This window comes from Oceanicella sp. (assembly GCF_056449545.1).
The window spans coordinates 1-47,486 of sequence record NZ_JBWOMN010000022.1 but is presented as its reverse complement, the minus strand read 5'-3'; the positions used below and the strand labels follow the sequence as shown (position 1 = coordinate 47,486).

At 69.0% G+C, this 47,486-nt stretch carries 45 protein-coding genes and 2 pseudogenes; 29 read left to right on the top strand and 18 right to left on the bottom strand.

The window, feature by feature from the left end:
* Positions 1-115, bottom strand: a pseudogene (locus AC1HC7_RS03930) (beta-ketoacyl-ACP reductase); the annotation flags it as partial.
* 683 nt (positions 116-798) lie between these two features.
* On the opposite strand from AC1HC7_RS03930, the gene AC1HC7_RS03925 reads away from it, so the two are divergent.
* The 9 genes from AC1HC7_RS03925 to AC1HC7_RS03885 all read left to right on the top strand — a co-directional run bounded on the left by AC1HC7_RS03925 (position 799) and on the right by AC1HC7_RS03885 (position 10,345).
* Positions 799-1,563: an HAD-IA family hydrolase gene (locus tag AC1HC7_RS03925; protein ID WP_479495698.1), complete on the top strand. Its 765-nt coding sequence runs from the start codon at positions 799-801 to the stop codon at positions 1,561-1,563.
* 149 nt (positions 1,564-1,712) lie between these two features.
* Positions 1,713-3,557 (top strand): sensor histidine kinase, encoded by a 1,845-nt coding sequence (locus AC1HC7_RS03920; RefSeq protein WP_479495697.1) that lies wholly within the window; start codon positions 1,713-1,715, stop codon positions 3,555-3,557.
* A 67-nt stretch (positions 3,558-3,624) separates the two neighbouring features.
* On the top strand, positions 3,625-4,998 hold the full coding sequence (locus AC1HC7_RS03915; protein ID WP_479495696.1) for a sigma-54-dependent transcriptional regulator: 1,374 nt from the start codon (positions 3,625-3,627) through the stop codon (positions 4,996-4,998).
* A gap of 275 nt (positions 4,999-5,273) precedes the next feature.
* Positions 5,274-6,275 (top strand): TRAP transporter substrate-binding protein, encoded by a 1,002-nt coding sequence (locus tag AC1HC7_RS03910; protein ID WP_479495695.1) that lies wholly within the window; start codon positions 5,274-5,276, stop codon positions 6,273-6,275.
* Positions 6,276-6,362: 87 nt separating this feature from the next.
* A complete protein-coding gene (locus AC1HC7_RS03905) occupies positions 6,363-7,106 on the top strand; it encodes a TRAP transporter small permease (protein ID WP_479498704.1) in 744 nt (247 codons plus the stop codon).
* Positions 7,107-7,110: 4 nt separating this feature from the next.
* The gene (locus AC1HC7_RS03900; protein WP_479495693.1) at positions 7,111-8,484 is read left to right on the top strand and encodes a TRAP transporter large permease; all 1,374 of its coding nucleotides are present in this window, start codon (positions 7,111-7,113) and stop codon (positions 8,482-8,484) included.
* A 141-nt stretch (positions 8,485-8,625) separates the two neighbouring features.
* Positions 8,626-9,177 (top strand): thioredoxin family protein, encoded by a 552-nt coding sequence (locus AC1HC7_RS03895; protein WP_479495692.1) that lies wholly within the window; start codon positions 8,626-8,628, stop codon positions 9,175-9,177.
* Entirely contained in the window at positions 9,174-9,893 is a 720-nt protein-coding gene (locus AC1HC7_RS03890) for an HAD-IA family hydrolase (protein ID WP_479495691.1), read from the top strand. The genes AC1HC7_RS03895 and AC1HC7_RS03890 overlap by 4 nt, the downstream gene beginning before the upstream one ends.
* A complete protein-coding gene (locus AC1HC7_RS03885) occupies positions 9,890-10,345 on the top strand; it encodes a YaiI/YqxD family protein (RefSeq protein WP_479495690.1) in 456 nt (151 codons plus the stop codon). Before AC1HC7_RS03890 ends, AC1HC7_RS03885 begins: the two co-directional genes overlap by 4 nt.
* A gap of 22 nt (positions 10,346-10,367) precedes the next feature.
* Here the strand turns inward: AC1HC7_RS03885 and AC1HC7_RS03880 are convergent, their stop codons facing one another.
* On the bottom strand, positions 10,368-10,745 hold the full coding sequence (locus tag AC1HC7_RS03880; RefSeq protein WP_479495689.1) for a cupin domain-containing protein: 378 nt from the start codon (positions 10,743-10,745) through the stop codon (positions 10,368-10,370).
* Between the two features lie 30 nt (positions 10,746-10,775).
* Here AC1HC7_RS03880 and AC1HC7_RS03875 point away from each other — a divergent pair, with 30 nt between their 5' ends.
* A complete protein-coding gene (locus AC1HC7_RS03875; protein ID WP_479495688.1) occupies positions 10,776-11,072 on the top strand; it encodes a DUF4437 domain-containing protein in 297 nt (98 codons plus the stop codon).
* A 139-nt stretch (positions 11,073-11,211) separates the two neighbouring features.
* A complete protein-coding gene (gene fghA, locus AC1HC7_RS03870; protein WP_479495687.1) occupies positions 11,212-12,036 on the top strand; it encodes an S-formylglutathione hydrolase in 825 nt (274 codons plus the stop codon).
* Between the two features lie 60 nt (positions 12,037-12,096).
* On the opposite strand, the gene AC1HC7_RS03865 is transcribed toward fghA, so the two are convergent.
* From AC1HC7_RS03865 to fsa, 3 genes are read right to left on the bottom strand one after another with little or no spacing between them, the layout of a single operon-like run.
* Positions 12,097-13,041 (bottom strand): tyrosine recombinase XerC, encoded by a 945-nt coding sequence (locus AC1HC7_RS03865; protein WP_479495699.1) that lies wholly within the window; start codon positions 13,039-13,041, stop codon positions 12,097-12,099.
* Between the two features lie 37 nt (positions 13,042-13,078).
* On the bottom strand, positions 13,079-13,837 hold the full coding sequence (locus AC1HC7_RS03860; protein ID WP_479495686.1) for a DUF484 family protein: 759 nt from the start codon (positions 13,835-13,837) through the stop codon (positions 13,079-13,081).
* Complete coding sequence (fsa, locus tag AC1HC7_RS03855; RefSeq protein ID WP_479495685.1) at positions 13,830-14,483, bottom strand: fructose-6-phosphate aldolase; 654 nt, start codon at positions 14,481-14,483, stop codon at positions 13,830-13,832. The genes AC1HC7_RS03860 and fsa overlap by 8 nt, the downstream gene beginning before the upstream one ends.
* Positions 14,484-14,630: 147 nt before the next feature.
* Between fsa and AC1HC7_RS03850 the strand changes: the two genes are divergently transcribed.
* Positions 14,631-16,838, top strand: a complete 2,208-nt coding sequence (locus tag AC1HC7_RS03850) for a primosomal protein N' (protein ID WP_479495684.1) — start codon at positions 14,631-14,633, stop codon at positions 16,836-16,838.
* A 136-nt stretch (positions 16,839-16,974) separates the two neighbouring features.
* On the opposite strand, the gene AC1HC7_RS03845 is transcribed toward AC1HC7_RS03850, so the two are convergent.
* From AC1HC7_RS03845 to AC1HC7_RS03835, 3 genes are read right to left on the bottom strand one after another with little or no spacing between them, the layout of a single operon-like run.
* Positions 16,975-18,318, bottom strand: coding sequence for an MATE family efflux transporter (locus tag AC1HC7_RS03845; RefSeq protein WP_479495683.1), 1,344 nt, complete (start codon positions 18,316-18,318; stop codon positions 16,975-16,977).
* A complete protein-coding gene (locus AC1HC7_RS03840; protein ID WP_479495682.1) occupies positions 18,311-18,832 on the bottom strand; it encodes a PaaI family thioesterase in 522 nt (173 codons plus the stop codon). The genes AC1HC7_RS03845 and AC1HC7_RS03840 overlap by 8 nt, the downstream gene beginning before the upstream one ends.
* Complete coding sequence (locus AC1HC7_RS03835) at positions 18,829-19,287, bottom strand: PaaI family thioesterase (RefSeq protein ID WP_479495681.1); 459 nt, start codon at positions 19,285-19,287, stop codon at positions 18,829-18,831. Before AC1HC7_RS03835 ends, AC1HC7_RS03840 begins: the two co-directional genes overlap by 4 nt.
* Positions 19,288-19,468: 181 nt before the next feature.
* On the opposite strand from AC1HC7_RS03835, the gene AC1HC7_RS03830 reads away from it, so the two are divergent.
* From AC1HC7_RS03830 to AC1HC7_RS03805, 6 genes are all read left to right on the top strand, one after another.
* The gene (locus AC1HC7_RS03830; protein WP_479495680.1) at positions 19,469-19,867 is read left to right on the top strand and encodes a MerR family transcriptional regulator; all 399 of its coding nucleotides are present in this window, start codon (positions 19,469-19,471) and stop codon (positions 19,865-19,867) included.
* Positions 19,868-19,936: 69 nt separating this feature from the next.
* Positions 19,937-21,712: an acyl-CoA dehydrogenase C-terminal domain-containing protein gene (locus AC1HC7_RS03825; RefSeq protein ID WP_479495679.1), complete on the top strand. Its 1,776-nt coding sequence runs from the start codon at positions 19,937-19,939 to the stop codon at positions 21,710-21,712.
* A 147-nt stretch (positions 21,713-21,859) separates the two neighbouring features.
* Positions 21,860-22,483 carry a glutathione S-transferase family protein gene (locus AC1HC7_RS03820; protein ID WP_479495678.1) on the top strand — a complete coding sequence of 208 codons (624 nt, stop codon included), beginning with the start codon at positions 21,860-21,862 and terminating at the stop codon, positions 22,481-22,483.
* 19 nt (positions 22,484-22,502) lie between these two features.
* A complete protein-coding gene (locus tag AC1HC7_RS03815; RefSeq protein WP_479495677.1) occupies positions 22,503-23,714 on the top strand; it encodes an acetyl-CoA C-acetyltransferase in 1,212 nt (403 codons plus the stop codon).
* On the top strand, positions 23,714-24,175 hold the full coding sequence (locus tag AC1HC7_RS03810; protein ID WP_479498703.1) for a cupin domain-containing protein: 462 nt from the start codon (positions 23,714-23,716) through the stop codon (positions 24,173-24,175). The genes AC1HC7_RS03815 and AC1HC7_RS03810 overlap by 1 nt, the downstream gene beginning before the upstream one ends.
* A gap of 25 nt (positions 24,176-24,200) precedes the next feature.
* Complete coding sequence (locus AC1HC7_RS03805; RefSeq protein WP_479495675.1) at positions 24,201-26,408, top strand: 3-hydroxyacyl-CoA dehydrogenase NAD-binding domain-containing protein; 2,208 nt, start codon at positions 24,201-24,203, stop codon at positions 26,406-26,408.
* A 105-nt stretch (positions 26,409-26,513) separates the two neighbouring features.
* Here AC1HC7_RS03805 and AC1HC7_RS03800 read toward each other — a convergent pair whose 3' ends face one another.
* Positions 26,514-27,263: a hypothetical protein gene (locus tag AC1HC7_RS03800; RefSeq protein WP_479498702.1), complete on the bottom strand. Its 750-nt coding sequence runs from the start codon at positions 27,261-27,263 to the stop codon at positions 26,514-26,516.
* A gap of 577 nt (positions 27,264-27,840) precedes the next feature.
* Between AC1HC7_RS03800 and AC1HC7_RS03795 the strand changes: the two genes are divergently transcribed.
* The 4 genes from AC1HC7_RS03795 (at position 27,841) to AC1HC7_RS03780 (ending at position 33,973) form a co-directional block, all read left to right on the top strand.
* Positions 27,841-29,469, top strand: coding sequence for a long-chain-fatty-acid--CoA ligase (locus AC1HC7_RS03795; protein WP_479498701.1), 1,629 nt, complete (start codon positions 27,841-27,843; stop codon positions 29,467-29,469).
* A gap of 109 nt (positions 29,470-29,578) precedes the next feature.
* Positions 29,579-31,258 carry a DUF898 family protein gene (locus AC1HC7_RS03790; protein ID WP_479498700.1) on the top strand — a complete coding sequence of 560 codons (1,680 nt, stop codon included), beginning with the start codon at positions 29,579-29,581 and terminating at the stop codon, positions 31,256-31,258.
* Between the two features lie 216 nt (positions 31,259-31,474).
* The gene (locus AC1HC7_RS03785; protein ID WP_479498699.1) at positions 31,475-32,788 is read left to right on the top strand and encodes a DUF898 family protein; all 1,314 of its coding nucleotides are present in this window, start codon (positions 31,475-31,477) and stop codon (positions 32,786-32,788) included.
* Between the two features lie 57 nt (positions 32,789-32,845).
* A complete protein-coding gene (locus tag AC1HC7_RS03780; protein WP_479495841.1) occupies positions 32,846-33,973 on the top strand; it encodes a M48 family metallopeptidase in 1,128 nt (375 codons plus the stop codon).
* Positions 33,974-34,199: 226 nt separating this feature from the next.
* Here the strand turns inward: AC1HC7_RS03780 and AC1HC7_RS03775 are convergent, their stop codons facing one another.
* Positions 34,200-35,135, bottom strand: coding sequence for an MBL fold metallo-hydrolase (locus tag AC1HC7_RS03775; RefSeq protein WP_479495840.1), 936 nt, complete (start codon positions 35,133-35,135; stop codon positions 34,200-34,202).
* A 55-nt stretch (positions 35,136-35,190) separates the two neighbouring features.
* Here AC1HC7_RS03775 and AC1HC7_RS03770 point away from each other — a divergent pair, with 55 nt between their 5' ends.
* On the top strand, positions 35,191-36,543 hold the full coding sequence (locus AC1HC7_RS03770; RefSeq protein ID WP_479495839.1) for an ATP-binding protein: 1,353 nt from the start codon (positions 35,191-35,193) through the stop codon (positions 36,541-36,543).
* A 16-nt stretch (positions 36,544-36,559) separates the two neighbouring features.
* On the opposite strand, the gene AC1HC7_RS03765 is transcribed toward AC1HC7_RS03770, so the two are convergent.
* Positions 36,560-38,251, bottom strand: a complete 1,692-nt coding sequence (locus AC1HC7_RS03765; protein WP_479495838.1) for a hypothetical protein — start codon at positions 38,249-38,251, stop codon at positions 36,560-36,562.
* On the opposite strand from AC1HC7_RS03765, the gene AC1HC7_RS03760 reads away from it, so the two are divergent.
* Positions 38,250-38,504 (top strand): hypothetical protein, encoded by a 255-nt coding sequence (locus AC1HC7_RS03760; RefSeq protein ID WP_479498698.1) that lies wholly within the window; start codon positions 38,250-38,252, stop codon positions 38,502-38,504. The genes AC1HC7_RS03765 and AC1HC7_RS03760 overlap by 2 nt on opposite strands.
* A gap of 109 nt (positions 38,505-38,613) precedes the next feature.
* Here AC1HC7_RS03760 and AC1HC7_RS03755 read toward each other — a convergent pair whose 3' ends face one another.
* From AC1HC7_RS03755 to AC1HC7_RS03725, 7 genes are all read right to left on the bottom strand, one after another.
* On the bottom strand, positions 38,614-38,955 hold the full coding sequence (locus tag AC1HC7_RS03755) for a tRNA-binding protein (RefSeq protein ID WP_479495837.1): 342 nt from the start codon (positions 38,953-38,955) through the stop codon (positions 38,614-38,616).
* 215 nt (positions 38,956-39,170) lie between these two features.
* A complete protein-coding gene (locus AC1HC7_RS03750; RefSeq protein ID WP_479495836.1) occupies positions 39,171-39,632 on the bottom strand; it encodes a phasin family protein in 462 nt (153 codons plus the stop codon).
* A gap of 165 nt (positions 39,633-39,797) precedes the next feature.
* Entirely contained in the window at positions 39,798-40,622 is an 825-nt protein-coding gene (proC, locus tag AC1HC7_RS03745; protein ID WP_479498705.1) for a pyrroline-5-carboxylate reductase, read from the bottom strand.
* Between the two features lie 56 nt (positions 40,623-40,678).
* Positions 40,679-41,182 carry a type III secretion system chaperone family protein gene (locus AC1HC7_RS03740; protein ID WP_479495835.1) on the bottom strand — a complete coding sequence of 168 codons (504 nt, stop codon included), beginning with the start codon at positions 41,180-41,182 and terminating at the stop codon, positions 40,679-40,681.
* A gap of 247 nt (positions 41,183-41,429) precedes the next feature.
* Positions 41,430-41,774: a hypothetical protein gene (locus tag AC1HC7_RS03735; RefSeq protein WP_479495834.1), complete on the bottom strand. Its 345-nt coding sequence runs from the start codon at positions 41,772-41,774 to the stop codon at positions 41,430-41,432.
* 72 nt (positions 41,775-41,846) lie between these two features.
* Positions 41,847-42,560 (bottom strand): response regulator, encoded by a 714-nt coding sequence (locus AC1HC7_RS03730; RefSeq protein ID WP_479495833.1) that lies wholly within the window; start codon positions 42,558-42,560, stop codon positions 41,847-41,849.
* Positions 42,557-43,093, bottom strand: coding sequence for a MarR family winged helix-turn-helix transcriptional regulator (locus AC1HC7_RS03725; RefSeq protein WP_479495832.1), 537 nt, complete (start codon positions 43,091-43,093; stop codon positions 42,557-42,559). The genes AC1HC7_RS03730 and AC1HC7_RS03725 overlap by 4 nt, the downstream gene beginning before the upstream one ends.
* A 189-nt stretch (positions 43,094-43,282) precedes the next feature.
* On the opposite strand from AC1HC7_RS03725, the gene AC1HC7_RS03720 reads away from it, so the two are divergent.
* The 5 genes and pseudogenes from AC1HC7_RS03720 to AC1HC7_RS03700 form a co-directional block, all read left to right on the top strand.
* A complete protein-coding gene (locus tag AC1HC7_RS03720) occupies positions 43,283-44,158 on the top strand; it encodes a branched-chain amino acid aminotransferase (protein ID WP_479495831.1) in 876 nt (291 codons plus the stop codon).
* 252 nt (positions 44,159-44,410) lie between these two features.
* Positions 44,411-44,752 (top strand): ribosome silencing factor, encoded by a 342-nt coding sequence (rsfS, locus tag AC1HC7_RS03715; protein WP_479495848.1) that lies wholly within the window; start codon positions 44,411-44,413, stop codon positions 44,750-44,752.
* Positions 44,753-44,774: 22 nt separating this feature from the next.
* Positions 44,775-45,245: a 23S rRNA (pseudouridine(1915)-N(3))-methyltransferase RlmH gene (rlmH, locus tag AC1HC7_RS03710; RefSeq protein ID WP_479495830.1), complete on the top strand. Its 471-nt coding sequence runs from the start codon at positions 44,775-44,777 to the stop codon at positions 45,243-45,245.
* Positions 45,246-45,374: 129 nt separating this feature from the next.
* The gene (gpmI, locus tag AC1HC7_RS03705; RefSeq protein ID WP_479498697.1) at positions 45,375-46,925 is read left to right on the top strand and encodes a 2,3-bisphosphoglycerate-independent phosphoglycerate mutase; all 1,551 of its coding nucleotides are present in this window, start codon (positions 45,375-45,377) and stop codon (positions 46,923-46,925) included.
* Positions 46,926-46,943: 18 nt separating this feature from the next.
* Positions 46,944-47,486: pseudogene (locus AC1HC7_RS03700) on the top strand (murein hydrolase activator EnvC family protein); the annotation flags it as partial.

Below are 47,486 nucleotides of genomic sequence, written 5' to 3'. Positions count from 1 at the left end.
CCTCGTCATTGCCGGCGTAATTCGCCGCGACCCGGTGGCCCGCCGCCTTCAGCGCGACGGAAATCGCCGCCCCGATGCCGCGCGTGCCGCCGGTCACCAATGCAACTCGTGCCATTCTGATGCTCCTTTTCCCTTTGGTCGGTTCGGCCGTTCGTCGCGGCCCTGTCATTCGCTTCGGCATTGCCGCGCCGCGAGGATCCCCCGCGTTCGAATCCGGCGTTCCGGCGCGCGTCGCTATCCAAGCATCGCCCCTTTGCCGCGGTTTGGCGAGGATGCATGCCCTTTCGGTGGTCCATTGGGTCGCCAGACGACACGGGATCGTCGTTGCCGGCGAGTCCCGGCCCGCAGCGTCGGGCGATCTTAGAACCCGCCCGCCGGATTTCAGCAACCGGGCCTGAGACAAGGCCGCGTCCCGCCTGGCGCATGGCTCGCATGGCGATCGGTCGAAAACGCCGTGGCTGACCCTGCGTAAGCAACATAGTTGCGCGCGCCTTGTCTCCGGGTCCGGCGCTGATGGATTCGCCCCGCTTTCGCGGCTTGACGGGATCGAAAAAAATCCCGGCGCCGGCGCCCGGACGGGGCGTTGCCGACCGCGCCGCGGCCAGGTGCGACAACCAGAAGATGACGAAATCGTCATTTTGCGTTATAGTGAGTTCAAATCCGACATTTCGATCGGCGCCCCGTCAGGCGAGGCCAGACCCTCGCCTGACGTTGCGCGATCCGTCATCGCGGATCGCGGGCCGCCAACGCCCCACCTCTGCGCGCGACCCCCCGCGCCACGCCGCAAGGAGACCTGACATGACCCTGGAAGCCATCATTTTCGACGTTGACGGCACTCTCGCGGAAACCGAGGAGCTGCACCGTCAGGCCTTCAACGCCGCCTTCGCCGAGGCGGGGCGCAAATGGGTCTGGAGCCGGGAGCTCTACAAGGATCTGCTCTCCGTCGGCGGCGGGCTGGAGCGCATCCGCGCCTATGTGGAGCGCGCCCGCCCCCGCGACCTGGCCCGGCTCGACATGGAGGACGGGTTCCGCCCGATCCACCAGCGCAAGACCGAAATCTACGTGTCGCTGATCGAGGAGGGCGGCGCGCCGCTCCGCCCCGGCGTGGCGCGGCTGCTGCGCGACGCCCATTCCGCCGGATTGAAGCTGGCGGTGTGCACCATGTCGCGGCGCGAAAGCTTCGAGGCGCTGATTCTCAACGTCTTCGGCTTCGAGGCCCTGGACTGGTTCTCCGCCGTGGTCACCGGCGACGACGCCATCGCGCGAAAACCCGACCCGGCCGCCTATCGCCTGACGCTGGAGCGCCTCGGCCTGCCCCCCGAGGCGGTGATCGCCATCGAGGACAGCGCCCAGGGCGTCGCCGCCGCCCGCGCCGCCGGGATCGACGTGATCGCGGCGCCGGGGATCTACACTCAGGACGAGGATTTCACCGGCGCGCTGCTGACGCTGAGCGATCTGGGCGAGCCCTCGGCGCCGTTCCAGCCGCTGCGCGGCGATCCCGGGCGCCACGACTGCGTGACCCCGGCGGCGCTGACCAGCTGGAAGGAAATGGCCGCCGCCTGACCGCGCGGCCTTGCGCCGGGGCGCCTTTCGCCTGACTGCCGCCTGAACGCCAGGCGCCCGGGGGCCGAGGGCCGCTGCGCGACTCGCCCGCCGCGACGCCCCGGCGCCGGGCGGTTGCGCAGCCGATCCGCCCGGCGCTAGTCTGGGACATGCGATCCTCCGCTCTCGCCTTCTCCGCGCTGATCCTGGCGTTGCCGGCGCTGGCCGGCTGGGCGGCCTGGCGCACCAGCCTGGCCAGCGAGATCGACGCGCTCGAAACCCGCGCCGCCACCCGCCTGAACATCGCCAACGCCCGCCTGGAAAGCCAGCTCGCGCGGTTTCGCCAGCTGCCCCGGGTGCTCGCCGACGCGGCGCCGCTGGCCGAGGCCATGGCCGCCCCCACCCCCGCGCGGCTGCAGGAGGCCAATCTGCTGCTGGAGCGGGTGGCCGACGTCACCGGGGCGCTCGACATCTACCTCATGGACCCGGGCGGGCTGACCAAGGCGGCTTCGAACTGGGCCGCCGAACGCCCCTTCATCGGCCGCAATTTCCGCTTCCGCCCGTATTTCCGCCGGGCGATGGATGGCGGGCTCGGGGTGTTTTACGCGCTCGGCACCACGTCGGACAAACGCGGCTTCTACTTCGCCAGCCCGCTGCGCATGCAGGGCGAGATCGTCGGCGTGGCTGCGGTCAAGGTCGATATGGAGGCGGTGGAATCGGATTGGCGCGACGCGGGCGAGACCATCTATTTCACCGATCCCTACGGCGTGATCTTCATCGCAAACCGCGCCGGGCTGGTGTTTCGCACCCTCGCGCCGCTGTCGCAAACCGCGATTCAGGCGATCGCCGCCACACGGCGCTACAGCGACCGGCCGCTGGTCCCGCTGCCGCCGGAACGCGCCGTGGCCTGGACCCCGGCGCGGGTGATGCGCATGGACGGGCCGGGCTGGCGCGACATCCGCGGGCTGCCGGCGCGGGCGCTGCACGCGCAACTGACCAATCCGCGGCTCGACATGACCGCCCATGTGCTGATGGATGCGCGCCCGGCGCTGGAACGCGCCCGCCTCGCCGGGCTGGGCGCGGCGGCGACGGCGCTGGCGCTGGCGCTGCTGGCGCTGCTGATCCTGCAGCGGCGCAACGCCCTGCGCCAGCGGCTGGCGCTGGAGGCCAGCGCCAATGCCGGACTGGAGGCGAGGGTGGCGGCGCGCACCCGCGCCCTGTCCGACGCCAACGCGCATCTGCGCCGCGAGGTCGGCGAGCGCCGCGCCGCCGAGGACGCCCTGCGCCGCGCCCAGGACGATCTGGTGCAGGCGGGCAAGCTGTCGGCGCTGGGGCAGATGTCGGCCGGGATCAGCCATGAGCTGAACCAGCCGCTGGCCGCGATCCGCAGCTTCGCGGACAACGCCCGCGTGCTGCTGGAGCGCGGGCGCGTGGGCGAAACCTCGGCCAATCTGGCGCAGATCTCGGACCTCACCGCCCGCATGGCGCGGATCATCCGCAACCTGCGCGCCTTCGCCCGCAAGGAGGGCGAGCCGGCCTCGGACGTGGCGCTGGACCGCATCGTCGCCGATGCGCTGGAACTGATGGCGCGGCGCATCGAAACCGAAGGCGTGCGCATCGACTGGACCCCGCCCGCCGCCCCGGCGATGGTGCGCGGCGGCGAGGTGCGGCTGGGGCAGGTGGCGGTCAACGTGCTCTCCAACGCCATGGACGCCATGGAAGGCCAGGCCGACAAGCGCATCGTCATCCGCATCGCCCCCCGGCCCGGGGGCGGCGCCCGGCTGACAATCCGCGACAACGGCCCGGGGCTGGGGCTGGACGCGGGAAAGAACCTGTTCGATCCGTTTTACACCACCAAATCCGTGGGCCAGGGCGAGGGGCTGGGACTCGGCCTGTCAATTTCCTATGGCATCGTGCAAAGCTTCGGCGGCGCCATTCGCGGCGAAACCCACAGGGAGGGCGGCGCGATCTTCACCATCGACCTGCAGCCGGGCCTCGTGCCGGATGCCCCATGAGCCGCGACTTGCGTAGGGCGGATCCCGATCCGCCATTGCGGCGGACGCCCCGCGGGCGGACGCCGCGATGACCGGCGCCGCGCCTGACCGGGTGCTGCTGGTGGATGACGAGGCGGCCCTGCGCATGGCGCTGGCCCAGACGCTCGACCTGGCGGAGATCGAGGCCCAGACCGCCGCCTCGGCCGAAGAGGCGCTGGCCGCGCTCGCCCCCGACTGGCCCGGCGCGGTGCTCTCGGACATGCGCATGCCGGGGCTGTCCGGGTTCGACCTGCTGGACCGGCTGCGCGCCATCGACCCGGACATCCCGCTGGTGTTCCTCACCGGCCATGGCGACGTGCCCATGGCGGTGAAGGCCATGTCCGCCGGGGCCTATGATTTCCTCGAAAAGCCCTGCCCGCCGGAACGGCTGGTGGAGGTCGCGCGGCGCGCCTGCGAAAAGCGCAGACTGGTGCTGGAGAACCGCAAGCTGCGCGCGCGGCTGGAAACCGCCGAGGCCGGGGCGCTGTCGGGCGACATCCTCGGGGATTCCCCGGTCACCCGCGCCTATCGCGCCCGGCTGGAGCGCATCGCCCAGGCCGGGCTCGACGTGCTGGTGCTGGGCGAGACCGGCGCCGGCAAGGAACTGGCCGCGCGCGCCCTGCACGCGCTGTCGGATCGGGCCGCCGGGCCTTTCGTGGCGGTGAATTGCGGGGCGCTGCCGCGCGACATCGCCGGGTCCGAGATCTTCGGTCACGAGAAAGGCGCCTTCACCGGCGCGGTGGCCAGGCGCATCGGCAAGTTCGAACACGCCAATGGCGGCGCGATCTTTCTCGACGAAATCGAATCCATGCCGCTCGACCTGCAGATCAAGCTGTTGCGGGTGCTGCAGGAACGCGAACTGGAACGCCTCGGGGCCAACGAGGCGGTGCCGCTCGACGTGCGGGTGATCGCCGCCAGCAAGGCCGATCTGAAGGCCGAGATCACGGCCGAGCGGTTCCGCGAGGATCTGTATTACCGGCTCGACGTCGCCCGGCTGCGGGTGCCGCCGCTGCGGGAACGCCAGGGCGACGCGCCGCTGTTGTTTCGCGCCTTCGTCAAGGCCGCCGCGGCGCGGCGCGACCTGCCGGCGCCCGATATCGACGCCGCCGATCTGGCCTGGCTGGCCGCCCATGACTGGCCAGGCAACGTGCGTGAATTGAAAAACGCCGCCGAACGCTTCGCCATGGGGCTGGGGCTGCGCCCGCAGGCCGAAGGCGATTCGGGCGCGCCCGCCCCCGCCCCCGCCCCGAACGCCGGGCTCACGGCGCAGGTGGCGGCGTTCGAGCGGTCGCTGCTGGCGGCGGCGCTGACCCGCACCGGCGGCGCGGTGACCGCCGCCTGCGCCGATCTCGGCGTGGCCCGCAAGACTTTCTACGACAAGCTGACCCGCCACGGGCTCAGGGCCGAGGATTTCCGTTCCTGACATCGGGCTCGCGGGCGCATGTGCGGGTTTTCGCACAAAAGCCGGTCGAACCCGTGCGACTCCCCGCACGGCGCGAACCGGCGCCAACCTGACGCATGGTCAACGCAGTTTTCCCGCCCCGGCGCGCCAAGTGAAAAACCCTTCCCGGCAAAAGCGTTAACAAGACCTTGCCCGCGTCGCCCCGCCCCGGGCGCGATCAAGTCGAAAAACTGGCACGCGCCTTGCTATGGTCATGATTGCGAAACCCGCAATCGAAACCGTCTGGGAGGACGACCATGCGCCACTTCACCCTCGCCGCGACCGCCGTCGCGCTGATTTTCTCCGCCAACGCCGCGCTTGCGAGCTGCGAGCCCGGCGAGATCGTCATCAAGTTCAGCCACGTCACCAACACCGACAAGCACCCCAAGGGCATCGCCGCCTCGCTGCTGCAAAAGCGCGTCAACGAGGAAATGAACGGCAAGGCCTGCATGGAGGTGTTCCCCAATTCCTCGCTCTACAACGACAACAAGGTGCTTGAGGCGCTGCTCAACGGCGACGTGCAGATGGCCGCGCCGTCGCTGTCGAAATTCGAGAAATTCACCAAGAAATTCCGCATCTTCGACCTGCCCTTCATGTTCAAGAACATCGACGCGGTGGACGAATTCCAGAATTCCGATACCGGCCGGGCGATGAAGGAAAGCATGACCCGGCGCGGGCTGCTCGGCCTCGCCTTCTGGCATAACGGCATGAAGCAGATCTCGGCCAACAAGCCGCTGATCCTGCCCAGCGACGCCAACGGCCTGAAATTCCGCGTGCAGTCCTCGGACGTGCTGGTGGCGCAGATGGAGGCCATTGGCGCCTCGCCCCAGAAGATGGCGTTCTCCGAGGTCTACGGCGCGCTGCAGACCGGCGTCGTCGACGGGCAGGAAAACACCTGGTCCAACATCTACGGCAAGAAGTTCTTCGAGGTGCAGGACGGCACCACCGAATCCAACCACGGAATCATCGACTACCTGCTGGTGACCTCGGTGGATTTCTGGGACGGGCTGCCTGACGACGTGCGCAGCCAGCTCAAGACCATCATCGACGAGGTCACCGCCACCCGCAACTCCGAGGCCTTCAAGGTCAACGAGAAGGCGAAAGCCGCGGTGATCGCCGCCGGCGGCGTGGTGCGCGAACTGGACGCCGAACAGCGCCAGGCCTGGGTCGACGCCATGAAGCCGGTCTGGAGCAAGTTCGAGGGCGACGTGGGCGCCGACAACATCGCCGCCGCGCAGGCGATCAACGCCAAGCACTGATCCCGCGCCTCGGATCCGGGGCCGGCCGCCGTCGCGCGGCCGGCCTCCCACAGCAACGACCGCCCCAAGGGCGTCGGAGGGACCCTCATGAGCCATCACCCCAAATCCGCCCTGGGACGAGCGGTGAACGGGCTGGAGGAATCGCTGATCGCGGCGATCCTCGGCCTGATGACCCTGATCACGTTCGCCAACGTCATCGCCCGATTCAGCGGCGCCAACATTCTCTGGGCGCTGGAGGCGACGAGCTACCTGTTCGCCTGGATGGTGCTGCTGGGCGCCAGCTACTGCGTCAAGGTCTCCGCGCATCTGGGCGTCGACGCGGTGCTCAACCTGCTGCCCGATCGTCCGCGCAAGATCCTTGGCCTGATCGCCGGGCTGTGCTGCATGGCCTTCGCTTTCCTGCTGCTCAAGGGCGGCTGGGACTACTGGGCGAATTTCGCCGGCTTTCCGGCCACCGACGGGCGCTGGTTCCCCGCCGGATTCGAAGACAAGTTCCGCGACAAGGGCTGGTACGAGGTCGAGGACATCGAGATGCCGGCCTTCCTGCAGGGCTGGTTCTCGACCACCTTCAACGAGGGCGAGCCCTACGAAAAGATCCCCCGCCTGATCCCCTACGCGGTGATCCCGTTTTCCATGGCGCTGCTGCTGTTTCGCTTCGCGCAGGCCACCTGGCGGCTGGCGAAGGGCGACATCGACATGCTCGTCGCCTCGCACGAGGCCGAGGAGATGATCGAGGAGGCCGCCGCCGCCGTCGCCGCGGCGGAGGCCCCCGACGCGCCAGAAACGCCAGACGCGCCAGAAACGCCAGACGCGAAACCGGGGAAGGGCTGAACCCATGGAAGTCGCGATTCTCTTCGCCCTGGTCGTGGGGCTGATGCTGATCGGCGTGCCCATCGCGGTGTCGCTGGGGCTCAGCTCCATGCTGTTCCTGCTGGTCTATTCGGACACCTCGCTGGCCGCCGTCGCCCAGACGCTGTTCGAAGCCATGGCCGGGCATTACACGCTGCTGGCGATCCCGTTCTTCATCCTCGCCTCGACCTTCATGTCCACCGGCGGCGTGGCCAAGCGCATCATCCGCTTCGCCATCGCCTGCGTCGGGCATCTGCCCGGCGGGCTGGCGATCGCCGGCGTGTTCGCCTGCATGCTGTTCGCGGCGCTTTCGGGATCGTCGCCGGCGACGGTGGTGGCCATCGGATCGATCGTCATCGCCGGCATGAAGCAGGTGGGCTACACCAAGGACTTCGCCGCCGGGGTGATCTGCAACGCCGGCACGCTGGGCATCCTGATTCCGCCCTCCATCGTCATGGTGGTCTACGCGGCGGCGACCGAGGTCTCGGTCGGGCGCATGTTCCTTGCCGGGGTGATCCCGGGCCTGCTCGCCGGGTTCATGCTGATGGTCGGCATCTACGTGGCGGCCAAGTGGAAGAACCTGCCCAAGGGCGACTGGCTGGGCTGGGAGGAGATCATCGCCTCGGGCCGCGACGCCGGCTGGGGGCTGTTCCTCATCGTCATCATCCTCGGCGGCATCTACGGCGGCATCTTCACCCCCACCGAGGCGGCGGCGGTGGCCGCGGTCTACGCCTTCGTGATCGCCAATTTCATCTATCGCGACATGGGGCCGCTGTCGCGCGCCGACGGCGGATCCGAATCGCTGGCCAAAAAACCCTGGGCGCTGGTGACCTTCCTGGTCCACAAGGACACCAAGCACGCGCTGTTCGAGGGCGGCAAGCTGACGGTGACGCTGCTGTTCATCATCGCCAACGCGCTGATCCTCAAGCATGTGCTCACCGACGAACAGATCCCCCAGCAGATCGCCGGGTCGATGCTGTCGGCGGGGTTCGGGCCGGTGATGTTCCTGGTCATCGTCAACGTGATCCTGCTGATCGGCGGCCAGTTCATGGAACCCTCGGGCCTGATCGTGATCGTCGCGCCGCTGGTGTTCCCGATCGCCATCAAGCTGGGCATCGACCCGATCCATCTGGGCATCATCATGGTGGTGAACATGGAGATCGGCATGATCACCCCGCCGGTGGGGCTCAACCTGTTCGTCACCTCGGGCGTCGCCGGGATGCCGATGATGCGGGTGGTGAAGGCGGCGCTGCCCTGGCTCGGAATCCTGTTCGTGTTCCTGATCATGGTGACCTACATCCCGTGGCTGTCCACCTTCCTGCCCACCGCCTTCATGGGGCCGGAAATCATCACCAACTGATCATCGCCGACCGGCCGGGCGCGCGCCCGGTCCGCGCCCGCGGCGCCCCGGGATCGGGGCGCCGCGTTTCGTCCGGCCCCCTTTCGCCGATCCCGGTTTTGCGGCAATGTCGCGCGTAACCGCGTGAAGGAGGATTCAGACATGGCCGCACAAACCCCCATCTGCGATTTCGGCTGGCAGGCGCCGGATTTCTCTCTGCCCGGAACCGACGGCGCGACCTGGACGCTGGAGGACGTGCGCGGACCGCGCGGCACGCTGATCATGTTCATCTGCAATCACTGCCCCTATGTGAAATCCATCGCCCACAAGCTGACCCGCGACGCGAAGGACCTGCTGGCGCTGGGCGTCGGGGTGGCGGCGATCTGTTCCAACGACGCCGCCGACTACCCCGAGGACAGCTTTGAAAACATGATCCGCTTCAAGCAGGCGCACGGCTTTCCCTTTCCCTACCTGCATGACGAATCCCAGGCGGTCGGCCGCGCCTACGGCGCCGTCTGCACCCCGGATTTCTTCGGCTTCGACGCCGATCTGGGCCTGCAGTTCCGCGGCCGGCTCGACGGCGCCGGGCGCAACCGCGACGACAGCCTGCCGCGCGAACTGTTCGAGGCCATGCGCCAGATCGCCGAGACCGGCAAGGGGCCGCAGGACCAGACCCCCTCCATCGGCTGCTCCATCAAGTGGCGCGCGGCGTGAGCGACGCCGCCCGGGCGAACGCCCCCAACCCCGACGACGCGGCCCCGCGCCTGATCCTCGACCTCGACGGCACGCTGATCGACAGCGCGCCCAGCCTGTGCGCCGCGGGCAACGGCGTGCTGGGCGAACTGGGCCGCGCGCCGGTGGATGTCGCCACCTATGCCGGCTTCGTCGGCAAGGGCATGCTGGTGCAGGTGCAACGCCTGCTGGAACACAGCGGCGGCATTCCCGAACAGGGGCTCGACCATTTCTATCACCGCTTTCGCGCCCATTACGACCCGCTGCTGCGCACCCGCGCCTATCCCGGCGCGCGCGAGGCGCTGCGCGAACTGGCCGGCGAGGGCTGGCGCATGGGCGTCTGCACCCAGAAACCCGAGGCCCCGGCGCGCATGGTGCTGTCGGCGCTGGGCTTTGACATGATCGAGTCCGTGGCCGGCGGCGACACCGTGCCCGGCGCGCTGAAGCCCGATCCCCGGCTGCTTGCCGCCGCCGCCGATCCGCTGGGATCGGGCCCGGCGATCTATGTCGGCGACAGCGAAACCGATGCGGACACCGCCCGCGCCGGCGCCATGCCCTTCGTCCTGCATCTGAACGGCTATCGCCACAGCCCGCCCGAGTCGCTGTCCCCCGCCGCCAGCTTCGATGATTTCGCCGCGCTCCCGGCGCTGGTCCGCGCCCTGATCGCCGAAACCGGATCCGGCGCCCGCGCCCCATGACGAAAATCTACATCGACGCCGACGCCTGCCCGGTGCGCGGCGAGACCCTGCGCGTGGCGCGCCGTCACGGGCTCGAGGTCCATGTGGTCAGCAATGGCGGCATCCGCCCCGACCCGGACCCGAAGGTGCATATGGTGGTGGTGGCCGAGGGCGCCGACGCCGCCGACAAGTGGATCGCCGATCGCTGCGGGCGCGGCGACATCTGCGTCACCGGCGACATTCCGCTGGCGGCGCGCTGCATCGAGAACGGGGCGAGGGCGCTGCGCCACAACGGCGACGCGTTCACCGAGGCCAATATCGGCCACCAGCTGGCCATGCGCGACCTGATGGCGGATCTGCGCGCCGCCGACCCGTTCCGCCAGGGCGGCGGCAAGGGGTTTTCGCGCGCCGACCGCTCGCGATTTCTGGACGCGCTGGAGCGCATGGCGCAGGCGGCGATGCGCGACGCCTGAGCCCCCGCCGATCCGTGTCGGATCAGCCGCCGCCACCGTCCCGCGCCAGCCGATGATCTGCCAGCCCGGCGAAGAATCCGATGCGCTGCGGGCTTTGCGCGTGGTGCATGCGCAGCGCGTGGATCAACAGGATTTCGGCGTAGCGTTCGACGATCAGGCTTTGGCCGGGACGCTCGCCGATCATCTCGTTGAACAGCAGCGGCATCACCGACAGGGGCGCGCCGGCCTCCGGGGCCTCGGCGGTCTTCAGGTGGATGAACGCCGGCAGATCGCTCAGCAGCGGGTGAATCGGCGCGCTGCGGTATTCGCAATGGCCGCAGACCACCCGCGTCGCGACCCCACCGTCGGCGAAAAGCGGCGCCTCGCCGGCGAAGGAGGCCATGGCCGCGGGCCCGTCCACTGGGGCGCTGCCGGGCCGGTCGCCCAGCACATGCCCCTGGCCGACGCCTATGGCGACATGAACGCAGGCGCCCACGGCGCCTTCGGCAAGTTTCCGGCGAAATTCGATTCCGGCCCGCACACCCACAGCGCGGCCTATGACGGCGTGGTCATCAAGGGGGTGATGACCAACCCGTTCGAAGGCGAGGCCGGGGCGCCGAAGCTGACCGCGGGCTCCTACTGGCACGTGCCGGCCAACGCCGTGCATTCCACCCTCTGCGTCTCCGACGCGCCCTGCGAGTCCTTCTTCCACTCGGACGCGAAATTCGACTTCATTCCGGTGAAGTGAGCGCCGCGCCCGGCGGCGCCGGTTCAAGGCGTTCGCGCGCAGCGAATTTCCGCCCCGGCGGCGGAAATGCCTTTCAATGCGCGCCCCGGTGCTGTTTGGTTCCGGGCAAAATCAAACGCGACGCGCAAGGAGACGCCCCATGGACATGCAATCGGAGAACCTCTGTTTCGGCGGACGCCAGCTGGTCTGGCGCCACAAATCCACCGCCACCGGCACGGACATGACCTTTTCGATCTTCCTGCCGCCGCAAGCGACCGAAGGCCCGCGCCCCTGCCTGGTCTACCTGTCGGGGCTGACCTGCAATCACGAGAACGCCACGGTGAAGGCCGGGTTCCAGCGGGTGGCGGCGGAGCTCGGGCTGATCGTGGTCTGCCCCGACACCTCGCCGCGCGGCGAGGGCGTGGCCGACGATCCCGACTACGATCTGGGGCAGGGCGCCGGGTTCTACGTGGACGCCACGCAAGCCCCCTGGGCGCCGCATTTCCAGATGTATTCCTACGTCACCGAGGAGCTCCCCACCCTGCTGCGCGCCAATTTCGACATCGCGCGCATGGGGGTCACTGGCCATTCCATGGGCGGGCACGGCGCATTGACCCTGGCCATGCGCCGCCCGGACCTGTTCGAATCGGTTTCGGCGTTTTCGCCCATCGTGTCGCCGCTGAACTGCCCCTGGGGGGAAAAGGCGCTCACCGCCTATCTGGGGCCGGACCGGGCCTTGTGGGCGGCCCATGACGCCTGCGAACTGGTGCGGGTGAAGGGCTATCCGGGCGAGATCCTCGTGGATCAGGGCGGCGCCGACGGGTTCCTGGAGGAACAGCTCAAGACCCCGCTGCTGGTCGAGGCCTGCGAGGCCGCCGGGCAGAAGGCCGCCATCCGCATGCAGCCGGGCTACGACCATTCCTACTACTTCATCGCCAGTTTCATGGAGGATCACCTGCGCCACCACGCGGCGGCGCTGGACTGATGTCTTCGCCCCCCGCCTGACCCCCCCGCCTGACCCGCCCGGCCAGCCCGCCCGGCCCGGCTAGCGCCGATTGGCCGGGTGGGCCTTTTCGTAGACCTCCATCAGCCGCGCCTCGTCGACCTCGGTGTAGACCTGCGTGGTGGACAGCGAGGCATGGCCGAGCAATTCCTGAATCGCGCGCAGATCGCCCCCCGCCGCCAGCAGATGCGTGGCGAAGGCGTGGCGCAGCGCGTGCGGCGTGGCGGTGGCCGGCAGGCCCAGAGTCTGCCGCGCCAACGCCATGCGCTTTTGCAGCGCCCGCGGGTTCAGCGGTCCGCCCCGCACGCCCAGGAATATCGCGCCCTGCGGCCCCGGATCCCATGGGCACAGCGCCAGATACTCGGCCACCGCGTCGCGCGCAGCGGGCAGGATCGGGGCGATGCGCGTCTTGCCGCCCTTGCCGACGATGCGCAGCGTGTCCGCCAGTCGCCCGCCCGGCGCCTCGGCGCGGGTCAGGCCCAGCGCCTCGGAAATCCGCATCCCCGATCCGTAGAGCAGCGTCAGCGCCGCCGCGTCGCGCGCCGCGATCCAGTCGGGCGCGTCGCCGGAACGCGCGTCGTCGATCAGATCCAGCGCCGCCTCGGGCGAAACCGGGCGCGGCAGGCGGCGCGGCGCCTTGGGGGCGCGCATGGCGAGCACCGCGGGGGCCTCCAGCCCCTCGGCGTCGCCCAGCCATCGGTAAAAGCTTTTCACCGCCGACAGCCGTCGTTGCAGGGACCGCGCCGACAGCCCGCGCCCGCGCTCGCGCGCCATCCAGCCGCGCAGATCCGACATGGAGACCCGCGCCAACGCCGCGCGCCCGGCGGGCCCGCCCTGATGCTGCGCCAGAAATCCCAGAAACCCGGCGATGTCGCGGCGGTAGCCGTCGATGCTGTGGGGCGAAAAATCCCGCGCCCCGCTCATCGCCGCCAGAAACCGCTGCAACAGCGCCTCGGCCCCGGCGGAGGCCGCCGGCGGCCCGGCCAGCGCCGCATCCCCCGATGTCCGGCGCGGCGCCACGGGCTCAGGCGACCCAGCGCCGGATGCTGCGCGCCACCACGCCGCCGAAAAAGGCCAGCAGATCGCCGCCCTGATCCGGTCCGAAGCGGTCCGGGTCGGCGGCGCCGAACACCAGCAATCCCGGCGGCGCGCTCTTGCCGAAATCCAGCCGCACCAACGCCTCGGATCCGATCTCGGCGGCATCGGCCCCGAACACCGAATTGTCGCCTGCCGCGTGCCGGCGCAGCACCACGTCGCGATGCGCCTGATCGCGGCCGATGCGCATATAGGCGGCGACGCCCCCCGGCGGCAGCGGTTCGATCACCGACCCGGCGATCACGGCGTCAAGCGCCTCGCCGGGGGTCTCGCGGGTTTCGAGGCACAGGCGCAGCCGCTCCACCGACAGCATCCGCGGCGCTTCGCCCGCCAGCACGTCGAGCACGTCCGAAAACCGCGTCGGGGCCAGCACCGCCAGCACCGCGCGGTGGATCTGGTTCGCGCCGGCGATGTTTTCATAGGCCGCCGAGATCACCTCGCGATGGGTTTCCTCCAGTTCGCCAAGCTGGGATTCCAGCCTTTCGATCAGCACCCCGCGCAGATCGACGATTCGCCGCGCCCCGGCGCCCCCCCGGTCGCGATGCCGGTCATGGGCCTGCACCAGCGCCTGCATCACCGCCATGTCGTCCAGCACGATCCCGGGTTCGGCGAGGATCCGCGCGCGAATGGCGCCGTGATCGTCGTCGATCCCGGCCGCCTCCGCCTTTGCCTCCGCCTCGTCAGACAATGCTCTGCCCGGTCTTGGCCCAGTCGGCCATGAAATCCGCCAGCCCCTTGTCGGTCAGCGGATGCAGGGCCAGCTTGCGCAGCACCGCGGGCGGCACGGTGACCACGTCGGCGCCGATCCTGGCGGCGTCGCGCACATGGTTGACCGAACGGATCGAGGCGGCGAGGATCTCGGTCCCGAAATCGTAATTGTCGAAGATCTGGCGGATGTCGGCGATCAGGTCCATGCCGTCGAGCCCGATATCGTCGAGCCGCCCGATGAAGGGCGACACGAAACTCGCCCCCGCCTTGGCCGCCAGCAGCGCCTGCGTGGGGCTGAAGCAGAGCGTGACATTGACCATCCGCCCCTCGTCCGACAGGGTCTTGCAGGCTTTCAGCCCGTCCCAGGTCAGGGGCACCTTCACCGCGATGTTGGGCGCGATGGCGGCCAGCTTGCGGCCCTCGACGATCATCGCCTCGGCATCCGTCGCCGCGACCTCGGCAGACACCGGCCCGGGCACAAGGTCGCAGATTTCGCGGGTGACTTCGATGATGTCGCGCCCCGATTTCATGATAAGCGAGGGGTTGGTGGTCACCCCGTCCACCATGCCGGTGTCGGCAAGGGCGCGGATCTCGTCGATTTCCGCGGTGTCAACGAAGAATTTCATGATGTGCGTTCCGATCTTTCGCGCGAGGCGCCGGCGGCGCGGCCCGATATCTGCGTCACGGCGCGCCCCGGCGGGCGGCCTGTTTTCCGGCGCGCATCCTAGACCAGCCCGCGGCGGGGGGCCACCGCGCATTGGCGGACGCGCGCCATGAAAGACGATGATTCGCGGCCTTGGGTCGACCCGGGCGCGCTGGTGGCGGTGCTCACCAGCCTGCCCATCGACCGGCCGCTGGACTACCTGGCGCCCGAAGGCGGCGTGCGGATCGGCGATTTCGTCGAGGTTGCGATCGGCCCGCGCAATTCGATCGGCCTGGTCTGGGGGCCGGGGGCGGGGGATTTCAACCCCGCCAAGATCAGGCCGATCCTGCGCCGTCTGGACCTGCCGCCGATGCCCGGCCCCATGCGCGAATTCCTCGACCGGGCCGCCGAATACACGCTGATCGACCGCGGCGCCATGCTGCGCCTCGCCACCCGCGCGCCGGGGCTGCGCGCGCCGCCGGGCAGCCGCAAGGTGCTGGGGCGCGGGCCGGCGCGCCCCGATCGCATGACCCCGGCGCGCGAAAGGGTGCTCGCCTTTCTCGACGACCATGACGGCATGCGGTTTTCGCCCGCGGAGCTGGGCGCGCTGACCGGGGTCGGCGCCGGGGTGCTGAAGGGGCTGGAGGATTGCGGCGCCCTGACCGCCGGACAGGCCCCGCGCGATCCGCCCTATGCGCCGCTCGACCCCGACGCCGCGCCGCTGGCGCTGTCCCCGGCGCAAGCCGCCGCCGCCGCCGCCCTGCGCGCGGCGGTCGCGGCGCGCGCCTATTCCACCACGCTGCTCAAGGGGGTCACCGGGTCCGGCAAGACCGAGGCGTATCTCGAGGCCGTCGCCGAATGCCTGCGCCAGGGCCGTCAGGCGCTGGTGCTGCTGCCGGAAATCGTGCTGACGGCGGCCTTCCTCGCCCGCTTCGAGACCCGCTTCGGCGCCCGCCCCGCCGAGTGGCATTCGGCGGTCTCGGATCGCGAGCGCCGCCGCTGCTGGCGCGCCTGCGCCTCGGGCGAGGCGCAGGTGGTGGTCGGCGCGCGCTCGGCGCTGTTCCTGCCGTTTCGCGATCTCGGGCTGCTGATCGTCGACGAGGAACATGACGGCTCCTACAAGCAGGAGGAAGGCCCCCGGTATCACGCCCGCGACATGGGGGTGCTGCGCGCCTCGCTGAACGGCGCGGCGGTGGTGCTGGCCTCGGCCACCCCGGCGCTGGAAAGCTGGGCCAACGCCGATGCCGGGAAATACCGCCGCGTCGACCTGCCCGAACGCTTCGGCGCCGCGGTGATGCCCAAGCTGAGCGCGATCGACATGCGCCGCGCCGGCCCGGCGCAGGGCGAATGGATATCCGACCCGCTGGCCGAAGCCGCGCGCAGGCGCATCGCCGCCGGCGAGCAGACGCTGCTGTTCATCAATCGCCGGGGCTACGCGCCGCTGACCCTGTGCCGGGCCTGCGGGCATCACATGGGCTGTCCCAATTGCGACGCCTGGCTGGTGGAGCACCGGTTTCGCGACCAGCTCATGTGCCACCAGTGCGGCCACGCCGAGGCAACGCCGAAAGCCTGCCCCGAATGCGGGCGCGAAGACCGGCTGGCGGCGGTCGGGCCCGGGGTCGAGCGCCTGGCCGAGGAGGCGGCGGCGCGCTTCCCCGAGGCCCGCATCGCGGTGCTGTCTTCGGATCTGGCGCAAGGCGCGGCGGATCTGAAGGCGCGGATCGCGGCGATCGCGGCGGGCGAGGCCGATGTGATCATCGGCACGCAGATGGTGGCCAAGGGGCATAATTTTCCGCTGCTGACGCTGGTGGGGGTGATCGACGCCGATCTGGGGCTGATGGGCGGCGATCTGCGCGCCGCCGAAAAGACCTTTCAGCTGATCCGGCAGGTGGCGGGCCGCGCCGGGCGCGCCGAAAGGCCCGGCGAGGCGATGCTGCAAAGCTACGCGCCCGAACATCCGGTGATCCAGGCGATCCTGTCAGGCGAGGAGGAGGCCTTCTGGCGCCGCGAGGCCGCCCAGCGGCGCGCCGCCGGCGCGCCGCCCTACGGGCGCATGGCGGGGATCATCGTGGCCGGCCCCGATGACGCCCGGGTCTGGCGCACGGCGGGGGCGCTGGCCCAGGCGGGCGGGCTGGTGACCGAGGCCGCGGGCGCGGAGCTGTTCGGCCCGGCGCAGGCCCCCATCGGACGGGTGCGCGGGCGGTTCCGGGTGCGGCTGCTGGTCAAGGCCCCCAAGGGCGCGCCCCTGCAGACGGCGCTGCGCAAATGGCGCGCCGCGGTGCGCCCGGAGCCCGGCGTGACCGTGGTGATCGACATCGACCCCCAGAGCTTTCTCTGACGGCGTCGCCCGGCGCGCAAACCTGCGAGCGGGGCGCGGCCCAGCCGTCCCACCCGGCGCAAGCGCCGGGCCCCGGCCTGTGGCCGGGGAAAATCGGCCTTGCCGATTTCATGGGACGGCGGCGCAAACCGCGCGGTCAGCCTCCGAATCCGGGCGCAGGCGCGGCGGCGCGCTCCAGCGCCGGGTATCGGAAACCCAGCGTCACGCCGCGCATGGCGAAGAACGCCAGCATCGCCGCCCACAGCCCATGCACCCCGAACACCGGCGTCAGCGCCGCCCAGGCCAGCAGATAGACCGGAACCGATTGCAGCATGGCGTTGCGCATGTCCCGCGCCCGCGTCGCGCCGATGAAGATGCCGTCGAACATCCAGGCGGGCAGCCCGACCAGCGGCGCCGCCGCCATCCAGAACAGATAGTCGCGGGCCATCGCCCGCACCTCGGGCGCGGTGGTCATCGCGTCGATGATCGCCCCGCCCGCAACCGCGAACGCCGCCGCCAGCAAGGTCACGCAGCCAAGCCCCCACAGGCTTGTCAGCCGCGCCGCGCGGCGCAGCGCGGCGCGGTCGCGGGCGCCGAAGGCCACGCCCACCAGCGCCTCGGCGGCGAAGGCGAAGCCGTCCAGCGCGTAGGCGGTGAAATTCATGAACTGCAGCAGGATCTGGTTCGCCGCCAGCGCCAGGTCGCCCTCGCGCGCCGACTGGAACAGAAAGAACGCGAACCCGAATTGCAGCAGCAGCGAGCGCACCATGATGTCGCCGTTCACCGCCGCCATGCGCGCCAGCTTCGCGCGGTCGAACACCCGCCCCCAGTCGCGCCACTGGTTGCCCGCGAAACCCGCGCGGCACAGCCACAGCCCCAGCGCGGCGCCGCTGGTCTCGGCGATCAGGGTGGCGATCGCCACGCCTTCCACCCCCCAGCCCAGCCCCAGCGCGAACCACAGATCCAGCGCGATGTTGAGCCCGTTCATCCACAATTGCAGCGCCAGCACCGCGCCGGTGCGCTCGGTCCCGATCAACCAGCCGTTCAGCGCGTAGAGCCCGATGGTCGCGGGCGCGCCCCAGATGCGGATCTGCAGATAGGCGCGGGTCAGCGTTTCGACCTCGACCGAAGCCGGGGACAGCGCGAGGGCCGCCCGGAACACCGCCCCCTGCGCGATCACGAAGGCCGCGCCCGCCGCCAGCGCCACCATAAGCGCGCGCATCAGGATCGCGCCCGTCTCGGCGTCGTCGCGGGCGCCGCGCGCCTGCGCCGCCATGCCGGTGGTGCCCATGCGCAGCGCCCCGAAGGACCAGTAGACGAAGCCGAGGATGATCGCGCCCACGCCCACCGCGCCGATCGGCGCCGCGGCCCCCAACTGCCCGACCACGCCGGTGTCGACGGCGCCGAGCAGCGGCACGGTGGCGTTGGACAGCATGATGGGCAGCGCGATCTTCAGCACCCGGCGATTGCTGAGCCGCATGACGCCTGTAGGGTCAGCCATCCAGCCGCGGCATGACGAAATGCCCGGTCGCCGCCGCGAAGGGCCGGGCGCGATTGTCCTGCCAGGCCTCGACCCGCACCGAGGCGTAGCGCCGCCCGGACCGATTGACGAAAGCCCGCGCATAAGCGTCGCGCGGCAGGCCGGTGCGCAGATAATCGACGGTGAAATCCACCGTCTTGGGCATGGGCGGGAATTCGCCCCGCTCGATCGCCGCCGCCGCCGGACCGCCGGATTCCATGCGCTGCCAGACGATGGACCAGGCCAGTTCCACCTGCGCCGACAGTTCCAGAAACGCCCCGGTGACGCCGCCATGGATCGCCGGCAGGAACGGGTTGCCGATCAGCTTGTCGCTGTAGGCGAGCTTCGCGGTCAGTTCGTCGCCCATGCGCTCGAAGCTCACGCCGAGGAACTGCGCATAGGGGATGCCGCCGGTCAGCCGGGTCAGCGCCGCCTCGCGCCGGGCCTTGATCACCTGCACGGATTCGATCTTGCGTCTCGGGGCCGCGCCGGTCATGCGCCGCGCTCCTGCTTGGGCGCGCGATCCACGGTGAAGGCGCCATGGGCCGAGGCCACCGGGTCGTCGCTGTCGGTTTCGTAGGCCACGGCGCGCACGAAGGCCACCGATCGGGTGGCCTTGTAGCAGGTGGCGTGGGCGATCACCGCGTCGCCGGGGCGCGCGGCGCGCATGTAGTCGATGCGCAGGTCGATGGTGGCGGTGTTGGTCGGCCCCGAGGGATGGGTCATCACCGCCGCGCCGCAGCAGCTGTCCAGCAGCGCCGTCAGCACGCCGCCATGGATCACCCCGGTCGCCGGGTCGCCGATCAGGCGGGCGTCATAGGGCACGCGCATCTTCGCCTCGCCGTTGCCGATCGACAGCATCTCCATGTTCAATTCGCGAATATGGGGGATGGCGTTGATGAATTGCTGGCCCTGCCGCGCCTGTTTCCGAATCGCCTCGTCGTCGTTCATGTCCGGCCCTTCCGTTGCCCGCCATCGGTCTATCCCAGCCCGCCCGACCCTGTCGATGCGCCGCGGTCCAACCCGGCGCGGCGGCAAGAAAGTTCCCGACTCGCAAGTTGACGCTATTGCATCTTACGTCAACGTCAACCATATTCGATCCCGAGAATCGAAACCACACAGGGAACCCGGCATGACCGAGACCTACAGCACCATCAGCGAGATGTGCGCGGGCTTCAACGTGACCCCCCGCACCCTGCGATTCTACGAATACAAGGAATTGCTGTCGCCGGTGCGCGACGGCCAGAAACGCCTGTTCACCCATCGCGACCGCGCGCGGCTGAAGCTGATCCTGCGCGGCAAGCGATTCGGTTTCTCGCTTGACGAGATCCGCGAATGGCTGGAGCTTTACGACGTCAATGACGGGCAGATGACCCAGATGTCGCAATGGGTCGAACATGCCGAGGCCCAGATCGGCAAGCTCGAATCCCAGAAGGCCGAACTGGAGGACGCGATCAGCGAGCTTCACGACCTCGTGGATCAGGCCCGCAACGAGATCGCGAATCGCGAATCCCGACGCGCCGCGCAGTGACCGCCGGCGGGGCGCCGCACAGCGCCGCCGCATCCATTCGACCGCAGACGCTTTTCAAGGAAAACCGCCATGCCCAGCTACACGCCCCCGCTCCGCGACATGAAATTCGTGCTGCACGAGACCCTGAAGATCCACGAATCCGACATTCAGGGCTATGACGAGATGGACGCGGATTTCACCGCCGCCATTCTCGACGAGGCCGGCAAGATCGCCCGCGACGTGCTGGCCCCGCTGAACGCGGTGGGCGACAAGCAGGGCTGCACCCTGGAAAACGGCGTGGTGCGCACGCCCGAAGGGTTCAAGGCGGCGTTCGACATGGTGCGCGAGGGCGGCTGGACCGGGCTCGACTGCGATCCCGACTACGGCGGCCAGGGCATGCCCTATGTGCTGGCGACCGCGGTCGGCGAAATGCATTCCTCGGCCAACATGGCGTTCTGCATGTATGCGGGCCTGACCCACGGCGCCCAATCGGCGATCCACGCCCATGGCAGCGACGAACAGAAGGCCACCTATCTGCCGAAGATGATCTCCTGCGAATGGACCGGCACCATGAACCTCACCGAGCCCCATTGCGGCACGGATCTGGGGCTGCTGCGCACCAGGGCGGACCCGCAGGATGACGGATCCTACAAGATCACCGGCCAGAAGATCTTCATCTCGGCCGGCGAACACGACCTGTCGGACAACATCATCCATCTGGTGCTGGCCAAGATCCCCGGCGGGCCGGAGGGCGTGAAGGGCATCTCGCTGTTCATCGTGCCGAAATTCCTCATCAACGAGGACGGCTCGCTTGGCGCGCGCAACGGCGCGTCCTGCGGGATGCTCGAGGAAAAGATGGGCATCCACGGCAATTCCACCTGCGTGATGAATTACGACGAGGCCACCGGCTACCTGCTGGGCGAGGCGCACAAGGGCCTGCGGGCCATGTTCACCATGATGAACGAGGCCCGGGTCGGGGTTGGCATGCAGGGGCTGTCCCAGGCGGCGGTCGCCTATCAGAACGCGGCGGAATATGCGCGCGACCGATTGCAGGGCCGCGCCGTGACCGGGGTCGAGGCCCCCGAAAAACCCGCCGATCCGCTGATCGTGCACCCGGATGTGCGCCGCATGCTCATGGACCAGAAATCCTTCGTCGAGGGCGCCCGCGCCTTCACCCTGTGGGGCGCGACGCTGATCGACGCCGACCACCGCGCCGGCGACAAGGACGCCGCCGGGCTGATCGCGCTGATGACCCCGGTGCTGAAGGGGTTTTTGACCGACAAGGCCTATGAAATGGCGACCCAGGCGCAGCAGGTGTTCGGCGGCCATGGCTATATCGAGGAATCGGGCATGTCGCAATTCGTGCGCGACGCCCGCATCGCCATGATCTACGAGGGCGCGAACGGCGTGCAGGCGCTCGACCTCGTGGGCCGCAAGCTGGCGCAGGACGGCGGCAAGCACGTGATGGCGTTCTTCGACATGGTCAAGGGCTTCATCAAGGACAATGCCGGCGACGCGGCGTTTGCGAAGGATTTCCTCGACCCGCTGAAACAGGGATCCAGGGATCTGCAGGCGGCGGGGATGTATTTCATGCAGCATGGCATGAAGAACCCCAACCACGCGCTGGCCGGGTCCTCGGATTTCATGCATCTGTTCGGCCATGTCTGTCTCGGACTGATCTGGGCGCGCATGGCCAGGGCGGCGCAGGCGGCGATCGACTCAGGCGCCGACGACCCGTTCTACGCCGCCAAGATCGCCACCGGGCGCTACTACATGGCGCGGATGCTGCCCGAGACCGGGCTGCGGCTGGCCCGCATCCAGTCGGGCGCCGACACGGTGATGGCGCTGGACGAAGCGGCGTTCTGAACCAGGTTGAAGCTTCGCGCCGGGCGCCCGCGCCCGGCGCGCCTCACGCCATGACGATCCCGAACCGGGACGGCCGGCGCCGATCGCAGACCGGGACGACCGCGCCAGGACCCCGCGCGGCCGCCCGGACCTTTCAGGGAGAAACGAATGACCTACAAACTGCATTGCTTCGGCCAGTCCGGAAACGCCTACAAGGTGGCGCTGTATCTGCAACTGGCGGGCGCCGACTGGGAACCGGTCTTCGTGAATTTCATGGAGGGCGCGCATCGCGACCCGGCCTTCACCGCGCTCAACGAAGTGGCGCAGGTGCCGGTGATGGAGCATGACGGGCTCTGCCTCAGCCAGTCCGGGGTGATGCTCGATTATCTGGTGGAAAAGGAAGGCAAGTTCGGTTGGGCCGATTCCGACGAGCGCCGCGAGGTGCTGCGCTGGCTGTTCTGGGACAATTATTCGTTCACCAGCACCCTCGCGCCGCTGCGCTTCATCGCCCACTTCCTGCCCGAGGACAAACGCGACCCCGGCGCGCTCGCCTTTCTGAGCGGGCGCATGCGCATCGCGCTGAAGGCGCTCGACAAACGCCTCGAAAATCGCGATTTCGTCGCCACGCCGGGGCTGTCCATCGCCGATCTGTCGATCTGCGGCTACCTGTATTACGACGGCGAACTGCCTTTCGAGCTCGCCGAATTCCCCAACATCACCGCCTGGCTGGCGCGCATCAAGGCGATGCCCGGCTGGGTGGCGCCCTATGATCTCATGCCGCTCAAGGCCTGACCGGAAAGGACCGCTTCAGATGACCGAGGCTTACATCTTCGACGCCGTGCGCACCCCGCGCGGCAAGGGCAAAAGCGACGGCAGCCTGCACGAAGTCACCTCCGTGCGCCTGTCCGCCGAGGTGCTGAACGAATTGATGCGCCGCAACGAGGGGCTCGACACGTCGCAGGTCGAGGACGTGATCTGGGGCAACGTCACCCAGGTCGGCGAGCAGGGCGCCTGCCTGGCGCGCTCCGCCGTGCTGTATTCGGATTTCGACGAACGCGCGCCGGGCCTCGCCATCAACCGCTTCTGCGCCTCGGGGATGGAGGCGGTGAACCTCGCCGCCAACCAGGCCAAGGGCGCCGGCGGCATGTATGTGGCCGGCGGGGTGGAGATGATGTCCCGCGTGCCCATGGGATCGGACGGCGCGGCGATCGCCGTCGATCCGACGCTGGCGATGAAGACCTATTTCGTGCCGCAGGGCATCTCGGCCGACATCATCGCCACCAGATACGGGTTTTCGCGCGACGATTGCGACGCCTACGCGGTGGAAAGCCAGAAGCGGGCGGCGAAATCCTGGGAAGAAGGCCGCTTCGCCGGATCGGTGATGACCGTGCGCGACCAGAACGGCCTGCCGATCCTCGATCGCGACGAATTCCTGCGCCCGGGCACCGACATGCAGAGCCTCGGGGGATTGAAGGCGTCCTTCAAGGACATGGGCGAGACGATGCCCGGCTTCGACGCCGTGGCGCTGCTGAAATACCCGGAGATGGAAAAGATCAACCACGTGCACCACGCGGGCAATTCCTCGGGCATCGTCGATGGCGCCTGCGGGCTGCTGGTGGGCTCGCTTGAGGCCGGCGAGGCCATGGGCCTGAAACCCCGCGCCCGCATCAGGGCGGTGGGGCGCATCGGCACCGACCCGACGATCATGCTCACCGGCCCGGTGCCGGTGACCGAAAAGATCCTCGCGACGGCGGGCATGAGCATCGCCGACATCGACCTGTTCGAGGTGAATGAAGCGTTTGCCGCCGTGGTGCTGCGCTTCATGCAGGCCTTCGACGTGGATCATTCGAAGGTCAACGTCAATGGCGGGGCCATCGCCATGGGCCACCCGCTGGGGGCCACCGGGGCGATGATCATCTCCACCGCGCTGGACGAACTGGAACGCTCCGGAAAGGGCACGGCGCTGGCCACGCTCTGCGTCGCCTCGGGCATGGGCGCCGCGACGATCATCGAGCGGGTCTGATGCCGAAAATCGACATCGACGCGGTCCCGGTGCAGCGCGGGTCGTCCTATCCCGAACCCCACGCCGCCGAGATGGGCAGCCGGGCGTTTCGCGATCTCGGCGACGCCGCCGGGCTGACCCAGTTCGGCGCCTGCCTGGTGACGGTGCAGCCGGGGTCGAAATCCTCGCTGCGCCACTGGCACAGCCATGAGGACGAATTCGCCTGGATCGTCAGCGGCGAATTGGTGCTGGTGGAAGACGACGGCGAGACCCCGGTGAGGCCCGGCGACGCCATTGGCTGGCCAAGCAACACCCCCAACGGCCACCACCTGCTGAACCGCTCCGACGCCGAGGCCACATTCCTCGTCATCGGCACGCGGGCGCCGGACGATGCCTGCCACTATTCCGATGTCGACATGATCCACCGTCTTGAGGGCGGCCGCAGCCGGTTCACCCGGCGCGACGGCGCCCCTGTCGAATGACCGCAAGCAGCGGAAGGACCTGACAATGACCGATATTTTCAACTACTCCGTGGATTCCGACGGCGTCGCGACGCTAAGCTGGGACCTGCCGGGCCGCTCCATGAACGTGATGACGCTGGAGGGGCTGGAACAGCTTTCCAACGGCGTCGACAAGGCGCTGGGCGATGACGCGGTGAAGGGGTTGATCCTCACCTCTGCGAAGAAGGATTTCGCCGGCGGCATGGATCTCAACATCCTCGCCGGGATGAAGGCCTCGGCCGGGGACGATCCGGCGCGCGGGCTGTTCGACGGCGTGATGCAGATGCACCATCTGCTGCGCAAGATCGAACGCGCGGGCATGGCGCCCAAGACCAACAAGGGCGGCAAGCCGATCGTCTGGGCCTGCCCCGGCACCGCCGCCGGGATCGGGCTGGAACTGGGCCTCGCCTGTCACCGGCGCATCGCCGCCGACAACCCCAAGGCGAAGATCGGCCTGCCGGAAATCCTCGTCGGCATCTTTCCCGGCGCCGGCGGCACGACCCGGCTGGCGCGGATGCTCGGGGTCATGGCCGCGGCGCCCTGGCTGATCGAAGGCAAGATGTTCGCCCCCGCCAAGGCCCGCGCGCAGGGCGTCATCGACGAGGTGGTCCCGGCGGATCAGTTGCAGGCCCGGGCGAAGGAATGGGTGCTGAACGCCGCCCATGACGACATCATCAAGCCCTGGGACAAGAAGGGCTTCAAGCAGCCCGGCGGCGCCCCCTATCACCCCATGGGCTTCCAGACATTCGTCGGCGCCTCGGCGATGATCCACGGCAAGACCCAGGGCGCCTATCCGGCCCCCAAGGCGCTGCTGGCGGCGGTCTACGAGGGCATGCTGGTCCCCTTTGACACCGCCATCCGCATCGAGGCGCGCTGGTTCACCAGGGTGCTGATGAATCCCAGTTCCGAGGCGATGATCCGCACCCTGTTTCTCAACAAGGAGGCGCTGGAAAAAGGCGCCGTGCGCCCCGAGGGCGTGAAGGACATGCGGGTGAAGAAGCTCGGCGTGCTGGGCGCCGGGATGATGGGCGCGGGCATCGCCTTCGTGTCGGCCCGCGTCGGCATCGAGGTTGTGCTGATGGACCGCGACCAGGAGGCCGCGGATCGCGGCCTCGCCACCGTCGAGGGCCTGCTGGACCAGGGCGTGAAGCGCAAGAAGGTGACGGCGGAGCAAAAGGCCGAAATCCTCGCCCGCGTCACCGCCACCCCTGATTACGCGGCGCTCAAGGGCTGCGATCTGATCGTCGAGGCGGTGTTCGAGGATGTGGCCGTCAAGGCCGGCGTCACCCGACAGGCCGAGGCCGAGATCCCCGAGGACGCGATCTTCGCCACCAACACCTCGACCCTGCCGATTTCGGAACTGGCCAAGGCGTCGCTGCGCCCGGATCGCTTCATCGGCATCCATTTCTTTTCGCCCGTGCACCGCATGTTGCTGGTGGAGATCATCAAGGGCCGGCAGACCGGCGACGAGGCCGTGGCAAGGGCGCTGGACTTCGTGCGCCAGATCAGGAAGACGCCGATCGTGGTCAACGACGCGCGGTTCTTCTACGCCAACCGCTGCATCATCCCCTACGGCGCCGAGGCCAACCGCATGGTGGCCGAGGGCGTCGAGCCGGCGCTGATCGAAAACGCCGCGCGCCAGATGGGCATGCCGCTGGGGCCGCTGCAACTGGGCGACGAGACCTCGATCGACCTCGCGGAAAAGATCATGGTGGCGACCCGGGCCGCGCTGGGCGACGCCTATCCCGAAAACCCCGGCGACGCGGTGGTGCAGAAACTGTTCGATCTCGGGCGGCTGGGGCGCAAGACCAAGGCCGGCTTCTACGACTACGACGCGAAGGGCAAGCGCATCGGCATCTGGCCCGGCCTGCGCGACCTGTTCCCTGTGCGCGACGACCAGCCCGAGGTCACCGAGGTGCAGCACCGTCTGATGATGGCCCAGACGCTGGAGGCGGTGCGCGCGCTCGAGGAAGGCGTGCTCATGGACATCCGCGAGGGCGACGTGGGCGCGGTGCTCGGCTGGGGTTTCGCGCCGTGGTCGGGCGGGCCGTTTTCCTGGCTCGACATCCTCGGCGCCGGCAAGGCGGTGGAGATCTGCGACGGGCTGGCGGCGCGCCATGGCGAACGCTTCGCGCCCCCCGCGCTGCTGCGCGACATGGCCGACAAGGGCGAAAGCTTCTATGGGCGCTTCGCGGCGGACAAGCAGGCCGCCTGACCCCGCCGCCGCAGGCGAAAGCAAGAACGCCCCGGACGATGGTCCGGGGCGTTTGTTCGCGTTCCTGTCCGCGCGTCCGGCCCATGCCGTCGCGCTGCGTGGTCGTCAGGCGGCCTTGCCGTCGGACCTGCGCGCGAAGAAGGCCAGCGCCCCCACCACCGCGGCCATCAGCGGCACGCCCGCGGGCAGCGGCACCGCCCCGACGATCACGTCGATGGACGTGGAGCCGAGCGAAGCCATGCCGTTGAAGGCTTCCAGGTTGAACGTGTAAGTGCCGTTGGCCTGGGGCGTGCCCGAGAACCCGAATCCCAGGTTCCAGGATTGCTGGGACAGGTTGTTGTTGGCCTTCAGCTGAAAGAACGACGGCACCCCTGTGGCCTCCGCGCCAGCGCCTTGAGCCGTCCCATTGTCGCCGAACGAGTGGTCAGCAAAAAGCACCGCATAAGGATCGAACGGAGCCGCGGTCACTCCCGGGCCGGACATGGACAACTGGTAGCTGAGATCACCGATCTTGCGCCCGCCCGCCGAGCCGTCGAAATCGGTGTTGATCGACCATTCGAAGTTGAAGATCGACCGGTTCGCGGGCGCGACGGAATTCGCCGGATCGAACTGGTAGGTGTGATCGCCGTCGTAGTTGAACGTGTTCTCCGCCACGCCCGCCAAGTTGTAGCGCAGCTTGCCGCGCAGGGCCAGTTCCAGGCCGTTGCTCTGAATGCCGGTGAAGGATCCGTTGGCGTTGCCCGATCCGAAGATGACGTTATTGGTGACATTGCCGGTGCCGCCGACCGGCACGGCCAGCGCGGCGCCTGCGATTCCGAATGACAGCGCGGCGGCCAATGCGATTGAAAACTTCATGATGTCGTTCCCTTCCGTGAAGGTTACGCGATTTCGATAAACTCATATGAATGCAAACACCGGGTTACGTTAACCCGAGGCGCGGCGTTCATCAATGTCTAAATCTGGAAACCACCGCCCGCCACCCCGCCAAAACCCATCCATTGCAGGGATTTCGCCGGAAAGCGACGATCACGGCGGCCCGGGGCGGATCGAAGCGCCGCCCGGGCAGGTTGACGCGGCCCGCAGGCGATGAACGCCGCCCCGATTCCCCGCCGCAAGCCGGGGCCGCAATTGGGACCCGATCGGCCCCGCGCCGCCGTGATTGCCGCGCACTATCCGGCTCGGCGTTCCGAAACCGCCCCGCATTCGGCCCGATTTCGGCCCGCGAGGCCGCCAGGGGCCGGGCTGGCGAACGAAGCGCGGGGGGACGCCGCCTGACCTCATGGATCCGATCGGCCGGGCCGGACCGGGCGACGGGCTGGCGCAGCCGGGCCGGCAATTCGGGCCGGACCCGCAGACCGGGCGCGCGCCGGCTCTTCACAGGCGACGCGATGATGCTAGTCTCCCGGCGAATTCGCCAAAGGGAGGACCGCCCATGCTCGGGCAGATGCAAGACTGGCCGCTGCGCGTCAACGCCATCATCGACCACGCCGCCAAGTTCCACGCCCACCGGCCGATCGTCAGCCGCAGCGTCGAAGGCCCGATCACCCGAACCGACTGGGCCGGGATCCGCGACAACGCCAGGAAATGCGCGCAGGCGCTGGCCGCCATGGGCTACGGGCGCCATGACGCCATCGGCGTGATGGCCTGGAACACCGCGCGCCACATGGAGGTCTGGTATGGCGTCACCGGCGCCGGGGCGATCATGCACACGCTGAACCCGCGCCTGTTCGCCGAGCAGCTCGACTACATCATCAACCACGCCGGCGACCGGGTGCTGATGCTCGACCCCGACCTTGTCGGGGTCATCGAGCCGCTGGTCGAAAAGCTGCCGCAGGTCGAACGCTACGTCATCATGACCGACCGGGCCAACATGCCCGAGACCACGCTGCCGGACCCGATCTGCTACGCGGAGATGATCGCCGCGCAGGACGGCGATTTCGACTGGGCCGCGGGCGACGAAACCGACCCCTGCGGGCTCTGCTACACCTCGGGCACCACGGGCAACCCCAAGGGGGTGCTGTATTCGCACCGCTCCAACATGCTGCACGCCTTGGTGTCGGTGCAGCCCGACGTGGTGGGGGTCAGTTCGCGCGACGTGGTGATGCCGGTGGTGCCGCTGTTCCACGCCAATGGCTGGGGGCTGGCCTATTCGGCGCCCATGGTCGGGGCCGCGCTGGTGATGCCGGGCCGCGACATGACCGCGCCAGCGCTTCACGAGATGCTGGAGATGGGCGTCACGCTCACCGCCGCCGTGCCCACGATCTGGCTGGGGCTGCTGCAGCACATGCGCGCCAACGACCTGAAGTTGAGCACCCTGAAACGGGTGGTGATCGGCGGATCCTCCTGCCCGCGCGCCGTCATCGAGGCGTTCCAGCATGATTACGGCGTGCAGGTGATGCACGCCTGGGGCATGACCGAGATGTCGCCGCTGGGCACGGTCTGCACCTTCAAGCCCGAGGCGGCCGCCCGCGACGCCGCGGGGCGCATCGACGTGCAGACCACGGTCGGCCACCCGCCCTTCACCGTCGACCTCCGGATCACCGACGACGACGGCAGGGACCTGCCCTGGGACGATGCCTCGCAGGGGCGGCTCTGGGCGCGGGGGCCGGGGGTGGTCAGTCGCTATCACAAGCATGACGACCTCGCCGTCGACGCCGAAAACTGGTTTGACACCGGCGACATGGCGACCATGGACGAACACGCCTATGTGCGCATCACCGACCGCTCCAAGGACGTGATCAAGTCGGGCGGCGAGTGGATTTCCTCGATCGAGCTGGAAAACGCCGCCATCGCCCATCCGCAGGTGGCCGAGGCCGCCGCCATCGGCGTCAGCCACCCCAAATGGGGCGAGCGCCCGATCCTGGTGGTGGTCCCGGCGCCGGGCGGCGAACCGGAGAAAGCGGCGATCCTCGACCTCGTGGGCCGGCACATCGCCAAATGGCAGATCCCCGACGACGTGGTGTTCGTCGAGGCGCTGCCGCACACCGCCACCGGAAAGATTTCGAAACTGCTGCTGCGCAAGCAGTTGGCGGCCATGAACTACGCCCACCCGGATCGTTAAGGCTGAAATCCGCCCGACGCCGGCGATTGGCGCCGGCGTCGGGCGGTTCAGCGTTCACCTGAGCGTCATTCTGCGCTATGCTCCGCACCGATTATGCGTGGAGTGCGTCATGAGAAAAAGACCCCAGCGTCGCGAACGGGAAGACATCGTCGAACTGTTCGGCGATGTCATCGTCGACGGCCCGAGCCAGCTTTACGGCGATGACGGCCCGGGGTCCAAGGCGCCGCCCGCCGCCGCCGCCGACGACGACGCCGCAAGCCCGCCCGCGGTTCAGACCGCCAGGCCCGCCGCCAGGTCGGCCGCAGGGCCACCCCCCGAATCCGGCGCCGCGCGCGCGGTCGGCCCCGGCCCGGACGACCGCCGCGCGACCCGAACCGGGGCCGGTTTCCTCGCCAACGAGGCCACGGGCTCCGGCCCGGGCCCCGCCCCGCGCGACAACGACGCGACCGGCGACTCGACCGGGAATGGCGGGTCCGGCCGTCGCATCCAGCTGGAGCGCGCCGGCCCCTCGGCCCCTGCCGGGCGCGGCGAGGCGAAGCTGGTCTTCGCCGACGACCGCGGGCTGCTGAGCGGCATCGCCATCTGGCAGGGGCTCGCCACCATCCTGACGCTGGGTTTCTTCCGGTTCTGGATGAAGACCGCCCAGCGCAGCGCCGTCTGGTCGCATACGCTGATCGGCGAGGAGCCCTTCGAATACACCGGGCGCGGGGTGGAGCTGTTCGTCGGCGCCATGATCGCCGTCATCTTCGTGGGCGCGACGCTGGCGGCGACCAACCTGACGCTGATGTTCCTCGGCATGACCGCCTCTTTCGGCGATGATTTCAGCCGCACGCTGGTCATCGCGGCCATCGCCCTGACGCCGCTGGCGCAATACGCCATCTATCGGGCGCGGCGCTACCGGCTGACGCGCACCCGCTGGCGGGGCCTGCGCCTGGGCATGGACGGCTCGGGCCTCGGGCTGGTGGCGCGCTGGGCGCTGTGGACGCCGCTGGTGATCGCCTCGGCCGGGCTGCTCTGGCCGTTCTGGCGGGTGGCGCGGGAACGCTACCTGACCAATCATTCCTTCTGGGGCGACGAACGGTTCCGCTTCGAGGGCGGCGCCTGGCGGCTGATGCCGGTCTGGGGCGCGATGTGGCTGATCGTCGCCGGAAGCGCGGCGCTGCTGGCCATGCCGCAGATGCGCGACGCGACGCAGGCGATCGGCGCCTGGCTGGAGGACATCGACCTGCTGTCCATGCTGGCGCTGCTGGTGGGCGGCGCGCTGTTCATGGCCATGGCCATGGTCGCCTATCTCGCCGGCGAGATGCGCCTGTTCATGAACGCCCGGCGCATCGCCGGCGTGACCCCCCACTGCGTCTTCGGCGCCGATTCGCTGGCGCAGGCCTATCTGAAAACCTTTCTCAAGAGCCTGTGGCCCGGCGCCGGGATCTACGCGCTGATCGCCATCGTCGTCGCCATCCCCTACCTGGCCGCCACCGCCGTCGAGGGCGAAAGCCACGGCGATCCCGGCCTGGTCGGCGGCGAGGCCGCGGACCTGTTCTTCGAGGGGCTGCGCACCTGGCGCGGGCAGAGTCTGCTGCTGATGTCCTTCGCGGTGAACTACATGCTGACCACGATCTTCGGCATGTGGCTGTGGCTGGCGGTGTATTTCCGCACCCTGCACGGCAATCTCTGCGCCGCGACCAGCTTCACCGGGCTCGACACCCTTGACGAGGTGCGCCAGCGCGCCAGGGACGATTCCATGGACGCCGACGGGTTTTCGGACGCGCTGGATCTCGGCGGGTTGTGAGCGCGGCGCCGGGGTCGCGCGCGAGCCCGGCGCCATGACACCCGCCGGCGCGGCCTGTATGCAGCGCCCATCACCGCGACGCGCCGCCGATTCGACCGCGCGCCGGCGCAGTTTCAGGACCGCCGCGCCGCGCGGCGCAGTTTCACGGCCCCCGCGCCGGGCGGCGCAGTTTCAAGGCCGCCGCGCCGCGCGGCGCATGGCGCAAGGATCGCCCGGATGAATTCGACGCTCGACATTCCCGCCATCCCCCGTCCAGGGCGCCAACCCCCGCCCCCGCCCCCGCCCCCGAACGAGGCCGAGGACGAGGCCGAGGACGATCTGAGCTATGACGGCGGGGCCTGGCGGCTGTTCAGGCTGGTGTTCAACGCCACGCTGCTGACGGTGCTGACGCTGGGGATCTACCGGTTCTGGATGATCACCCGAATGCGGCGGCACTACTGGTCCTCGATCCGTCTGCTCGGCGAACGGCTGGAATACACCGGCACGCCGGGCGAGAAATTCCTCGGCTTTCTGGTCGCGGCGGTGGTGCTGGCGGTCTATCTCGGGCTGGTCAACCTGGCGCTGGCCTATTTCGGCATTTCGGCGTTCCGGGGCAATCCGCTGGCGGCCAACCTGTCGCTGCTGTCGGCGCTGCCGCTGATCTACTACGCCAGCTATCGCGCCCGGCGCTATCTGATGGCGCGCACCCGCTGGCGGGGCATCCGGCTGGGCATGGACAAGGGCGCGTGGCGCTATGCGCTGAAGGCGCTGCTGCTTTACGGCGTCGCGGCGGCGAGCCTCGGGCTGCTGACGCCCATGGCGCAGTTCCTGCTCACCAAGCATGTCAACGACCGCTGCCATTTCGGCGACCTGCGCATATCCCAGGGCGGGCGCTGGCTGGCGCTGCTGCCCGCCTGGCTGCCGGTCTGGGGCGCGGGGCTCGCGGCGGTCGGCTTTTTCTACGTCAACACGACGCCGCTCATCGACAGGGCGAGCCGGGCGCAGGCCGACGGCGCCGACATTCCGCCGGGGGACGTCGCGGCGCTGATGGGCTCCATGGCGGTCATGGCCGGGCTGGCGCTGACGGTCATGCTGTTCTTGGCGCTCTACAGCGCAAGGAAGACCCGCTACGTTCTGGCCAACCTGTCGATCGGGCCGGAGGCCGGCCTCACCTCGACGCTCAACGCGCGCAGCTTGCTGTGGATCTATCTGCGGGCGGGTTTCGGCTTTGCGCTGGCCGTTGGCGCGCTGGCGATCATGGTGACGGCCCTGGTCTGGGCGGCGCTGTCGATGGCCGGCGATCATCAGGCGTCGGGCGACGCCGTGAAACCGCTGGTTGTCACCGCGTCGATCGCGCTTTACGTGGTGATCCTGGCGGTGATGTCGGCGCTGAGCCAGACCCTGATCCAGCAGCCGCGCCTGCGGCTGATCGTGGCCACCGCCGGGATGACCGGGGCCGGGGCGCTGGCCGGGGCGCAGCAGCGCGACCGCGACGAGGCCATCGAGGCGGGCGGCTTCGCCGATGCGCTCGACGTGGGCGCGGCGTTCTGAGACCATCGCCACCATCACGCCGGATTCGCCGGCGACAAGCGGGCTGACATGAGACCAGTGAAACGAACCACGGCCCTCGGCAAATACGCGCTGCTGGAAGCGGAGGGCGAATATTTCGACGGCGAGACCGCGCGCGGGCGGGAGGTGATCGTCAAGTTCGGCGAATCCTCGCTGACGCTGCTGGGCGCCGACGACACCCCGATCGCCCATTGGGCGCTGGCCAGCCTCACCGCGCTGGACGGGCGCGGGGGCGTGGACGAACTGCGCCTCGCGCCGGAAATCCAGGGCGACGAGCGCCTGACCATCCGCGATTCCGAGATGATCGCGGCGATCCGCGCCGTGTGCCCCGATCTCGACAAGCGCCCGCACCCGCCCGGCGCGCTGCGCAAGATCGCGCTGTGGGGCGCGGCGGCGGTGGCCTCGGTGCTGCTGATCGTCTTCGTGCTGGTGCCGGCGCTGGCCGAACGCCTGGCCCCGATGATCCCGCTGGCCCAGGAACAGAAGATGGGCGCGCAGGTGATCGCCCAGATCACCCGCTTCATCGGCGAGGGCGAGGCCGGGTTCTGCGAATCGCCCGAGGGGCTGGCGGCGCTGAACCGGATGACCGCGCGGCTGGAGGAGCAGGCCGACAGCTACGCCCCGCTGGCCATCCGGGTGTTCGACGACGATCTGGAAAACGCCTTCACCGCGCCCGGCGGGCATATCGTGCTGCTGAAGGGGCTGATCGCCTCGGCGCAATCGCCCGACGAGGTGGCGGCGGTGCTGGCCCATGAGATCGGCCACGTGATCCACCGCGACCCCACCCGCGAAGCCCTGCGCGCCGCCGGCTCGGCGGGGGTGCTGGGCCTGCTGGTCGGCGATTTCACCGGCGGCGCGCTGATGGTCGCGGTCACCGAGCGGGTGATGAACGCCTCCTACCAGCAGGACGCCGAGACCGCCGCCGACGAGGCCGCGCACGAGATCCTCGCCAGGGCCGGCCTGCCGGCCTCGGCGCTGGCGGATTTCTTCACCCGCCTGCGCGACGAGCATGGCGACGCCACGGGGCTGATGAGCTATGTCGCCTCGCATCCTGGGCTGGTCGCGCGCGCCGAGGCGGCCCGCGCCGCGGACGTGATCGGCGACGCGCCCTTCATCCCGGCGCTGGACGACGGCGACTGGATCGCGCTGCAGCAGATCTGCGACTGACGCCGCGCCAGGCGCACGCCCGTCAACCCCGCGGCGAACAACGGGAAAACGCCTGCGGCGACTTCGAGGCGAACCTCTCCCGCCCGTCGCGCGTCCCCTGACGGGGACGGCTCCCGTTTGGCCCGGCCTCGCGCTGCGCGCTCGGCCCGCGACCCGATTGCGCGGCCGCATCAAAAGGCGATATCGGCGGCGGGGCGGCGCGCCCGCTCGCGCCCGGCGCGGAGGCTCAGCCGGGGCGGAACCGCGCGCCGGGGGAGAGCGGCCCGTCATGGGCGGCGCGCCCCTCCTCCACCAGCCCGATCAGATGCGAGAACACGTTGCGCGACGCCGCCGGGTGCAGCGCCGGATCCAGGTCGGCGTAGATCCGCGCGGTGAGGGTCGCCACGTCGGCGCCCTCGTCGGGCAGCGCGTCGAGGATCTGGCTTTCGCGCATCCGCCGATGGGCGGTCTGATATGCGATCATCGCCGCGGGATCGCGCACCGGCGCGCCGTGGCCGGGGTAGAATATCCGGTCCGCGCGCGCCTGCATCCGCGCCAGGCTGGCCATGAAGGCGATCATGTCGCCGTCGGGCGGCGACACCATGGTGGTGGCCCAGGCCATCACGTGATCGCCCGACAGCACCGCGCCCGGGGTCATGCCCTCGGCCTCCAGCGCGAAGCACAGATGGTTTGACAGATGCCCCGGCGTGTGCAGCGCGGTCAGGGCCCAGCTTTCGCCCTCGACCCGCTCGCCATCCGCGAGGGTCCGATCCGGGCGCGCCGCGCGGTCCGCGCCCTCGCCGCCGCCCAGATGCGCGCCGCTCGCCGCCAGCGCCGCCATGCGCGGCGAGGTTCCGGCGCCGTGGGGACCGAAGCCCAGCACCTCGGCCCCGCTGCGCGCCGCCAGCGCGGCGGCGTTGGGCGAATGATCCGCATGGGTGTGGGTGAGCAGGATCTTCGCCACCGTTTCCCCCGGCGCCAGCGCCGCGAGGATGGCGTCGACATGCGCCGGATCGTCGGGCCCCGGATCCACCACCGCCACCGCGCCGCGCCCGACGATGTAGCTTTGCGTGCCGGTGAAGGTCATGGGCCCGGGATTGGCGCAGGTGACGCGGCGCAGGCCGGGCTCAAGCGCCTCGGGTTCGCCATGGGTCACCGTGGCGTCGCGGTCGAATGGGGGCATGGCGCGGCCTTTGCTGGCGGGTTGGCGCGCGCGCCCGCTTGCAAGGGGGCGCCGCTTGCGCCACACAATGCTGACCATGTGGCCCTGGCTCAAGAAATACCTGCCAAAAAGCCTGCTCGGGCGATCGGTGCTCATCCTGGTGGCGCCGATCGTGCTGCTGCAGGCGGTGGTGGCGCTGCTGTTCATCCAGCGCCATTACGCCGGCGTCACCGAACAGATGGCCGGCGCCGTGGCGCTGGAGCTGAACTACGCCGTCGAGGCTGTCGAGGAGGCCGAGACCGTGGCGCTGGCCCGCAAACGGCTTGACGCGCTGGCCGGGCCGCTGGGCATCCGGCTGGATCTGGACGAGGGCCCGCTGGTGCCCGCCTACGCCATGCGCGCCTTTTACGACGTGTCCGGCGACGCGCTGGCGGACACGCTGAAGGCGCGGGTGAAGCGCCCGCTCACCGTGGATCTGGTCACCGATCCGCGCAGCGCCGATGTGCGCATCCTGACCAGCAAGGGGCTGGTGCGGGCGATCATTCCGCGCAAGCGCACCATCGCCTCGAACCCGCATCTGCTGCTGGTCTGGATGATGGTCACCGCGGCGCTGCTGGTGGTGGTGGCGGTGCTGTTCCTGCGCAATCAGGTGCGCCCGATCAAGCAGCTTGCCGCCGCCGCGGAAAGCTTCGGCAAGGGGCGCATCGAACCGTTTCGCCCGGCGGGCGCCGAAGAGGTCCGCCGCGCCGGGGGGGCCTTTCTCGACATGCGCCGGCGCATCGAACGCCAGATCGACCAGCGCACCAAGATGCTGTCCGCCGTCAGCCACGACCTGCGCACGCCCCTGACGCGGATGAAGCTGGCGCTGGCGCTGGCCGAGGACAGCGAGGAGACCCGCGAATTGTCCCGCGACGTGGCCGAGATGGAGCGCATGCTGGGCGAGTTCCTTGATTTCGCCCGCGGCGCGCAGGCCGAACCGGTGGCCGCCTGCGACCCCGCCGGGATCGCCGAGGCGGTGGCGGCGGACGCGCGCCGCATGGGCCTGTCGGTGACCGCGCGCGCGCGCATCGAGACCCCGGACGACGACAGCGCGCCGCTGCGCCCCGGCGCGATCCGCCGCGCGCTCACCAATCTGGTGGCCAATGCCGGGCGCTACGGATCGCGGGTGGAGATCACCACGCGCCTGACCCCGCGCGCGGTGGAATTCAGCGTCGAGGATGACGGCCCCGGCATCCCCGAGGCGCGGCGCGAGGACGCGTTTCGCGCCTTCAACCGGCTTGACGAGTCGCGCAATCAGGACGAGGGCGGCGGGGTCGGGCTTGGCCTGTCGATCGCGCTTGACATCGCCCGCGGGCATGGCGGCGCGCTGACCCTGCATGACAGCGCCCGGCTCGGGGGGCTGAAGGCGGTGCTGAACCTGCCGCGGTGAGGGGCGGCGGGCCCGGTCAGGCGGTTTTCCGACGCGGTCTCAGCGCAGGGCTCCGCCTGGAGGTGACCCCAAGCCCGACATAGAACGCCGTCACGAACACCAGCGCGGTCACGATGTCATAGAGCATGGCGCCGGATTCGAACCGCGGGATCATCGCCTTCAGATCCGCCGCCGAGTCAGGATAGACCGCGACCAGCACATCCAGACTGTTGCGATAGTAGTTCGACGACACGCCGAACTGGGTGATGCCGATCAGCGCCACGCAGCCCGTCGCCATCCACGGAAACACGCGCCGCGCGCCATGCAGGTAATCCAGCATGATCGCCGCCGAGACTCCGAACAGCGAAAAGGTCAGCACATAGGGAAAGGCCAGTTGGAAATAGACCGTCGGGTTCTGCGGCCCGACCAGAAAGCTGCGCGACAGATAATGCGCAACCAGCGTCACCATCGCCACCAGCACGAACATCATCGCCACCGATCCGAATGGCGGCAGGCGCAGATCCGTGCCGGACTCGATCCAGCCGTCATTGCGGATCAGCACCCGGCGAAACCAGAGCGCGGTCAGGAGCGCGGGGCCGAACACGCTGAAATAGCTCAAGAACAGCACGAAAGGCGCGCCGGGATCCTCGGTCGTCGGCCAGCGGAAAAGGGTGAGTCCGCTCAGATCCCCGATATAGGGCGCCAGCGCCGCGAACAGCAGCGTCGCGATGCAGGCGCCGACAAACGCGTAGCCCACGGTGTTGGTCTCGCGCTTGCGTTTCCGCTTCTGCGCAATGTCGGGCTCAAAGCCCAGAAACTGCAGGATGCGCTTCTCGGACACTGAATCGCGCCGATCCAGAATCGCGCAGGCGAGATAGGCGTAGACCCGCCGCAACAGGCGGCTCAGCTCCTCGCGCCGTTCACGCAGCAGCGTCAGCTTCCGGTCCTGCAGGGTCTGCGCGTCGGCGCCGGGCGATTCGAGCTCCATCAGCTGCAGCCTCGCCTGCAGATGGTCGTCGATGGCGCTGCGATCCGCCTCGAACGACCCGATCAGATCCCGATACTTGGTGATGAAATCCGATTTGAGATACGCGGTCACCTCGATTTCCTCGGAGACCGAGCCGAAACGCTCCACCAGCGCGCAGATCCTCGCCCAGCGGTTCAGGTCGCTGCGGGCCTCGGCGTCGAAATCCGCGCGCGTCGGCTTGAAACTGGAATCGGGCGCGGCGTCGAGCAGGTCCTGGTAGTTTTCGTAGCACAGGCGGCTTGAACTCAGCCGCAGGATCAGATTGTTGACGGCCGTCGGGATTTCCGCGCGCACATGCATCAGCTTGCGCCATTGCGACTCCAGCCGGTCCAGCAGCGGCACATGCGGCAGCACGCCGACCAGCGCAAGCGCGACGCCGATCGGATACGCCGCGTCCTTCGACCACGCGGGGGGCTTCGCGTCGGGGTTGGCCAGCCCGTAGAAAAAGCCCGGCCCCACCAGACAGACCAGCAGATACGCGACCAGCAATCCGCAGGAATAGACCAGATAGGCGAACAGAAAAGACCGCTTGCTGGTCAGCTCGTTGATGCGGAAATCGCCCTCGGGCGATTCCGAACCGATGATCCTCGATGGTTCGAGAAACTTGTCCTTGGAGAACAGCAGGATGACCACGCATCCCAACACGAGCGCGCCGTAGAACCGCGCATCATAGCCGCCAAGGAATTCCCATAGTCCCGCCATGGCCCGCCTCTGCTCAGCAGCACTCGAAGGCGCTCAGCGGCAAATGCCGCCGACGCAGGGATTGGCTTGGGCGAACGCCGCGCCATTGACCGAAACCGCCGATGTCAGGGCAAGCGCGATCAATACGGCGCAGATGAAATTCAGCGGACTGCAAGTGCGAGTCATAATTCACCCCTATGAAAAACTGTTTCTGATTGAAATATACAATATTCACGGCTTTTTTACCATGGCGCAGATATTAACCAAGATTTAACGAAATGTTCATTAGTTAATGGGGCCGTCGCCCCGACCGAGACTCCCGGACGGGCGCTTCCTGTCCTGAAATCCGCCTGTTTTCATGCGGTTATCTGTTGCACCGGGTTTCAGTGCAACCGCCCGCCCTCCGGCGTCTGCGTATCCGGACCCACCAGCACCACCTCGCCATCCGCGTCCGGCGCCCCGAGGACCAGCACCTCGGACATCACCTTGCCGATCTGGCGCGGCGGGAAATTGACCACCGCGAGCACCTGGCGCCCGACCAGCGATTCGGGGCTGTAGTGGCGCGTCAGCTGGGCCGAGGATTTCTTCACGCCCAGCGGCTCGCCGAAATCCACCCACAGCTTGATCGCCGGCTTGCGCGCCTCGGGGTAGGGTTCGGCGCGCACGACCCGGCCGACGCGAATGTCGACCTTGAGGAAATCGTCGAAATCAATGCTGTCGGTCATGGTCCGGGTTCCCGTCGCCAGAAAAACGCCTCCAAGCCCTAAGGCCCTGCGCGCGGCGAATCAAGCGCGCCGCCGGACGCAAAAAGGCCGCCTGCCGGGAGGGTGGCAGACGGCCTCGTTGACCGGGAGGCGACAGACGCCCGCAAGGGGGAGGATTGGGCGGCGGTCGTCCCGGATGCCGGCGAGCTTGCGCCCGCGCGGGTCCTGTTGCGCGCTCAGGCGTCGTGCTTGGCAGTGAGGGTCTTGAGCTCCTCGACCGATTCCTTGACGCGCGACTGCACGATCTCGAAGGCCTCGGCGTTGGCTTTCTTGGCGGCCTCGGCCAGGTCGGTCATGTTGCCGATGGCCTTCTCGAAGGCGGTCTTGACCAGCTCGCCCTGTTTGGCGGCGGCCTCGGGGGTCAGCGCGTCCATCTTCATCTCGGACATCTGCGCCTGCGCGGCGGCCATGGTCTCCTCGAAGATGGCGACCTGCTTCTTGAACAGATCCTGATAGCCGGCGGCGGCGGCCTTGTTGGCCTCGATCAGCGCTTCCATGTTCTTCTGCTGCGACGCCATCACGGAGTCGAAATCGAAGCTGGGCACCTTGGAGACGTCGAAGAACTTGCTCATGTCGGCGGTCTTGAACATCTCGGTGAATTTCTCGGGGTCGAAGGCGAAGAGGGTCTTGTCGAACATTGGGTCATTCCTTGCAAAGGTGAGCGGCGCGGCAACCCCGCGTCCTTTCCTTCACTCAATATGGTGCAGTGCAACACAACAGTCAAGGATTCGAATGGTGCGACGCACAAAAAAGTTTTCCCAGCACCCGAAATTTCGCCAAGGCATTGAAATTCAACAAATCAACTAACGTCCCAGCGCCCGGCTGCGCGCCGCGGCGGCGGCGATGGCGCGGCGCATCAGATCTGCGAGGCCCGGTTCGCCCATCAGCACCTCCAACGCCGCGGCGGTGGTGCCGCCGGGGCTGGTGACGTTGACGCGCAGCTGCGCGGCGGTCTCGTCGGACCGGCGCGCCAGCTCTCCGGCGCCCGACACGGTGGCGCGGGCCAATCGGGCGGCCAGCGCCGGGGGCAGGCCCTCGGCCTCGCCCGCGGCGGCCATGGCCTCGATCATGTGGAACACATAGGCCGGACCGGATCCCGACAGGGCGGTCACCGCGTCCATCTGGCCTTCGTCGTCAAGGCGCACGGTCTCGCCGATGGCGCCGGTCAGCGCCTCGGCCAGTCGCATGTGCGATTCATCGCTCGCCGCGTTGCCGATCAGCGCCGTGATGCCGCGCCCGACGGCGGCCGGCGTGTTGGGCATGGCGCGAATGATCGGGGTCCCGGCCCCGAACATCGATTCGAAGAAGCCGATCGGCGTCCCCGCGGCGATGGACAGGAACAGCGCCCCCGATCCGGCGAGCCCGGCGACGCGGGGCGCGGCCTCGGCCATCATCTGCGGCTTCACCGCCAGCACGCAGACCGCGGCCGCGCCCACGGTTTCGGGGTTGAGCCGCAGCCCCTGCGCCGCCAGCGCCGACACCCGCGCCGAGGGGAAAGGGTCCAGCACCGTGACCGCGCCGGCGGGCAGCCCGCCGGCAAGCCAGCCATCCAGCATCGCCCCGCCCATCTTGCCGCAGCCCAGCAGCGTCAGGCCCCGCGCCTTCACCGTCGCCAGCGCATCGGTCATGGTCATGTCTCCTCGCCGCTCCCGCATTCGCCCGGCGCCCGCGAGGGCGGCCCGGCTCAGGCGCGACCGTAGGCCCGGGCGATGGCGATTTCCAGCGCTTCTTCGGCGCGTTGCTCGCCCCAGCACACCAGCTGGAACGCCGGGTAGAAACGTTCGCAGCATTCCACCGCATCGCGCATCATCGCGTCCATCTGCCCGACGGTGGCCGACCCGCCGCCCGCCAGGGTCATGCCGTGGCGATAAGCCATCAGCTTGTGATCCCGCCACAGCACGAAGCCGCCGCCCCAGATCTGGTCCGCGGCGAGATTGAGCGTGCGATACAGTTCCGCCAGCCGCTTGCGCGGCGGGTCCATTTCGTAGGTGCAAAGCAGGCTGAGCATGTCCTCGTGCCCGTGCCAGGACAGGCTCAGCGAATAGCTGCGCCAGGCGCCTTCGATCGCCACGGCGATCTGATCGTCGCCGACCCGGTCGAAGTCCCAGTCGCGATGCGCGGCCAGGGTCTCGGCGAGGTCGATGGGGTGGAGGTCGGTCGTCGACAGGTCATGTGCGAAAGCGTCCATGCCTCGTGCTCCTCATTTGGTTGAGCCTTGCGAGGGTAGCCCCGCAAGGGGCTGAGAGGATGCCTATGGGTCGAGTGGCCTTGGCCCCCGACCTACGAGATATGGTGTCCCAATTTCACCGCCCTGCATAGCGAAAAGCGCCGCGTTACGCATTCTTCACGCTTGGTCGCACGGTTTTTGGCGCGGGCGCGCCGGTTTCGACCGATTTTGCCGCCAAATGGTTAACAAAGCCCCGGTTTCGCGCGGTTCAGGGCAGTTTGCCCAGCGCCACGAAATCCGCGGCGAGCTTGGCGTAGACCCCGGCTTCGGCGGTGGTGGACTCCATCAGCTTGTTGTCGCTGGAATAGGGCTGATACTTGTCCCAGACCTTGTTGAAGAAGATGTGCAGCTTGGTCCCGTTGGCCTTCACGAAGGTGGCGTGCGGCAATTTCCATTTGGTGTCCGGGCTGCCCATGGCGCCGAGATAATTGGTCGCCGGCACGTCGGGAAAGAACGTCACGTGGATTTCGGCATACTCCTCCAGCGGGCAGGGCGCTATCTTGTGGACCGTGCAGTTGGCGCCGTTCTCCACGGCGTATACGTAATTGGCCATTGATCAATCCCCGATGCCAAGCCGAGGCGCGCAATCGCCCGGCGAATCGTTTTCAACCTGCAACAGGATACCTCAATCGGGGGCCAGCATGTAGCCGGCGCCGCGCACGGTCTGGAGATAGCGGGGGGCCTTGGGGTCGGCCTCGATCTTGCGGCGCAGGCGGGTGACCTGCACGTCGACGGCGCGCTCCTGGGCGTCGTCCATCTCCGCGAGCAGGGTCAGCCGGTCCACCGGTTCGTGCGGCGTGCGCGCCAGAATGCGCATCAGCGCGCTTTCGGTGGTGGTGAGCCGCACCTGCTGTTCGCCCCGCCACATCTCGCCCCGGCCCACGTCGTAGCGCACGCCGCCCAGCGTCAGGGTGCGCGGGGCCTCCTCGGCGGTCTGCAGCGGCTGGGTGCGGCGCAGGATGGCGTTGGCGCGCAGCAGCAATTCGCGCGGCTCGAAAGGCTTGGCGAGGTAGTCGTCGGCGCCCGCCTCGAGCCCGCGGATGCGATCCGCGGCGCCGCCCCGCGCGGTCAGCAGCAGCACCGGGGTGACGATCCCGGGGCGCAGCGAAGCGGTGAAGTCGAAGCCGTTCTCGCCGGGCATCATCACGTCAACGATCAGCAGGTCGAATTCCAGCCCGCCCAGCAAGCGCCGCGCATGCGCGGCATCCCGCGCCGCCGATACGTAAAAGCCTGACCGCGCGAGGTATTTGGTCAACAGGGTGCGGATGCGCTCGTCGTCGTCCACCACCAGGATATGGGCGTCGGGCGCGCCGCCGTCCCCCGGCTCACTCATGCTCATCGCGATCCACGCTCCTCGCTGCGCTCGGTCACCAGATCCAGGATTCTGCCGCGCCGGCCCTCGTCGATCATCCCCGACAGCACCGATTTGAAACCCTGCACCGCATCGGGACCCGCGTCCAGAAACACCCGCCGCATGCGGGCATTCTGCGCCTTGGCGAGCCCGCGGACAAGCGCCTCGCCCGGTTCGGTCAGATACAGCAGCCGCTGGCGTCGGTCGGCCTCGCCGATCTCGTTGACCACCAGCCCGTCCGTGATCAATTGCCGCAGCACCCGGTTCAGCGACTGCTTGGTGACCGCGAGGATGTCGAGCAGATCCGCCACCGCCAGCCCGGGGCGCCGCCAGATGAAATGCAGGCAGCGGTGATGGGCGCGGCCATAGCCCCGCTCCTCCAGCAGCCGGTCGGCGTCGGCGACCATGTCGCGATAGGCGAAGAACATCAGCTCGACCCCCTGGCGCAGCTGCTCGTCGGTGAGGAACAGCAGCTGTTCGCCGCGGGGGATCTTTGCCGAATGCAGGCGGGACGAAGTCATGCGGGCGGATCCTTTCGCGCATCTGTCCGGGATATTTTATGTCAGCCTTGTTGACATTCCAAGGGCCCAATGATAGCGATTTCACACTGCATTAGAAATATTGTTTCTTTTGTGGCTCGAATCGGGACATTTCCCGCAAGGCAACCCACCGCCTCCGCGAAAGAGGGGCGATCTGGAAGGAAGACTGGCATGGCTGGAGCGTATGACGATCGCGACGGCGTCATCTGGATGGACGGCGTTCTGAAACCCTGGCGAGAGGCCAAGGTGCACGTGCTGACCCACGCGCTGCATTACGCGTCATCGGTGTTCGAGGGCGAACGCTGCTACGACGGCGCGATCTTTCGCGGCCACGACCATTCGCGCCGCCTGATCGCCTCGGCCGACGCCATGGACATCCCCATGCCCTGGTCGGCCGACGAGATCGACGCCGCCAAGGAACAGGCGCTCAAGGCCAACGGCCTCGTCGACGCCTATGTGCGCGCCGTGGTCTGGCGCGGATCGGGCGAGGACATGGGCGTCGCCGCCGCCCGCAACCCGGTGCGCATGGCGGTGGCGACGTGGGAATGGGGCGCCTATTACGGCGACGCCAAGACCAAGGGCGCCAAGCTCGACATCTCGCGCTGGAAACGCCCCAGCCCGGAGACCATCCCCTGCCACGCCAAGGCCGCCGGGCTCTACATGATCTGCACCATGTCCAAGCACGCGGCCGAGGCCAAGGGCTGTTCGGACGCGCTGATGATGGATTATCGCGGCTACGTGGCCGAGGCGACGGGCGCCAACATCTTTTTCGTCAAGGACGGCAAGGTGCACACGCCGACCCCCGACTGTTTCCTGAACGGGTTCACCCGCCAGAGCGTGATCGGCCTGCTGGAGCGGCGCGGAATCGAGGTGGTGGAGCGCCGCATCATGCCCGAGGAACTGGCGGATTTCGAACAATGCTGGCTGACCGGCACCGCCGCCGAGGTGACCCCGGTGGGCCAGATCGGCGATTTCAGATTCGAGGTCGGCGAACTGGCGCTGGGCATCGCCTCGGATTACGAAAAGCTGGTGCGCGGGCGGCTCTGAACCGCCGGATCCGATTGCTGCGCCGCCGCAAAGCCGGCGGCGCAGGCCGGGTTTGTCTCGCAGTTGCGAAAAGACCCCGCCGCCGGCTTGAGACCACCCCCCGTTTGCGCTACATTCAAGGCAGCCCGGCGCCGGGGCGAACCAGGCGGCGCGTTTGTTGGAGGACACGTTCTGACCGGACGAGTTGACGCGGGATCCGCCGGCGCCGCCGCAGCGGCCCCGCAAGGCGAAAGCCAGGCGTCGAACGCCGATCTGCTTTCGCGGGTGCTGACTTCCCTTGACGATGACAAGGCCGAGGACATCGTGCAGGTCGATCTGCGCGGCAAGACCGAGATCGCCGACTACATGGTGATCGCGTCGGGCAGGTCCTCGCGCCAGGTGAGCGCCATCGCCGAAAAGCTTCTGGACCGTCTCAAGGCCGATGCGGGACTCAGCGCCCGGGCCGAGGGCAAGGAGGCCGGCGACTGGGTGCTGATCGACGCGGGCGACGTGATCGTGCATATCTTCCGCCCGGAAGTGCGCGAATTCTACCAGCTCGAAAAGATGTGGAGCGCCTCGCCGCTCGGGGATTCGCGCGCGGCCGGATCGGCCTGAGCCGTTCGTCGGGCCCCGCGCCATGCAGGTGACCATCCTCGCCATGGGGCGCCTGCGCGGCGGCCCGGAATCCGAGATGATCGCCGACTATCTGCGCCGATTCGACCGGACCGCGCGCCCGCTGGGGCTCGGCCCGGCGCGGGTGATCGAACTCGATGACCGCAAGACCCGCGGGCGCGAGGCCGAAAGCGCGCTGATCCTGCGCCATGTCCCCGACGGCGCGGCGCTGACGGCGCTGGACGAACGCGGCAAGACCATGACATCGCCGGATTTCGCCGCCCTTCTTGCCGACTGGCGCGACCAGGGGCGGCGCCACGCGGCTTTCGCCATCGGCGGCGCCGACGGCCATGCGCAGGCGCTGCGCGACCGCGCCGACCGGCTGCTCAGCTTCGGGCCCATGGTCTGGCCGCACATGCTGGCCCGGGTCATGCTCGGCGAACAGCTGTATCGGGCGGCGTCGATCCTCGCGGGCGCGCCCTATCACCGCGCCTGACGGCGCGCCCCTTCAACCCGCGCCTGCAGGCGGCCTCTTCAACCCGCGCCTGCCGGCGCGAGGCGCGCGTTGCCCCGCTCGCCTCGTGGGTCTAGACAGGCGACAACCGCATTCGGCAAAGGCGAGACCATGGCTCATCCCCCCAAACCCGTCATCCTGTGCATTCTCGACGGCTGGGGCCTGCGCAAGGAAACCGAGGCCAACGCCGTGGCGCTGGCCCGCACGCCGGCCTTCGACCGCATCTGGTCCGAATGCCCGCATGACTCCCTGCTGGCCAGCGGCGCCGCAGTGGGGCTGCCGGAAGGCCAGATGGGCAATTCCGAGGTCGGCCACACCAATATCGGCGCCGGTCGCGTGGTCTGGATGGCGCTGCCGCGCATCGACAAGGCCATGGAAAGCGGCGCATTCGCCGCCAATCCGGCGCTCGGCGATTTCATCGCCCGGCTGAAGGCGTCGGGCGGGGTCGCGCATCTGGCGGGGCTGAGCGGCCCCGGCGGGGTCCACGCCCATCAGCGCCACATGATCGCCGCCGCCCGCATCGTCGACGCGGCCGGCATCCCGGTGCGCATCCATGCCTTCCTCGACGGGCGCGACACGCCGCCGCAAAGCGCGCGCGGGGATATCGCCGATCTCGAAGCCGCGTTGGCCGGGATGCGCGACGCGCGACTCGCCACGCTTTGCGGGCGGTTTTACGCCATGGACCGCGACAAGCGCTGGGATCGGGTGCGAAAGGCGTTCGACGTGATGACCGCCGCGCGGGGCGCCCGGGCCGAAACCGCCGATGCCGCCATCGCCGAATCCTATGCGCGCGGCGAGACCGACGAATTCCTCTCGCCCGTCGCCCTGCCCGGGCATCTCGGCATGAAGGACGGCGACGGGCTGCTGTTCCTGAATTTCCGCGCCGATCGCGCGCGCGAAATCCTTTCGGCGCTGGCCGACCCGGATTTCGACGCCTTCGACGCCGCCACCCGCCCGCGCTTCGCCGCCATCTGCGGCATGGTGGAGTATTCCGCGCGCCACAACGCTTTCATGACCGCCATGTTCCCGCCCCAGCCCATCGTCAACACCCTCGGCCACTGGGTCGCGCTGCACGCAAAGCGGCAGCTGCGCCTCGCCGAGACCGAAAAATACCCCCACGTCACCTTCTTCCTCAATGGCGGGCTCGAAAATCCCGAGACCGGCGAGGACCGCCACATGGCCCCCTCGCCCAAGGTGCGCACCTACGACCTGCAACCGGAAATGGCCGAACCCGAGGTCACCGCGACGCTGATCAAGGCCATCGAGGACGGCGTCGAAGACCTGATCGTGGTCAATTACGCCAATCCGGACATGGTCGGGCACACCGGCAACCTCGCCGCCGCCATCGCCGCCTGCGAGGCGGTGGATGACGGGCTCGGGCAGGCGCTCGCGGCATTGAAGAAGGCCGGCGGCGCGATGATCGTCACCGCCGATCACGGCAATTGCGAGACCATGGTCGACCCCGCCACCGGCGGCCCGCACACCGCCCACACCCTCAACCCCGTGCCGGTGATCCTGGTCGGCGGGCCGGAGGGCGCGCGGCTGCGCGGCGGCGGCGCATTGGCCGATCTGGCGCCGACGCTGCTGGACCTGATGGGCCTGGCGCCGCCGCCGGAGATGACCGGGCGCAGCCTCATCATCCGCGACGGCGGCGCGGGTTGATCCATTGAGCCGTCTGTCGTGGCCCTCAGAATGACCCCGCGCCGCGCCGCGCTCGCCGCCTGCGCGGCGCTGTCGCTGGCGACGCCGCCCGCGGCGCAGACCGGCGCGCCGCGGGTCGAGGCCGCCGTCGCCGCCGCGCTGATGGAGGACGCCGATGCGAAACTCCGCGCCGCGAAGACCGCCGAGGCGAAGCTTGCGGCGCTGGGGCAGGCGGTCTCGGCCTATGAATCCGGGCTCGCCGTCATGCGTCAGGACCTGCGCGCCATCACGGTGCGGAACGCGGCGCTGAAAGCCCGCATCGCAGCGGAACGCGCGGAAACCGACCGGCTGCTGGGGCTGCTGATGACCATGGGCGGGGCCTCGACGCCCTCGCTGCTGGCATATCCGGGCGGCCCGGTGGCCCATGAGCGCGCGGCGATGATCATCGCCGGGATCGCGCCGCAGCTGCGGGCGAAGACCGCGGCGCTGCGCGCCCGGCTCGCCGAGGCCGAGACCCTGCGCGCCGCCCGGGCCGACGCGCGCCGCAAGGCCCGCGCCGGCCTCGCCGCCCTGCAAAAGGCG

Coding starts and splice junctions, on each gene's coding strand:
- AC1HC7_RS03790 (WP_479498700.1), top strand. CDS start 29,579: ATGAGAAAAAGACCCCAGCGTCGCGAACGGGAAGACATCGTCGAACTG.
- AC1HC7_RS03910 (WP_479495695.1), top strand. CDS start 5,274: ATGCGCCACTTCACCCTCGCCGCGACCGCCGTCGCGCTGATTTTCTCC.
- AC1HC7_RS03825 (WP_479495679.1), top strand. CDS start 19,937: ATGCCCAGCTACACGCCCCCGCTCCGCGACATGAAATTCGTGCTGCAC.
- AC1HC7_RS03775 (WP_479495840.1), bottom strand. CDS start 35,135: ATGCCCCCATTCGACCGCGACGCCACGGTGACCCATGGCGAACCCGAG.
- AC1HC7_RS03835 (WP_479495681.1), bottom strand. CDS start 19,287: ATGAACGACGACGAGGCGATTCGGAAACAGGCGCGGCAGGGCCAGCAA.
- gpmI (WP_479498697.1), top strand. CDS start 45,375: ATGGCTCATCCCCCCAAACCCGTCATCCTGTGCATTCTCGACGGCTGG.
- AC1HC7_RS03800 (WP_479498702.1), bottom strand. CDS start 27,263: ATGAAGTTTTCAATCGCATTGGCCGCCGCGCTGTCATTCGGAATCGCA.
- AC1HC7_RS03760 (WP_479498698.1), top strand. CDS start 38,250: ATGGCCCGCCTCTGCTCAGCAGCACTCGAAGGCGCTCAGCGGCAAATG.
- AC1HC7_RS03730 (WP_479495833.1), bottom strand. CDS start 42,560: ATGAGCATGAGTGAGCCGGGGGACGGCGGCGCGCCCGACGCCCATATC.
- AC1HC7_RS03755 (WP_479495837.1), bottom strand. CDS start 38,955: ATGACCGACAGCATTGATTTCGACGATTTCCTCAAGGTCGACATTCGC.
- AC1HC7_RS03850 (WP_479495684.1), top strand. CDS start 14,631: ATGAAAGACGATGATTCGCGGCCTTGGGTCGACCCGGGCGCGCTGGTG.
- rlmH (WP_479495830.1), top strand. CDS start 44,775: ATGCAGGTGACCATCCTCGCCATGGGGCGCCTGCGCGGCGGCCCGGAA.
- AC1HC7_RS03795 (WP_479498701.1), top strand. CDS start 27,841: ATGCTCGGGCAGATGCAAGACTGGCCGCTGCGCGTCAACGCCATCATC.
- AC1HC7_RS03840 (WP_479495682.1), bottom strand. CDS start 18,832: ATGACCGGCGCGGCCCCGAGACGCAAGATCGAATCCGTGCAGGTGATC.
- AC1HC7_RS03805 (WP_479495675.1), top strand. CDS start 24,201: ATGACCGATATTTTCAACTACTCCGTGGATTCCGACGGCGTCGCGACG.
- fghA (WP_479495687.1), top strand. CDS start 11,212: ATGGACATGCAATCGGAGAACCTCTGTTTCGGCGGACGCCAGCTGGTC.
- AC1HC7_RS03820 (WP_479495678.1), top strand. CDS start 21,860: ATGACCTACAAACTGCATTGCTTCGGCCAGTCCGGAAACGCCTACAAG.
- AC1HC7_RS03900 (WP_479495693.1), top strand. CDS start 7,111: ATGGAAGTCGCGATTCTCTTCGCCCTGGTCGTGGGGCTGATGCTGATC.
- AC1HC7_RS03925 (WP_479495698.1), top strand. CDS start 799: ATGACCCTGGAAGCCATCATTTTCGACGTTGACGGCACTCTCGCGGAA.
- AC1HC7_RS03750 (WP_479495836.1), bottom strand. CDS start 39,632: ATGTTCGACAAGACCCTCTTCGCCTTCGACCCCGAGAAATTCACCGAG.
- AC1HC7_RS03765 (WP_479495838.1), bottom strand. CDS start 38,251: ATGGCGGGACTATGGGAATTCCTTGGCGGCTATGATGCGCGGTTCTAC.
- fsa (WP_479495685.1), bottom strand. CDS start 14,483: ATGAAATTCTTCGTTGACACCGCGGAAATCGACGAGATCCGCGCCCTT.
- AC1HC7_RS03885 (WP_479495690.1), top strand. CDS start 9,890: ATGACGAAAATCTACATCGACGCCGACGCCTGCCCGGTGCGCGGCGAG.
- AC1HC7_RS03845 (WP_479495683.1), bottom strand. CDS start 18,318: ATGGCTGACCCTACAGGCGTCATGCGGCTCAGCAATCGCCGGGTGCTG.
- AC1HC7_RS03810 (WP_479498703.1), top strand. CDS start 23,714: ATGCCGAAAATCGACATCGACGCGGTCCCGGTGCAGCGCGGGTCGTCC.
- AC1HC7_RS03735 (WP_479495834.1), bottom strand. CDS start 41,774: ATGGCCAATTACGTATACGCCGTGGAGAACGGCGCCAACTGCACGGTC.
- AC1HC7_RS03720 (WP_479495831.1), top strand. CDS start 43,283: ATGGCTGGAGCGTATGACGATCGCGACGGCGTCATCTGGATGGACGGC.
- AC1HC7_RS03785 (WP_479498699.1), top strand. CDS start 31,475: ATGAATTCGACGCTCGACATTCCCGCCATCCCCCGTCCAGGGCGCCAA.
- AC1HC7_RS03915 (WP_479495696.1), top strand. CDS start 3,625: ATGACCGGCGCCGCGCCTGACCGGGTGCTGCTGGTGGATGACGAGGCG.
- AC1HC7_RS03875 (WP_479495688.1), top strand. CDS start 10,776: ATGCCCCTGGCCGACGCCTATGGCGACATGAACGCAGGCGCCCACGGC.
- AC1HC7_RS03920 (WP_479495697.1), top strand. CDS start 1,713: ATGCGATCCTCCGCTCTCGCCTTCTCCGCGCTGATCCTGGCGTTGCCG.
- AC1HC7_RS03905 (WP_479498704.1), top strand. CDS start 6,363: ATGAGCCATCACCCCAAATCCGCCCTGGGACGAGCGGTGAACGGGCTG.
- AC1HC7_RS03725 (WP_479495832.1), bottom strand. CDS start 43,093: ATGACTTCGTCCCGCCTGCATTCGGCAAAGATCCCCCGCGGCGAACAG.
- AC1HC7_RS03740 (WP_479495835.1), bottom strand. CDS start 41,182: ATGGACGCTTTCGCACATGACCTGTCGACGACCGACCTCCACCCCATC.
- AC1HC7_RS03895 (WP_479495692.1), top strand. CDS start 8,626: ATGGCCGCACAAACCCCCATCTGCGATTTCGGCTGGCAGGCGCCGGAT.
- AC1HC7_RS03815 (WP_479495677.1), top strand. CDS start 22,503: ATGACCGAGGCTTACATCTTCGACGCCGTGCGCACCCCGCGCGGCAAG.
- AC1HC7_RS03830 (WP_479495680.1), top strand. CDS start 19,469: ATGACCGAGACCTACAGCACCATCAGCGAGATGTGCGCGGGCTTCAAC.
- proC (WP_479498705.1), bottom strand. CDS start 40,622: ATGACCGATGCGCTGGCGACGGTGAAGGCGCGGGGCCTGACGCTGCTG.